The organism is Prevotella sp. Sow4_E9_plate (genome assembly GCF_052116205.1).
Lineage (GTDB): Bacteria > Bacteroidota > Bacteroidia > Bacteroidales > Bacteroidaceae > Prevotella.
The window spans coordinates 1-52,454 of record NZ_JBQKLN010000027.1 but is presented as its reverse complement, the minus strand read 5'-3'; the positions used below and the strand labels follow the sequence as shown (position 1 = coordinate 52,454).

The window sequence follows — 52,454 nt, the reverse complement described above, 5'->3', positions numbered from 1 at the left end:
TCTTTTTAAACATAGTCATTCTTTTAATTGATGGTGTAAAGATACGAAAAATATTCCAGATAACAGCATAAAGCAGAGATTATTTTCGTGAAATATAAACATTTTAAACAGTCCTTACTTTTTAAAGTGGGCTCACTCCTTAACTTCCTTAACTCCTTTAACTTCCTGATATGCGAAAGTTCAGTTGTTAAAACTATGTTTAGAGCAATCGCTGAAATGAGGCTTTTCTACGTGATTTATTGCTGCGGCACAGGCTGCTGTTGAGGAGTAAATCTCTTCTGAAGAAGAAAGTACGATTAATAGATTAGATAATTTGGAGGGAAGTGTTTCAAAAGGAAGCACTTTCCTCCTTTTCGTTTCTTTTGATAGAACTTTTTCCTCCTTTTTCGTTTCTTTTAGGTTAAAAATCAGAAGAAAAGTATTAAATCATTTGCAGATTACATTTATTTTCCGTAATTTTGTCGGAAAATAGAGAAATATGACTGCAAGGGAAGATAGAGAAAAAGAAAAAACGAGCCGAGAGACTCTTGGTAAGTTCTTTTATGATTTAGCAAAGGCTAATTTCACAACCAATGTTGCAGGATGTATCTTGTCTATGGTTATGAAAGAAAAGTATGATGATGGGATGCTTTGGGGATTGCTTTCTTTTGGATTAGCTTCCACTGCTATTCTTGCATATGTGGGTTTTAGAATATTAAAAAAATAATTAGTATGGAAGGATTGGTAATGATTTATGCGACTATTACGGTCGTTGCTGGTGCTATAGCACTTTGGCTTCATACAAAATGGGGTAAGAAATTCTTAGAGAATCTCTAATTTTATAGTTTGAGAAATATGGCAGCAAAAGAAGAAAAAGAAAAAGCTAAGTTCGTCAGAGAAAGCGTTGTGAAGTATTTCTTTGATATGAGTAAGTCCACTTTTACCGTTATGGTATTAGGTGGAATGGCTGCTCTGTTTGGTATCGTTGAGACCGATCAGGTAGATTCTTATTGGGCGATTTTTTGGGGTGTGTTTTTGACTGTCATTTTATTTGTGATTGGTTTGTTAATTTCTAAAAGATAAATATATGCATACATTGGCTTTAACTTTCGCCGTGTGCTCAATAGTAGCATTGGCCTTTCTTGCATGGCTCTTTACCCCTTGGGGAAAGAAGTGGTCTAAGGAATTGTAGTGATGAAGAAGATAAAATATATATTATGTGCTTGCCTGATGATGGCATGCTCGGGCATGGAAGCCAAGTCGATGAAGGACTTGCTGGTTTCGATGCCGGATTCGATGACGCCTGCTCTCAACAGCAACCTGCGACTGGAATTTGCAGAGCTGCAGGAGATGGGCGTGAAGGCAGAGGTGAAGAACCTGCTGGGGGAGGCGAGCGTGATGGATACGCTTGCCCAGGATTTCGTGCAGATACGTTTGAGTTCGGCTTCTACTCTTCAGATGAAGAAATTGCCGATGGAGCAGGGCGACTCTGTGCTCTGCGTTGTCAAGACCTTCGCCGGACCGGAGAAGGAGAGCGCACTGCATCTTTTCACCCAGGATTGGAAAGCCCTGGATGCAAGTCGTCTTTTCGATGGCAAGAGCATCGGGGAACTGGCAGGTAGTCTGGTTCAGAAACCGGATACGATGAGCGAATCACGCTTTGAGGAGTTGAAGGCGATGATTGAACCGAGAATGGTGAGCGCCTTGCTGCTGCAGCATGAAAATGCAGTGGTGGTCCGCCTTTCTTTACCCCTTCTCTCTACAGAAGACAAGAAACTCGTAAACGCAATTAAATTGCAAAGAAAATTTAATTGGAGCGGAAAATCTTTTAAGGAGAGTTAAAAATAGAAAGTTTTTCCATATCTTATACCGGTTGTTGCAATAAAATTAGTAATTTTGCAACGTGTTTTTCATGGTATTAGATTATTAAGGTTAATAAAAGATTGGTTGTCGTGAGACAATCAATTTTTTTTGTGCCTATAGGAAAGGCTTTTTGCCCTTAAGGACCGCAAGGCTTTAGAAGATGAATAATCCGATGATGCCACAGATGAAAAGCAGCAATATCGGGTTGGTCTTCTTTACCTTTGTAAAGTAGAAAGCACCGATGAACAGCGCTACACTTACTCCGAAAGCAAATGGATTGTCATGAGGTGAACCGAAGTTCTCCTTGTTCATCAACAGAACCGCTGCTGCAGCTATCAGACCGATGATGGCAGGACGAAGCCCCGCAAAGACATCCTTCACAATCTTGGAATCCTTATGGGTTATCAGATAACGGCTGATGAGAATCATGATGATGAATGGAAGCCACATGATGGAAAGCGAAGCCAGTACGGAACCCAACCACGCTGCCCAGACTGGGTAACCATCGTGAAGACAGGCGGTATAACCCACGTAGGTGGCGCAGTTGATACCGATAGGACCCGGAGTAGACTGGCTGATAGCCACAATATCCGTAAACTCAGCATTAGAGAGCCAGTGGTTCTTCACCACCGTCTCGTTGTGGATGAGCGAAAGCATCGCATATCCACCACCAAAATTAAATGTACCAATCTTGGTAAATATAAGAAATAATTTCAGAAACAACATAATCTCTATATTTTTTACCTTTTTACCTTTCCATAAAGCCAGCCAAGCACGCCGGCAGCAATGATGATATAGATAGGCGAGATGCCGAAAACAGCAATCAGCGCACAGCAGACGAAGGGAATCCAGATGTTGTAGCGGTTGATGCTGGCAGTCTTAGCCATCTTGAAGCAGGGAGCTGCAATCAGCGCTACCACAGCCGGACGAACACCCGCAAAGAACTTCGCCACCCAGTAATTGTCCTTGAACTGCTGGAAGAACATGGCGATGATGAGAATGGCGATGATGGAAGGCAGCGCAATACCGATGGCACCCACGATGCCGCCCCATACGCCCTTCAGCTTATAGCCGATATGACTCGCCATATCAATGGCAAAGATACCCGGAGTAGCCTGAGCCACCACCATAATGTCCATGAATTCCTCCTTGTTCATCCACCGGTTCTTATCCACGAATTCTCTCTCCATGATAGGAATCATGGCGTAGCCTCCACCCAGCGTGAAGGCACCAATCTTGTTACACGTAAGGAAAAACTTTAATAACATTTTCTATTGATTCTATGATTTTGACTGCAAAATTACACATTATTTGTTAAATAAACTAGCTTTCCGGCGGATAATCTGCAAAAAATTACGCTCTTTTCGATAAAATATGTATCTTTGCAAACTATAAACTGCGGGAAACAATTCCAAAAACGGTTGTTTTCTGAGCAGTTCAAGTAGAATCTTAATACCAATAGAAATTAGAAAAAAGAATATGAATCTGAAAGTACGATTATCAATAATGAACTTCTTGGAGTTCGCTGTTTGGGGAGCCTATCTCACATCTATGGGCAACTATCTCGGAAAGGCCGGAATGGGTGCAGAAATCTCCTGGTTCTATACCATTCAGGGTATAGTCTCCATCTTCATGCCTACATTGATGGGTATTGTAGCGGATAAGTATATCCAGCCACAACGCCTTCTGGGATACTGTCATCTGCTGGCAGGTCTGTCGATGATAGGACTTTTCCTGATGGGACAGGCGAGTGCCACTCCTGATGAGGCGCTCTTCATGGCTGTCTATACCTTCAGCGTGGCGTTCTATATGCCTACGCTGGCGCTTTCCAATACCGCAGCTTTCACCATTCTGAAGAACCATGGAAGGGATACCATCAAGGACTTCCCGCCTATCCGTGTTTTTGGAACCGTAGGTTTCATCGTCACCATGTGGATTGTCAACTGTGCCACCTGGGATAACGGAACCTTCCTGTTCCTCTTCTCAGAGAATGCCAACAAGTTCCAGTATACCCATCTCCAGTTCCTCGTATCGGGAATCCTGAGTATCGTACTCTTCCTCTACTGCTTCGGCTTGCCACAGTGCCAGCTGGTGAAGAAGCAGGCGCGCAGTTGGGTGGAGACATGGGGCTTTGATGCCTTCAAGCTCTTCAAGAGCCGCGAGATGGCGCTGTTCTTTATCTTCTCATGTCTGCTCGGTATGAGCCTGCAGGTGACCAACGGTTATGCTACACCTTTCATCACCAGCTTCAAGGGCGATCCTGCCATGCTGGAAACCTTTGCTGCCAATAATGCTACGCTTCTGGTATCCATCTCTCAGATTGCTGAGGCGCTCTGCATCCTCCTGATTCCATACTTCCTCAAGCGTTATGGCATCAAGATCGTGATGCTCATCGCCATGTTTGCATGGGTGTTCCGTTTCGGCTTCTTCGGAATGGGCAATCCGGCGTTCCCTGGCGTTATCCTCTTCATTCTCTCATGCCTCGTATACGGTGTGGCTTTCGATTTCTTCAATGTGTCGGGTGGTCTGTTCGTAGACCAGAAGTGCGAACCTAAGGTCAGAGCTTCGGCACAGGGATTGTTTATGCTGATGACGAATGGTTTGGGTGCATCTATCGGTACCATTCTTGCCGGACAGGTAATCAATCATTACTGTCATTGGGAAAATGGGTATTTAATGGGCGATTGGCAGACCTGCTGGTTTATCTTCGCAGGTTATGCTCTTTTGGTCGGAGTTGCCTTCGCCATCTTGTTCAGACCTAAGAAGGAGACAAAATAAATGGTAAAGTTAGTATATAAAGGATCTTTTGCAATAGCTGAGTCGGTTGATGCCGGGGTCATTGCCCTCACCAATGAGGAAGAAACCCGCGTGCTTACCATTCTCACCATTCCGGAGGTGGCGATGAAAATCAAGGATTATGAGCAGCACAAGGATGAAGAGAGAATAGGTGCCGTTGACGTGCTGGCGAAGATTCTCAAGGAAGACGACGCTGCTCGTTATGAGATTGAGATCTTGGGCATTAAGGGAGTGGGACTGAAGACGAAGCTGGTGAATGTTGACACCGACCGTTCTTACCTGCTCCAGATAGAAGATGCCATCCTGCTTTCCTTGATGAATGGGTATGAAATTCTGACATCTGAAGAGGTAATCAAGAACTTCTCTACTCCTTACGAGGGAGGAATGCAGCGTGTGGCTATTCCTATCCTTACCCTGCCAGACCGGCTGCTGGAACTGGCTTTGCAGAGAGCTGTAGAAGATGAGAAGTATGAAGATGCTTCTTATATCCGTGATGAAATCAAGCGCCGTGAGGAAAAGGCGAAAAATGCGAACAAATAATGAAGGAAGTTAGATATTTCTATGTGCCGGATGCGGCTAATCAGGTGGAACTGCCTGCTGAGGAAGCTACCCATGCCCTGCGCGTTCTGCGACTGAAGGGTGGGGACGAGATATTCCTCATGGATGGAGAAGGCTCCTTTTTCCGTGCTGAGGTTACTGCTGCATCCAGCAAGCGATGTCTCTATGAAATCAAGGAAGAGATGCCGCAGCAGCGTGCCTGGAAGGGACATATCCATCTGGCGATTGCGCCAACCAAGATGATGGAGCGTATCGAATGGATGGCTGAGAAAGCCACGGAAATCGGTTTTGATGAACTCTCGTTCCTCAACTGCCAGTTTTCTGAACGCAAGGTGGTGAAGACGCCAAGAATTGACAAGATTGTGATTTCTGCCGTCAAGCAGAGTCATAAGGCGTGGAAACCGGCGGTGAACGAGCTGGTCAGCTTCAAGGAGTTTATCCAGACCCCTCGTCCCGGCAGAAAGTTTATCTGTCATTGCTACGAAGAGGTAGAGAAGAAAGACTTCTTTACCGAGATTTCTGGTATTCTGAATGAAGCTCATGCTCCTGCTGCTACTGAATCTTCAAATGCAGATGTAGCCACTGCTGCTTCTGAATCTCCAACTGCAGATGCAGCTGATATTACAGTATTGGTAGGTCCGGAGGGCGATTTCTCCATCGATGAGGTTCGCCTTGCCCTGGAGAACGGCTACGAGAGCGTATCCCTGGGCACCAGCCGCCTCCGTACCGAAACCGCCGGCCTTGTAGCGGTTCACATGGCGCATATCGCAAGGAGATTATAGCCAGTTTGATCCAATACGCCCTTGAACCAATGGTCATCAATCCAAGGTAAAGGACAGAAGCCAGTTTGATCCAATACGCCCTGAACCAACGGTCACCGGCCGAAGGGAAAGGTAAAGGGCAGAAGCTCCTAGCCCAGGGCAACGCCCTGGGTTTAATTAAGCAACAGCAATGCGCCCTGTAAGGGCAAAAGCTTTAAAATATTTATCTAAATGAGATGAAAAGATTGTATAAGAATTTGGTTATGATGTGCTTGGCATGCCTTGTCGGGATGCTCGCATCATGTTCTGGCAGCGACTATCTCAATGCCATTCCTAAGAAAAGTACTGCACTTATTTCGGTGGATATGCAGCAGATGGCTTCCGATATTCATGCGGAAGACAAGGCGGGCATGCTCAAATCACTCCTTCATGTAGAGGATGTAGACAAGTGCGGTATCGACATTACAGAAAAAATGTATCTCTTCGAGAGTGCTGACGGAAACCTCGGTCTCTGTGCCAAGGTCAGCAGCGAGAGCGATGTGGAAGACTGGCTCGCTTCGCTTGCCAAGCAGCATATCGCATCCGAAGTAAAGGAACGCAAGGGCTTCCATTTCGCTGTCTTGAAGGACTCATGGCTCGTGGGCTTTTCTGACCAGGCGCTTCTCGTCATGGGACCGGTAGTGGCTGATGCACAGGCTCAGCTCCAGCAGCAGATGGTAAGATATCTCAAGGCTGAAGAGGAGGAGGGCATCACCGTTTCTCCTTTGTTCGAGCGCTTGCAGACCATCACGTCTCCAATGGCGATGGTGGCTCAGGCTCAGGCTTTGCCGGAAAAGTTCATCGCTCCGTTCACCCTTGGTGCACCTAAGGATACCGACCCTTCCCAGGTGGTGATTGCTGCCGAGATGAACGTCAAGGACGGTATCTTGCAGATTCACGGAGAAACTTTCTCTTTCAATAAAACCATTGACGCTGCCTTGAAGAAGGCGGCTCAAACCTATCATCCTATCAAGGGCGCCTACGTCAAGTCGATGCCGGGAGATGCTCTGGCTGGCATCTTCATGAACGTAAAGGGCGAGCAGTTCCTGCCTATGATGCAGAGCAACAGCAGTCTGCAGACCCTCCTCATGGGTATTAATCAGGCGGTGGATATGGATAATATCATCCGTAGTGTGGATGGAGATATGGCCATCGTGATGCCAACCTTGGGAGATGCCGACCTCAAGATCATGATGGCGGCTAAACTGGCTCATAGCAAGTGGTTGGGCGATGTGGATTACTGGAAGAAATCATGTCCTCCGGGTGCCAAAATTGCCAACTGGGCTAAGAATGCTTACTTCTATACCGACGGCAAGACTTCTTTCTATTTCGGCGTAACCGATGACAAGCAGTTCTTCAGCGGAAGCGATGAACTCACTGCCCAGTATGCCGTGAAGCCAAGCAATCATCCGATAGATGCCAAGATTCAGAAGCTCATCGTGGGTCAGAAGCTGGCGATGGTCATCAATCTCGCCAAGAGTTCCGACGGCAACGGTTCGGGCAAGGACGATGCCATCTCTACTGTAACCGGTCTGCTGTCTCCAGTATTCGGCAACCTTACTTCCGTGGTCTATACCTTGAAGTAAAAGGCAAAAAGGGTAAAAAGAGTAAAAGCAAAAAGGGTAAAAAGAGTAAAAGCTAAAAGGGCAAAAAGCTAAAAAGAACCTTGCCCTCCCTCTTGCCCTCTTGCCCCCTTGCCCCCTTGCGCCCCCGTTCCTAGCGATTCCATCGCTAGGTCCCCCCAGTCCTAATTTCAAGCTAAAAGGGCAAAAAGGCTTTAAATGTAAGGTTGTTCCTGCAATTAAACATTAATAATTATACATTAAATAATATAACGTGGAAAAGATTCAGCTTCATTCCGTTCTCCCACAGGTCTTCGCCCAGCGCAATGACCTGGATTCGGAGATATGGAAGCAGGATGTCACCTTCGAGAAAGGGCATCTTTATCTTATCGAGGCAGAGAGTGGCAGCGGAAAGAGTACTTTCTGCAGCTATGTGCTCGGCTATCGTCACGACTACAGCGGAAGCGTGATGTTCGACAAGGATGTTACCGCTAATTATAAGGTTAAGGATTGGGTGGAAATGAGAAAGCGTCATATCAGCCACCTCTTTCAGGAACTTCGTCTCTTCCCGGAGCTTACCGCTCTGGAGAATGTAGAAATCAAGAACAAGATTACCGGATTCAAGAGCCGTGAACAGATCTTGAAATGGTTTGATATGCTCGGTATCGCCGACAAGGTGGACGCAAAGATTGGAAGAATGTCGTTCGGACAGCAGCAGCGTGTGGCGATGATGCGAGCTCTATGCCAGCCTTTCGACTTCATCCTTGCCGATGAACCTATCAGTCACCTCGACGACAACAACTCCCGTATCATGGCGGAAATCATGATGGCGGAAGCCAAGGAGCAGGGGGCTGGTGTCATCGTTACCAGTATAGGTAAGCACATGGACTTGCCTTACGAGCATACATTTAAGTTGTAATTTATCATTCGACACTTAACATTCAACAATTCAAAAATGAATTTAGTTTGGAAATTACTTCGGCAGCATATCAGTATACCGCAGTTTGCAGGTTTCGCCTTTGCCAATCTCTTCGGTATGCTCATCGTCCTTTTCGGCTTCCAGTTTTATAAGGACGTGCTGCCTGTCTTCACACAGGAAGACAGTTTCATGAAAGCCGACTATCTCATCATGAGCAAGAAGATAGGTATGGGAAATACCATCAGCGGCCGCTCCAATACCTTCACGGGTGCTGAGATAGATGATGTCAGAGACCAAAAGTTCGTGAAGAAGGTGGGAAAAATCACCTCTACGGAATATAAGGTAGATGCCCAGATGGGCGTCAACGGCGTGAATGTACTGAACAGCGAACTCTTCTTTGAGAGCGTGCCCGACGGCTTCGTCGATGTGCCGCTCAAGGACTGGAAGTATACGCCAGGAGCCAAGGAAGTGCCAATCATCCTCCCGCGTACCTATATTAATATGTATAACTTCGGATTCGCCCAGAGTCATTCGCTCCCGAAAATCAGCGATGGACTGATGGGAATGATTGATTTCAATATCCAGATTCAGGCAGCCGGCAAGAAGGAGCTGTTCAAGGGTAAGGTCATCGGATTCTCTTCCCGTCTCAACACCATCCTCGTGCCACAGGCATTTATGGACTGGAGTAACCAGGAGTTTGCTCCAAACCAGAAGAGCGATCCTAACCGCCTCATCGTAGAGGTAGGCAATCCGGGAGACGAGAACATCACCAAATACCTGGATGATAACGGATATGAGGTGGAAACCGACAAGCTTGATGCCGAGAAGACCACCTATTTCCTTCGTATGATGGTATCCATGGTAATGATTATCGGACTGGTCATCTCCATCCTGAGTTTCTACATTCTGATGCTCAGCATCTATCTGCTGGTACAGAAGAACTCATCCAAGTTGGAGAACCTGCTTCTGATAGGCTATAGTCCTGCCAATGTGGCGAAGCCATATCAGGTGCTCACCATTTCGCTCAACCTGGTGGTGCTCATCATTGCCTGGGTCATCCTCTTCTTCGTCCGTGGCTACTACATGGAGTTCATCGAGGCAATCTTCCCTGACATCGAAGAGGGCACCATGCTCCCATCCATCTGCTTAGGCATGCTTTTGTTCCTGATAGTCTCTATCCTGAACATCCTCGCCATCCGTCGCAAGGTAATGACCATTTGGCAGAGAAAGGAGTAGGGGCAGCTCGCCCCTCCTCAGGTCCGTTTCAGCTCCTCTTCAGGCCCTCTTCAGGTCCGTTTCAGGTCCCCCTCAGGTCCGTTTCAGGTCCTCCTCAGGTCCGTTTCAGGTCCTCCTCAGGTCCGTTTCAGGTTCTCTTTAGGTCCCCTCTCAGGGAGCCTAGCCCCCGTTCCAGGCGATTCCATCGCCTGGTATAGAAGGTCAGTCCCCCGAGGCAGCCCTCCGCCTCGAGCCCCTCGAAAAATTATAACCAAACCCCCGTTATAAATAATAATTTAAAGAAAATCTGCGTTATTTCCTTAACGCAGATTTTTTTTATGTTATAAAACACAATTTTTCATGCAGATGTAACACTTATATCGAATTTTTTGTTTAATTTTGCACCCGTAATAGATATTTGGGGGCTATTCCCCCGTATTATTAATTAATTTTATAAAAAAAGGTATGCAGAAAAGATTGCATTTATTAGTGGCTTTGCTGGCCTTTATGGTTTCAACCGCTATGGCGCAGATTACTACATCTGGCATTAGTGGTAAAGTGACTGCCAATGGTGAGGACATCATTGGTGCAACAATCAAGGCTGTTCACCAACCTTCTGGTACAGTCTATCGCGCAGTGACCAACATTGATGGTCGTTATTCTATTCAGGGTATGCGCCCAGGTGGTCCTTATGTCTTGGAAGTTTCTTATGTAGGTTACAAGACTAAGGAAGTTAAGAATTTTAATCTCTCTCTCGGTCAGAACACCATTCTGAACGAAAGTCTCTCTGAAAACGCAGAGATGTTGCAGGATGTTGTTGTTACTGCTGATCGCAACAACAATATGCGTACTGACCGCGCTGGTGCTACAACAAGTATCAATGCCGACCAGATTGAGGCTGTTCCTACCGTATCACGTAGCATGAACGACCTCTTGAAGTTGACTCCTCAGGGTGCTAACGTAGGTAGCGGATTCTCTGTTGGTGGTGGTAACTACCGTCAGTCTTACGTTACTGTCGATGGTGCTGCTTTCAACAACGCCTTCGGTATTGGTGGTAACCTCCCTGGCAACGGATCTCCAATCTCTCTTGATGCTTTGGATCAGATTTCTGTATCTTCATCTCCATACGATGTTCGTTTGAGTGGATTTACAGGTGGTGCTATCAGCGCCGTAACCAAGAGCGGTACCAATCAATTCAAGGGTACAGCTTATATGTACACTACCAACTCTCACTTGCGTGGTAACAAGGTAAGTGATTATGAGTTGAACCGTCTCCAGTCTCATTCTACTACATGGGGTGCAAGTTTCGGTGGTCCTATCATCAAGGATAAGTTGTTCTTCTTTGCCAATGGTGAATATCAGAACAATATCTCTGCTGGTCCTTCTGGTACAGCTCGTGTAAATGCTTCTGATGAGTGGTCTCCATCATCAGGTACTGTTCATCGCCCATTGCAGAGCGACATGGACAATATGCTCAGCTTCCTCAGCAAGAACTATGGTTACAACCCAGGTCGTTATCAGGGATATTCTCTTGATACTCCATCATACAAGTTCCTGGCTCGTATCGACTGGAACATCAACGAGAACAACAAGTTGAACATCCGTTTCTCTAAGAGTCACGACAAGGATTCTTCAGCTCCATCAAGCTCTACAACTCCATTCAAGGATTCTGTCATCTATCCTGGTGGTGAGGATGCTACGGGTGGTAAGTCTCAGTCTGGTCGTACAGCTAACGCTGGTCTCTACTTCGAGAGTGCACGCTACTATCAGGAGAAGAACTTTACTTCTTTCGCTGCTGAGTGGAACTCTAAGTGGGGTGGTGTAAACAATGTTCTCCGTGCTACTTACTCTTATCAGGATGAGCCACGTACTTATGTGGGTGGTATGTTCCCAACAGTGGATATCCTGAAGAATGGTTCTTACTATATGGGATTCGGTCCTGATCCATTTACTGAGGGTAACCTCCGTCAGGTGAAGACTTTCGTTGCTACTGATGAGGCTACATGGTCTATGGGCATCCAGAACTTCACCGCTGGTCTCCAGTTTGAGACCAACAAGGCTACCAACGGCTTCGGTGCAGCTTCTGCCGGTTACTATGTATTCGAGTCTATGGACGACTTCATGAACGGCAAGGCTCCTAGAAGCTATGGCGTTACCTTCCCAATGGACGGTTCTGGCCAGTTCCTGGCTACCATGAAGTACAACCAGTTCTCTGCTTACGTTCAGGATCAGGTTAACTTCTCTGACCGTTTCCGCCTGACAGCTGGTTTGCGTTTCGAGTTGCCTATCTACCCAGAGTTGGAGAACAACTATAACAAGGCTTTCGCTGCCATGAAGTGGAAGAACGATGCTGGCGTTGAGTCTCAGTATTCTACCGATCAGCTCCCTGATGCTCCATTGACAGTTTCTCCTCGTGTAGGTTTCAACTGGGATATCCTCGGCAACCACAAGTTGGTTCTCCGTGGTGGTACAGGTTACTTCATCGGTCGTCTGCCATTCGTATGGCTCGTATCTGCAGTAGGTAACGCTGGTTGTGGTCAGTACACCTATTATTATAATACTCCATCTGACAAGGGTGCTACCTATAAGATGGATAAGTTCTATCAGAGCCGTGAGGATCAGTTGAAGGTATTGCAGCAGCAGGGCTTGGCTGTGAACCGTGAGGATGCAGCTGCGCCTTCTACTCCTACCATCATCGACAAGGACTTGAAGATGAACGCTACATGGAAGACTTCTCTGGCTTTGGATGCCAAGTTGCCATACGATATCGACTTCTCTTTGGAGGGTATCTATAGCCGTGAGTTCAATCCTGCTACTGTCATCAACCTCGACCGCTACTGGGATGGTAAGTCATACACAGAGCTGGCTCCTGGTGACAAGCGTAAGTGGTATTCACGCAACTCTTCCATCAACCCTTACATGATCACAAATGCTGGTCATAAGGCATACTACTACTCAATCACTGCATCTTTGGCTAAGAAGTTTGCATTCGGTTTGAACCTCTCTGCTTCTTACACCTACTCTAAGGCTAAGTCTTACGGTGATGGTGTGGGCGACCAGGTTTCTTCTGCATACTACAACAACCGTTACTCTGTAAACGGTAACAACGATATGGAGTTGGGTTATGGTACCTACGTGGCTCCTAACCGCTTGCTCATCTCTGCTTCTTACAAGAAGGACTACGGCAAGAACTTCGGTTCTGAGGTCGGTTTGATTTACGAGGGTATGAACATGGGTTATGCTGATGGTTACAGCTGCACACGTTACACTTACCAGTTGACTGGCAATGTAGTTAACGACTACGGTTCTAACGGTTTGGTTTACATCCCAGCTTCTCGCGAGGCTTTGGATAAGTGGAACTTCAAGGACAATGGTAAATATACTGCTGAGCAGCAGAAGGATGACTTCTGGGCTTACATCAACCAGGATGATTATCTGAAGAATCACAAGGGTGAGTATGCTGAGCGTGGTGGTGCTGTAATGCCTTGGCATCATCAGTTGGACTTCAAGTTCAACCAGAACTTCTACCTCAACGTAGCTGGTCAGAAGAACACTCTCCAGTTTGGTGTTGACATCAAGAACCTCGCTAACCTGCTGAACAACAGCTGGGGTCTCTACAAGACTGTTAACAACACCAAGTTGTTGAAGTATACTGCTGGTAAGGATGGTGCTGCTGGTTCATTCCAGTTCCAGAAGAACGGTAAGGATGTATTGTCAAAGACATACACTAACTTGACAAGCTTCAACTCTACCTATTCTATCCAGTTCTCTATCCGTTATATCTTCAACTAATAGAGATTTCGAATACGAATCATCAATAAGCGCCCTGAAAGGGAAAGCATTGTATATAGAATGCTTTTGCTCTTTCAGGGCGCTTTCTTTTTGTCCCTTTTCTCCATACTTACTGATATTTTTTATTTGTAACACGTTTTTCTCACGCTAATTTCTTGTTATTTCAAATATTTTAGTTATATTTGCACCATATTGTATAAAATGGGTGAAAAACTTGCCTGTTGGCGGGGTGAAACCTAAATTATTAACGAAATAATCTAAAGAAATATGCTGAAAAGATTGCATTTACTTCTGGCTTTGTTCATCCTGACGGTGAACGCTGCCATGGCACAGATTACTACCTCTGGAATCAGCGGTAAGATTACATCTGATGGCGAGAACGTCATCGGAGCTACTGTTACTGCTACTCACCAACCTTCCGGTACCGTATATCGTGCCGTTACTAATATCGATGGACGATATACCATCCAGGGTATGCGACCAGGTGGTCCTTACAAGGTAGACATCTCCTATATCGGCTACAAGGACAAGGTGATCAAAAACCTCAACCTGAGCCTCGGTGAAACAGAGAATATCTCATGCTCGCTCCAGGAGGATGCCCACCAGCTCCAGGAAGTGGTGGTTTCCGGTAAGGCGGGTCTTGCTGCTTCCCGTACAGGTGCTGCTACCAGTATGACTGCTGAGCAGATCAACAACATGCCTAGCATTACTCACGGTATTGCTGACGTGGCTCGATTGAACCCACAGCTCACTGTTACCAATTCCGGAAACATGTCGTTCGCCGGTGTCAACAACCGTTACAACAACTTCATGATTGATGGTGCGGCAAACAATGACGTCTTCGGTCTGGCATCCAGCGGTAACAACGGCGGTCAGGCTGGTGCTCAGCCGGTATCTATGGAGACTATTGAGCAGATTCAGGTTTCCGTGGCTCCTTTCGATGTGCGCCAGAGCGGATTCACCGGAGGTGCCATCAACGCCATCACCAAGAGCGGTACCAACCAGTTCCACGGTTCGGCTTACTACTATGGCTACAACCAGGACCTCATCGGTACCAAGTATCCTTACCTTGATGGAACGGGTTATGCACCAAAGTATCAGAAGCAGACCCAGTATAACATGGGTGTCACCCTCGGTGGACCAATCATCAAGAACAAGCTCTTCTTCTTCGCCAACTATGAGCGCACCAACAAGGAATATCCTAATCTCTATGGTGTAGACTCCGGCAATTCCAAGGTGAATACCGAGCAGGCAAAGGATATTCTGACCATGCTCCAGAAGATAGCTGAAAAGCAGGGAGTCAACTTCAACGATTACTACAGTAACCAGGACATCTACACCAAGAGCGATAAGGCTGGATTGAAACTCGACTGGAACATCAACGAGTTCAATAAGTTTGCCATCCGCTGGAGCCTGGTCAAGGCTGAGCAGTTGAGTGGTGGCGGCAGTGCCAGCAGCTTGAACTCATACGGTTACAGCTATCCGTTCAAGAGCAATACCAACTCCTTCATCGCTGAGCTTCAGAGCCGATTCTCTCCAAGTGTGAGCAATGAGGCACGTGTCAGCTTCGTAAGAGTGCGCGATAGCCGTGACATCAAGGCTCATCTACCGATGATTTCCATCACGGGCGTTGGTAGCGGTACTGTCAATATCGGTACTGAGCGAAACTCCCAGGCTAACTACCTGGATCAGGACATCTGGACCATAGAGGATAACCTGACTTGGCTTCGTGGCAACCATACCTTCATCTTCGGTACCCACAACGAGTTCTACCATTTCAAGAATATGTTCATCTCGGATAAGTTCGGCTCCTATACCTTCAAGGGATACGACAGCTTCAAGGCTTATTACGATGACTACATGGCTGGACAGCTGGACCCTAACAAGGCTTACATGAACCAGTACCGTTATGGTCAGGCTAACACCGATGTTACCGGCGACCCTAACTGGGCTTCAGAGTTCTCATCTGGTCAGTTCGGTTTCTATGCACAGGACAAGTGGAATGCAAGCAACAACTTCACCTTGACCTACGGTCTGCGTCTGGATATTCCTGTATTCTTCGATACTCCAGTGGAGAATCCGGAGTTCAACGCCTTGTCAGAGAAGATGGGGTGGGGATTGAAGACCAACGATAAGCTTAGCTTCTCGCCAATGCTCTCGCCTCGTGTAGGTTTCCGCTGGGACATCAACAACGACCGTAAGTTCATCCTCCGTGGTGGAGCGGGTGTCTTTACCGGTAGAATCCCATTCGTTTGGGTAAGCAACAACTACTCGGGTACAGGTCTGCAGCTTTCTTCTTACGATAGCAACAACTCTTCTACCAAGGGATTGGAACTCATCCTTGACCCAACCAAGCAGAATGCCAATGCTGACAAGATGAAGGCGAGTGCAGGCAACCAGGATGTGGCTGTATGCGACAAGAACTTCAAGTTCGCTCAGAACCTCCGTCTCAACCTCGGTTTCGACTTCGAGGCTTTGGGTATCGACTGGACTGCTGAGGCTATCTACTCCAAGACTTTGAACGATATCATCTATAAGAATCTCGCTCAGGAGCAGAGTGGTCAGACCTTCTCACAGAAGTACGGATATGAGTGGGACAACCGTCCGCTCTATCAGAGTGTGGTGAAGGGTACTCCTATCGCCGGTGTCTATGCCCTCGGAAATACATCCAAGGGTTATACCGTAAACCTCTCGCTCAAGGCTGAGAAGCATTTCAACTTCGGTCTCGACCTGATGGCAAGCTATACCTGGACCCGTTCACGCAGTGCTGCCAACGGTGGTTCTTCTGTAGCAAAGAGTAGCTGGACCTACCAGTATACCCATCGTGACTGCAACGATCTGGAGGTGGGCAACTCTGCCTACAATGTGCCTCATCGCATCCAGGCTTCTGCTTACTACCACATCAAGTACGGTCATCAGAAGCAGTGGCAGACCACTCTCGGTGTCATCTACCAGGGTAAGAGCGGTTCTCCTTATACCTATTATTATTATGGAGACGTAAACGAAGACGGATCTAAGGGTAATGACCTCTTCTACATCCCAACCGATGCACAGATTGACAAGATGCGTTTCGAGGAGACCAAGTACAACAAGAATACCTTCACTAACCGTATGTTTGGCGACAATCATGGTGATAAGCTTACCGAGGAAATGCAGCGCGAGATGCTGAAGAAGTGGATTGCTGACGATTCTTATCTCAGCAAGCATCGTGGAGAATACTACGAGCGTTATGCTGACAATCTGGCTTTCGAGCATCATTTCGATGTTCACTTCGGTCAGAAGTTCAGCTTCAAGGTGGCTGGTCAGATCAATTCCATCGAGCTGACCTTCGATATCCTCAATGTAGGCAACCTCCTGAACAAGGACTGGGGTCATACCTACGGTGACGGTTTCGGTACCTATTTCTCACCTGTCAACTATCAGGGTGGTGGTGTTTACCAGTTCACCGGTGCCTATGCCTACAAGAGCTATAGCGATTACTACAGTCGCTGGCGTGGTCAGGTAGGTTTGAAGTACACCTTCTAATCTCTGCCATTTTATTCAAACTCCATAGAGTCCCTAGTGTCGCCAAATGCGATACTAGGGCTTTTCGTTAATATAAGGCAAGTTTATAATAGTTGATAAAAAACGAAAAGAGGGTGTATCATGAATTTATGATGCACCCTCTTTTATTCGTATATTAAAGATATATTGTCGGAAAAGACAGGATATATTTCTGAGTTATTTAGTATCTACGGCCGCACAACAGCTGTTGTGCGCTTGCATAACAGCTGATATGCGCTCGCACAACAGCTGATGTGCATGCGTTGCCCAACTGTTATGCACCAACTTTTTTTTCCTTCTCTATATGAACAAATCCTTCTTCGGCATATCTGCCATGAACTGCTTGCGGAGCTTCTCAAAGAATGCCATGGTGTCGTTGCTGAAGCCGTGACCCTTCCAGGTGGAGGTGTTGGTGATGAGAATCCAGCATTGACCATCGGGGTACTTCAGGACTATGGCAGAGGTGCCGGCAAGAGAACCGGTACGAATCCACGGACGATTGCTCTTTGGGGTGTAGTTCCAACCGATGGAATACTGATGGTCGGGCTGCTCGGTGGTCATAAACTGGATGCTCTTCTGGCTGAGAATGTCCTTGACATGAGGCAGACCGTCGATGCTGGCGATGAGACGGCTCAGTTCGGCTGCTGAACCACACCATGCTCCGGCACCAGAGAGACGTGGAAGGTCGGTATCGCCATAACACTTTTCTACCATTCTGCCACTGTTGTTGTATTCATATACCGGGATGCTGCCCTGGTGCATGTAATACTTCGTCTCGTTAGGACGGCGGTCCTTGTAGTAGGTGCCGGCAATATGCATGTCGTAGCATCCGGCAGGCTGGAGCACGTACTTCTGCATGAAGTTCTCGTACTTCATTCTGCTCTTCTTCTCGATAATCATCGAGAGAATCATGTAGCCCAGATTGCTGTAGCATTTGCCCTCGCCCGGCGTATAACCCAGATGGCGCTTCAGGAGAATCTTGAGCAGGGTCTTATGGTCTGGAGGCGTGGTGAGGTGGTTCTGCATCATGATGTAGCGGGTAGAGGATACCGGGTCGCCGGCATAGTTGTTGAAACCTGCCTGATGGCGCAGCAGCTGTTCTACGGTGATGTTGTAGTAGCGCTGGTCCTTGATACTGTTATTGTAGGTGGTATCGTTCAGGATTCCCTTCGGTCCGAATACCTTCTCGTTCATCTTGAGCTTCTTCATCTCCTGCAGTTTCATGATGCCTACAGCAGTGATAAGCTTTGATACAGAGGCGAAGCGCATCAGCATGTTCGGTTCCATTCGGATGCCCCTCTCCTTGTCTGCCCATCCGAAACCGCGGGCATAGAGCAGGGAGTCGTTGCGGGTGATGACGAGCTGTGCACCGTTGATTTCCCATCGCTTGAGGTATCTCTCCACGAGCGAATCCATCTTGTGATATTCCTTTCCCTCGGTGAGGGCATTGCTGATGGAATCGTTGATATGCGCCTTGGGGAGCGTATCCTTTGCCTTCTCCTTATCCGAAGATGAGGTGCAGCGCGATACGCAACTATGTGTAGACCATGCGACGATGGCCGTGAATGTGAGCAATATGATAGCTATTCTTTTCTTTCTGAGTCTTCTTGCCATATTTATTGATGATGTTTTTTACAGTTTACGGCTTGCAAAGATACTGCAATCTGATGAAACGGCAAAAAAAATAAAGTTAAACATCTACAAACATGAACGGTTAAGCAGATTTTTATGTATCTTTGCACCGTAGAAATACTTGAACAGGTAAATGAAAAAGATTATTAAAAGGATATTCAGATCCTTCTTATATATAATAGGTATGGCAGGGCTTGCTCTCTTGCCCGACATCTGGCTCTGGCATCTGGGAGTGAGCGGGTGGCCTTTGGCGCTAGCCATTCTATGGTGGGTGCCTTCCTTGCTGCTTCTGCTAGCAGAGGTAGGGCTGCAGATGGGCTTCTTTCATAAGCTCTCCGTCCGCATCCTCTTCACTACGATTCTGTTTTCGGTGATGCCTAAGGTGGTGTTCATCCTCTTCGATTTCATGATGCCGTGGTTCTTTGCCCTCCTTCCGGCGCTGGCGCTGATGGGATGGTTTGCCTTCGGATTCATTGAGGGCTGGAAGCGGTTGGAGATACGGTACGTAACCTATGAATCGCCCGACCTTCCACCTTACTTTGACGGTTACCGTCTGTTGCATTTCACTGATTTTCATCTGGGTTCTTTCCCGAAGGATAGTGACTTCGTACAGAAGGTAGTGGATGCAGCCAATAATGAGGAACCGGACATGATGCTCTTTACGGGCGATCTGGTGAACAATGATGCCAGGGAGGTGGAGCCTTATCTGGAAACGCTGAAACAGCTGCATGCCCACGATGGCATCTTCTCGGTATGGGGAAACCATGATTACTGCGAGTATGGCAACAATCACACGATAGCAGGACTGAGAAACAACTGGAAGCTGCTCTATAACTATCAATGCCAGTTGGGGTGGCATCAGTTGATGAACGACCATTTCACCGTGAGTCATGGTATGGCTTCCATCGATATCATCGGTGTGGAGAATGCGGGGCAGCCTCCTTTCAGTAACCGCAGCAAGTTGCCGAAGGCGATGAAGGGACTGAAGAAGGAAGGGTTCAAGATACTGCTGACCCATGATCCGCATCACTGGCGCAGAGAGGTATGGGACAGACCTGTCCAGCTGACACTGGCAGGACATACACATGCCGGACAGTTGCAGATAGGCAAGTGGACACCAGCCCGCATGGCATTCAAGGAGTGGGGTGGTGTTTATCGCAAAGGCAGTCAGATGCTGAACGTTTCATCGGGTATTGGCGGCTCCTTCCCGTTCCGATTGGGAGCATGGCCAGAAATGACTGTAATAACGTTAAAAAGAACTTTAAAATGACCTCATGTTGTTAATTATTTTTAAATACTCTCTTAAAACATTAGGTTTTAAATAAATATCTGCTGAAATTTTTGCTGATACGAACAAAAATTGTATCTTTGCACTAGTTTTCGCATATATTTGGGCAAATGGGGGGTGTCGAGACGACTGTACTCCATTTGTTTTTTTATGCCTCCCCAAATATCCCTTTTCTCCTCTCTTTATTTCCAGTGAAATGGAAGAAAGGAAAACTAATCATAAAGTTCCAAGTTTCAAGTTCAAAGTAAAAAGTTCCAAGTAAAATGAAGATTCCAGTAGAAGAACAATATAAATTCGTGAAGTTATCGCTTCCTGATGGTAGCAAGGCTGAAGGTCATGATGTGTTGCTGCATGCCTGCTGTGCGCCTTGTTCGTCAGCGATTGTAGAGTGTATGCTTCGCAACGGCATGAAGCCGACGGTATATTTCAGCAACAGTAACATTTATCCCTTACAGGAGTTTGAAATTCGCAAGCACGAGCTGATGCGCTTCCTGGAAGCGCAGGGGGTTCCGTATGTGGAGGATGAGTATGATCATGAGGAATGGTTGGCTACCATCAAGGGGTTGGAGCTGGAGCCTGAAAGGGGAAGCCGTTGCTCGATGTGTTTCCGGTATCGTTTGACGCATGCGGCTAGGTATGCTCAGGAGCATGGCTTTCATCTGCTTACTACTACCTTGGCTTCTTCCCGGTGGAAGAATATCCAGCAGATAGATGCAGCCGGACATCTTGCCGTAGAAGGTTGTCCGGATGTAGAGTGGTGGGATATGAATTGGAGAAAGGGCGGTTTGCAGAATCGCCGTGGAGAATTATTGAGAATCAATGAATTCTATAACCAATTGTATTGCGGTTGTGAATTCAGCATGAGATAAAGTGTTTTTCTGCGCAGGGATTTTAGGCACGGACTACACAGATTACACGGATTAATGACATTCATGATAAATCCGTGTAATCAGTGTAGTCCGTGCCTTTTCTATATTCTAGGCTAGATGCCTATTTAAGAAAGGCCTGTGATTTCACCGTTAACCACATCGATACGCTCAGCCTGTGGGCTCTTTGGCAAACCTGGCATACGCATGATAGGACCAGCGATGACTACGATCATTTCAGCACCCATGTTCAGGGTGATGTCGCGAACGTGGAGTTCGAAGCCTTCTGTTGGACCGTAAGCCTTAGCATCGGTAGAGAAGCTGTATTGGGTCTTGGCAATACAGATAGGGAACTTCTCTGCACCCAACTTCTTGATCTCGTCAATCATAGCCTTTGCAGAATCGCTCATGGTTACGCTGCCGGCACCATAGAGATTGAACGCAACCTTCTCAATCTTCTCTTCTACAGAATCTTCGTCAGCATAAGTGAAATAGAGAGGAGCAGATGGACGCTCATCGATGGTCTTTACTACGAGTTCTGCCAATTCCATCGCACCCTTGCCACCTTCGGCGAAGGCACTGTTGACAGCGAATCCGCAACCCATCTCCTCACAGTGCTTGCGCAATACCTCAATCTCCTCGTCGGTATCAGTAGCAAACTTGTTGAAGGCGATGACAACGGTCTGACCAAAGCTCTGAAGGTTCTTCACGTGCTTGTCGAGGTTCCAGTAACCAGCTTCCATTCCTGCAACGTTAGGCTGCTTGATATCTTCCAGAGCTACGCCACCGTGCATCTTCAATGCCTGGAGAGTAACAACAAGAACGGTAAGGTCTGGCTGCAAACCAGTCTTGCGGCACTTGATGTTGTAGAACTTCTCTGCGCCGAGATCTGCACCGAATCCTGCCTCAGTGATGGCATAGTCGCCATACTCGAGAGCTGCTGCTGTAGCCATCACAGAGTTACAGCCATGAGCGATGTTGGCGAAAGGACCGCAGTGAACGAAAGCAGGAGTTCCCTCTGTGGTCTGAACCAGGTTTGGCTTCAGGGCATCGAGGAGGAGGGCAACAATACTGCCACCTACACCCATATCCTTGACGGTGAATGGTTTGTCATCCTCAGTGATGCCGAGGAGAATATTGTCGATGCGACGACGGAGATCGTCTACACTTGTTGCGAAACACATAATAGCCATGATTTCTGAAGCTGGAGTGATATCGAATCCTGCCTCTGTCTCGATGCCGTTCTTATCGCCGATACCGGTGATGATGCGACGGAGACCACGGTCGTTGACGTCCATTACTCGGCGCCAGAGAATCTTCTTGAGCTTGAATCCCTCTGCCTCGTGCTGGAAACGGTAGTTGTCCAGGAGGGCAGCAATCATGTTGTTGGCCTCTGTGATGGCATGGAAGTCGCCAGTGAAATGGAGGTTGATCTTATCCATAGGCAATACCTGTGCATAACCGCCACCGGCAGCACCACCCTTCATGCCGAAGCAAGGACCGAGAGAAGGCTCGCGCAATGCAACAACTGCCTTCTTGCCAATCTTCTGCATACCGAGGGCGAGACCCACGGATACGGTGGTCTTTCCATTACCAGCCTTGGTAGGACTGATAGCGGTAACGAGGATAAGATGATGGTTCTTAAACTTGTTTCTGTCAATTTTGTCCGTAGTAATCTTAGCGATGTAACGGCCGTAGTTTTCTACTTGGTCTTCATGGATTCCAAGTTCTGCTGCCACTTCATTGATAGGGCGCAATTTTACTGATTTAGCTATTTCAATATCTGTCAACATAAAAATGTATTTGTATTTTGCTGCAAAGGTACGCAAAAGTATTCACATAATGGCAAATCAATGTATAAAAAAACAAAAAGTGGGGGAGAAGGAGTTTATTATATACTAAAAAAGGAGTTTTAATATAAACGAAAAAAGAGGCAGATTCACATCTACCTCTTTTTTGCAATCTAACTAACTTTCTATTCTCCAATAGAAATACTACATTTTAAACTATATGTGTTAATTTTCCACAGTCAGCCTGTGGCTGACCAAACCTATGAACTTATCTTTTTATTTTCTAACGTAGAGCTTAAAGCCCTTGACGCTGCCCGGTGCACCCTGCTCGGCACGTGGCAAGTACTCGAAAGCTGAAATGGTAACCTCCTTACCCATATCCACGATTCCCAGATGTGGGAAGTTGGCGCCCTTCTCGGTCTGCCAATAGGTGCTCTCCTGGAGGTCGAACATCTTGTCGAGAGTTGAGTTACCCTTCTCGCTGTCTGCGTAGTAAGCCACCCAGTTGTTGCGGTCAATGCGGTTGCCGCTGGCATCCTGGAGATAAAACTCGGCGATGGCAATCTGGCTGTCGCCGCTCTGGCTGCTTTCTGCCTGGATGGCGAAGTAGCGACCGGTTACAGGCTTGTCGAGCTTGATGGTCTGCCAGCCGTTACCAGCCTTGAACTCGCCCTTCAATACAGGAGTCTCTGAATTGAGATCCATGCGATGACCAGGCTCGTTGTGCTTGTTGCTCTTTTCGAGATTCAGCTTGTCTAGCTCCGGATGATTCTGGCAGAAAGCGGTAGGAGCCACGGTAGAACCTGGTTTGCCTGCTTCACCCTTAGGACCTACTACATCGAGAACAATCACCTCGTTCTTTCCCTTCTTCAACCAGCAGCCTGGGAGATAGAGGGTCTGCTGAGGACCAATCTGCCAGAAGCGGCCGAGGGCATGACCGTTTACGTAAACCTGACCCTTGCCGAATGCCTCCATATTAATAAAGGTGTCGCCCACCTTCTTCAGGTTGAAGTAGCCGCGATAGTAACCCGCCTTGGTCTGGAGACCGCGCATCTTGTTGGTTGGCATGGCGAGTGCCTTCACTGCCGTCTGGTAATCATCAGCGATGGTGCTGTTGTTCCATCGGGTAGGGGTGAGGGCAAGTTCGCAATCCTCCTTCTGAGTAGTGAGGGTTACGTTGCCGATGATACCCTTGTAGTCTTTGATGGCACGACCGAAGTTGATTCTTCCCATACCTTCTACCACGATGGTGAGCTGAGCACCCTGTGGCATGGCTGGCAATTCGAGTGATTTCTCGTTCTTTACACGGTCTATCTTGCCAACATATTTTCCGTTCACATATACCTGGGCAAAGTCGTGGAACTCGCCGGTCAGGGTTGATGTACTTTCGATGGCTGGAACGGTAGTCTCGTAAACCATGGTGCCCCATCCCATGTCCATATCCTCGAAGCATTGAGGAGCATGGGTTTCCTTCGCCTTTCCGATACCATAGCTCAATGGCTTGTATTCGGTAAACTTGAATTCTGGCACCTTGATGATCTGCATCGGAGCCTTAGGCACGGCTGGCAACTTCTTGCCGTCGTTGTATTTCGCCATCATCTTCTGCAGTTCGTAGAACTTAGGAGTAGCCAATCCCCATTCGTTGATAGGGGCATCGTAATCGTAGCTGGTTACGTCTGGCTGGAAACCTGGAGAGTTGGCACCTGCCCAATGGCCGAAGCTGGTTCCGCCGTGGGTCATATAGAGAGAGAAGCTGATGCCTTTGCTCAGCATCTCGTCCATTCCTTCTACCATATCCTTGGCAGGACGGGTTTCGTGGCGTGCTCCCCACTTGTCGAACCAGCCGCTCCAGAACTCAGAGCACATCTTTGGGGCGTTAGGACGAACCTCGCCGAGACGCTTAAACTGCTGGTCGATGTTGGCACCTGTACCGAAGTTCATGGTCCAGGTAAGGTCATCGAGACCATTGTTCAGGAAGTTGGATGACCAGTCGCACTGGAAGAGGCTCACCTTGTCGAAGCCACTCTTGCGAACGATGTCACGGATAGCACTTACGTATGGCTTGTCCTTTCCGTAAGAACCATATTCATTCTCCACCTGAACCATGATGATAGGGCCACCATTCTGGATAGTGAGTGGAGCCAGCTGCTTGCCTACTTCCTTCTCGAATATTTCTACACGCTGCATGAAGTAAGGGTCCTGCTCACGAAGCCGGATGTCCTTCTTCTTGAGGAGCCACCAAGGCAGACCGCCCATTTCCCATTCAGCACAAACGTATGGACCCGGGCGAACGATGACATACATGCCGTTCTTCTGGGCGAGGCGGCAGAAAGCAGCCACATCGTTGTTGCCTGTGAAGTCAAATTTGCCTTCCTCCTGCTCATGGATATTCCAGAACACATAGAGGCAGACGGTATTCATGCCAAGAGCCTTGCACATCTTGATGCGATGCTCCCAGTAGGCACGAGGAATACGAGGGTAGTGCAACTCGGCAGCCTTAACCACGAAAGGTTTGCCATTGAGAAGGAATGTCTTGTCGCCGGTAGTGAAGGTGCCACCTTTCTGTGCAGCCATCATCTGAGCCGGTGCCAGTGCCAATAGCGAGGCAAAGGCTAATGTCTTGATTGAAGTTGTTACTGTCATTATACTTATTTTTTTAGTATTCTTGATAAAACATTTGCAAAGATAACGGAAAATCTCCTTTATGAAGGATAAAAATCGTTCAATAAAAGGGATTTTTCGTTAAAAAGGGACTATTTCAATCATTTTTGCATAAAAGTCGTAATGCTTCGTGGAGTCAACTGAGTGGTTCCATCGCAACTTCCAACAGGCGCTAAACTCTCGGCAGAGATGTCGCTGGTACGATACATCTGCCAGCTTTTCTGCTCCTGATTATCGAGTTGGAAGTTGACAGGCTTCACATCCTCAGAATAGTTGATTGCCACAATCACCCATTTGCCATCTGCATTCTGATAGGCAGAACACATTACACCGTAAGGGTCGTTGTAGCCTTCCTCTATCTGCTTTCCGTCGGCAGAAGTTGTAGCGATATCGAAGCGCTGGGCACCAGGACGGATAAAGCGGGAATAGTTGCCGAGTGCCCACATCAACTTGGAATCTACTGCCCAGCCGCTCTTCCATCCATCCTTGCTGTAGATGCGGATGAGTCCATCGCGGTAGTCACCGCCAGCAGAACGCCACCAGCTCCAGCTCTCGGCATTGGCATATACCAGGTCGTGATGGATGACACGAGCCACATAGAGGGCTGTCTTCATCGAGAAGTCGTAAGGAGTTCCGCCACCAATCTCCTCGTCGTTGCCCATGATGCAGAGTTCTGTTTGCCAGAACTTGATGTTCTTCTGCTTACATGCTTCCCTAATCTTCATTCTGATTTCTCTCATGTATGGAATTGGGGTATTGGTCCAGTAGCTGTGAGCACCGATGAGAGGGGGGAGTTGCTTGGTCTTGCCTAGATAGGTCTGCGTACTGTCCTTGGTGAAGAAGGAGTTGATTTCGTAACCTCGCTGCCAGTCGGCCATGTGGGTGCCAAGCAGGCAGCGATAGTCGCTCGACTCATTGATGAGAATCTCGGTGTTGAGCTTGTTTTTTACCAATGCTTTGCTTACCTCCTTTGCCACCTTGGCAAACTCACGGTTGGTAGCTGGGGTTCCTTCCTGCTTCGGTCCTGTCCAGTTCCAATGTCCATCCGGCTCGTTGATAGGGCTGATGTAGTTGAAGTGGATGCCATCGTGCTCTTCGATGCCTTTGAGAGATGTGGCGATGAACTTTCCGAATTTGCCGTAGCAATCATCCTTCAGATTGATGGTGCCGCCGCGCCCTGTGTTGGTTGCGAGTCCGTTCTTGGTATAGAACACGGGTGCTGAGTTGCAGAAGGCGAGGAAATAAGGCACACCTCTCTGCTTGGCGAGCTTGAGAAACTTGCGCTGTCCAGCCTGTTTGCTCCAGTCGTAGGTGCCGTCAGCATTGAGAAAGCATTGGGTTCTTGTGCCCGGCTGAATCTGCGAAGCCTCTCCCTGTTCCTCGCTTCCGGCTCCCAGATTGAATCGCCAGATAGACAAGCCGATGCCTTTAGGCTTGCCCAAGGCATCATTCTCGGTAGAGAAGAGCCAGTCGGCAATCTGCTCCTGCTGTTTCTCTGACCATAGACCGAGAAACTGCATACTCCATGCATCGCTGGCACCGAAGTGCTGGATGTGCTGCTCCGGGCTTTGGGTAAGGATGGTATAACGGGTTGTTCCTTCCTGTGCTGCCTGCATGTTGATGCTGGCGATGAGCAATGCAGATAAAGCACCGTATTTCATATAATTATGTGCCATAATAGAATTTTATGTTTGATGTGTTGTTCAAAAGACAGATGGATGCCCTTGCTGTTATTTTATCACGAATTTCTTTCCGTTTTGGATATAGATACCCTTGGCGAGTCCTTCTGTAGAATCTGCATGTTTGCGAACCAATTTGCCCTCGATGCTGTAGATGTCATTGCTACCGGCCTTATCTGCCTTGATATGGCTAATGCCAGTATTGATGGCATCTTCGAAATCAATCACGATGGTTACAACGCTCTTGGTTGGGATGGCAATCAGCTTATCCAGACTGAAACTGCTCTTGATGTGCTTCAGGTTTTCTTTCGCAGATGTGCGGTAAACGTTGATATCCTTGGCAGCCTTCTGTCCCTCAATGTTGATGCGTACACTGTTTTGTGATGCCATCATGTTTACATATACCAAAACGATTCGTTTGCCATCTGGAGAAAGATAGGCAGATCCCAGAAGCTTATTGAGATCTTCTGCCTTATTGGTGATATGGTCGATACGCTTGTAACCAGGGCGGATGAAACGGCTGTAGTTGCCGAGTACCCAGAGGTTACTGTTGTCGGTGATGGTACCGCCGTTCTGGATATCACCATAGCTCTCGTTGTTGTTATCGCCCTGGGCATTCATTCGCAAGAGATAGAAGCGGTTCTTCTGTCCCCATTTCTCTTGTGCGAAAGAGGTCCAGTAGCTCCATGATGCCATATTGCCGTAGGTGAGATCGCAGTGGATAAGCTTACCCATATAGAGCGAGATGTCCATATAGCTGGCTGCATCGTAACTGGAAGGGAAACCTGCTGAAGTGGATGGCTCCTTATCGAGCATGCTCCATTCGGTTTGATATACATCGAGATTGTATTCCTGAGCCTTGTTCCATACGTTCTGACGGATGTCCTTCAGGTCGGCATTCGTGCCGAAGGTCCAGTAGCTATGACCAGCGATGGCTCTTTTCAGGTTTTTCAAGTCGCCGATGTAGGTGCTGCTGTTGCTGGTATTGAAGAAAGCCTCTATCTGGTTGTTGGCTCTCTTCTCGGTTCCGTCTTGATAGAGTGCCTTCCATTGGCAGGCTTCCGGCAGGAGTATCTGGGCAGAGAGTCCCTGGTCGGTAATGCTTTTGTCCAACTCTCGGGCGAGCTTGGCGATGCACTCGTTGGTCCATGGTGAACCTTCCTGACCTTCTGTCCAATCGTATTGTGGCTCGTTTACCGGGTCAATGAGGGTTATGTTGTAGCCTTCGTCGGTGAAGTGCTTGGTTGTGGTCGTGAGGAATTTGGCAAAGTCGGCATAGTGATTGTCTGCGAGATTGCTTCCGCTCACACCCTTGTTGGCGCATGCCTTGCCGTTTTTGGTAAACTGTACTGGGGCTGAATTGGAGAAGAGCAGAAAATGATCTACTCCATATTTCTTGGCTTGCTGCATGAAGTATTGTTGACCTGCCGACTTGGTCCAGTCGTAGTTGCCATTGGCATCCAGATAGCAGTAGCCGCGTCGGGTGATGTCTTCGATGCCACTTTGGCTGCCTTGTTCTGCTGAACCGGCACCCAGGTTTACGCGCCACATCGAGAGACCGATGCCTTCTGGGTTACCATCGGCATCCATTTTCTGGCTGAAGAGCCATTTCGCCGATTTCTCTTTTTCTGCATCACTGAAATATTTGCCCACAAAATCGGCTGTCCAACAGTCGCTTGATCCGAAGTCTGCTATGGTCTGATAGCAGATGTTGGGATTTACGGTGACCGTATATGATGATTGCGCATATAAGTTGGCAGTCATCATCAAGGCAGCTGTGAGGCTGAAGATGGATTTTTTTTTCATTTGCTGAGGCTTTATATATAATAAGGTGTATGGATAGCAATATTTTTATGAAAGAAAAGGGGCAGGACAAGAGATTTGTCCTGCCCCCTTTGATATTTTAGTTGTAACCTTCGTTCTGCTTGATGGTTCCGTTACTCATGGTAATTTCTGAGTTAGGGATGGCGAAGAGAAGGTCGCGAGGTGCCTGGAAGTTGATACCCTCGTTGCTGTTCTCCTGCTGGTTGGTGGTCTCGTATGGGTCGGTAGATTCCTCCATGTTGTACTTCACGAAAGTACCGTTAGGACCGAATACGTGTTCCATCATTGTCTTTCCATCATCCATCTTCCAGCGGCGCAGGTCGTCGAGGCGGGTTCCCTCAAGTGCCAGCTCCAGACGGCGCTCGGTGCGGATAGCATCACGAAGGGCTGTGCCTGTGGCGGTAACTTCTGGAAGTTGAACACGCTGGCGTACCTTGTTGAGTGCCCACTGTGCCTCACTGTCGTGATTGAGAGCATTCTCTGTCTCTGCATACATCAGCAATACCTCTGCATAGCGGAGCAAGCGGATGTTCAATGGATTGTGAGGTGCATCGTATGGACTAGGGCGCCTGTTCACTGGGATGAAGAGCTTCATGTTGCAACGGCCAGACTTATGCTTGCTGGCTGAAATCACGTATGGGTTGTCCTCATTCCATGTTGGGTCACCAGGAACATCTGTTTGTCCATCGTGAAGGATGGTATAGCGAAGTCGAATCTCGTCTCCTGCATCCTTGAAAGCCTTTTCCAGGTTGCTGGTAGGAAGACCCCATGACCAACCAGCGTCGTCACGTGAACCAACCAAGACAGAGTAGCGCTCACCCAGAGAATACTGGGTATCATCACTGGTCTGAATCTCGAAGAGACTCTCCTTGCCATTGTTGTAGTCGATGTTCCAAACCTGGCTAAAGTCATCCATCAGTTCATATTCCGGTGTTCCGCTGGCATGAGAGCCACGGCAGGTGAGTTCCTGCAGGATAGGCTCAGCTTCAGCATACTTACCCTGGTAGAGATATGCCTTTGCCAACATACCCTTGGCAGCACCGCTGGTAGCACGACCGATGTCGTTGGCAGATAACTCTGCCTTCTTTGGAAGATCGGCGAGGGCATCCTTGAAGTCCTGCTCAATCTGAGCGTAGGTTTCTGCTGTGGTAGCTCGGGTGATACCCTGAACCTCAGAAGGCATCTTGAGTGACATTACCAATGGTACACCGCCAAAGTTCTTCACCAGTTCGAAGTAGTAGAAGCCGCGGAGGAACTTAGCCTCGGCAATCAGGCGCTTCTGATACTTCTCGTCGTTGAATTTCAGTTGTGCAATCTTTTCGATGGCGATGTTGCACTGGGTGATACCCTTGTAGCGATACTGCCAGAAATTCTGTACGGCATTACCCAAGTCGATGGTGTTGCCGGTAAACATGGCTGCTGCTCTATATTCACCCGGGTCCTGTGTGGTGTTACCCATCCAGCAATCATCGGTGGTAATGTTGCAGAGGTTGTAGAATTTGTAAATCTGCCACCAGTCATCACATGCGATGAAGTTGTAGCAACCGGTAATCTGCTTTTCGCATTCTTCCTCGGTGGTGAAGTAGTTCTCCATATCCTGCTGACCGCGGATAGGCTCCTCAAGGAAGTCGGAGCAAGATGTCAAGCCCATGGTCAGGGCAGAAGCCAAGGTCAAACTTATGATATATCTTTTCATAATCTTGTTTCTTATTTTAATGATTACATATATTATAATAATGTATATTCCCTGCGATTAGAAGCTCATGTTCAAGCCGAAGAGGAAAGTACGTGGGTTAGGATAACCTGTGTAGTCGATACCTGCCTCTGTTACACTTTTACCCATTGATGCTGCTTCTGGATCTGCACCAGAGTAGTTGGTGATGGTAAAGAGGTTCTGAGCTGAGAATGACAGACGCAAGTTCAGCTTGTTGTTGAACCACTGCTTAGGCAAGGTGTAACCAATCTGGAGCAACTTGCAGCGGAAGTAAAAACCATCCTCTACGAAGAAGTCGCTTACTCGCTTGTAGTTCATGTTGGAATCGTTGACAGAGAGACGAGGGAATTCTGCACCTGTGTTGTCGGTTCTCCAGGTCTTGTCGTAAGTGCCGGCATATACATTCTGACCGTCGGTTCCAGCATAGCGACCGATGTTCTTGTTGAAGATGTCGTTGCCGATGGTTCCGTAGAAGTTGGCTACGAGGTCGAAGCCCTTGTATGCCGCATTCAGGTTCAAACCTACCATGAGGTCTGGGAATGGATTACCGATATGAGTCTTATCGTTGCTGTCGATAACGCCATCATTATTCAAATCCACGAAACGGAGGTCACCTGGCTTGGCATTTGGCTGCAATGACTCGCCATGCTCGTTGGTGTATGACTTCACTTCTGTCTCGTTCTGGAAGATACCTGCTGTCTTGTACCCCCAGAACTGGCTGAGAGATTCGCCCTCGGCATTGCGAACGATGTAGTCGCCACTGAATCCACCTGTCCAGATGTAGTCACCATTCAGTTTCACTGCCTTGTTCTTTACCTGAGAAAGATTCAGACCTACGCCGTAGGTGAAGTCCTGGATTTGGTCGTTCCAGTTGATACCAAGTTCCCAACCAGATGCCTTCATTTTACCTACGTTCTCCCACATCTGTCCGTTCCACATTGGGTAACCGAGGATGAGGAGGTTGTCTTTCTTCATCAGCATATCGTGAGATGTCTTCTCGAAGTAATCCGCTGTAATCTTCAGGCGGCTCTGGAGAAGAGCGAGGTCAAGACCCACGTTCCAGTCCTCCACGGTTTCCCACTTCAGGTTTGAGTTTCCGATACCGCTCACGGTAGAACCGATGATGCGGTTTGGAGTTCCACCGAATACATAGGTTGTTGTACCGATAGAGCTGAGGTATGCCGAGTTGTCGATGTTCTGGTTACCAACCTTACCCCAACCAGCACGGATCTTGATGTCATCAAACACCTTCTGGTTCTTCATGAACTCCTCGCCGGTAAGGCGATAAGCTCCAGATACAGATGGGAAGGTAGCCCACTTGTTGTCCTTGGAGAACTTGGAAGAACCATCCACACGGATAGATGCTGTGAGGTAGTACTTCTCTGCGTAGTTGTACATCACACGTCCCAGGTAAGATACCAGCGAAGTGAAGCTGTCGGTACCCGTAGCTGCTGGGTTCTTGGTTCCTGAGCTAGGGTAGCGCAGAGACTCATCATTATTTGGGATGTTCTCTGAGTAAGCATTAGCCCAGTAGTCCTGGAAGCGCTCCATAGTGTAACCGCCCATCAAGTTGATGTTGTGTTTCTTGTTGAGGGTTGTCATGTAGTTCACGGTGTTGGTCCAGTTCCAGTCCACCCAGTTCTCCATCTTTCTGGTAGCGTTGTTGTTCTGGTTCTGTTCCAGGTTGTCGATGAAGAAGTTTACGTTGAACGAATCGGTTCTGCGGAAGCGGGCGTTCAAGCCGAATGCTGATTTGATGGTCAATCCCTTGATTGGGGTGAGACTTACGTATGGAGTTGCGAGCAATCCATATTCGCTAGCACCAGAGTCCATACGTGCCATAGAAGCCACTGGGTTCCATTCCTGGTTGTTGTGCGAACGGTCATAGTTGCTGTATGGATTGCTGGTCCATTCGCTTTTTGGTCGCATCACTGGAGTAGTTGGATCCATCGCCATGATGGCACTCATCAGTCCTGGGGTGTCATCCCACTGCTCGTAGCGAGGAGTGAAGTCAACACCAGCCTTGACAATCTTATTGAAATTGTATTCGGTAGAGAAACGTGCAGAGAGTTTCTGCCACTGACCTACCTTGTACTGAGAGTCCTGCTTGTAGTAACCGATGCTTCCAGAGTAAATCATCTTGTCGTTACCGCCAGAGAATGAAAGGTCATAGTTCTGCTGTACGGCTACATCATTGATACATTCTTTCCACCAGTCGGTATAGGTGTCAGCGCTTCCCTTGAAAGGAGAAACGTTGCCATCGTTGGTATAACGAGTATCAAACACTTTCTTGTATTCCTGAGAGTCTGCCATATTCTGCTTCTTCAATGTTTGGAGACCTACGGTGGCTGTTACATTGAATTTGGCATCTCCCTTCTTGCCTTTCTTGGTGGTGATCAAAATCACACCATTCGAAGCACGGGTACCATAGATAGCTGATGCAGAGGCATCCTTCAATACCTGCATGCTCTCGATGTCGTTCTGGTTGAGGAAGTTGATGTTGGTACCTACAGGCATACCATCTACAACGTAGAGAGGATCAGAACCATTCACGGTAGTGACACCACGGATGATGACACGAGGAGAAGCACCAGGACCACCGGCGCCACTAATCTGTACACCGTTCACCTGACCCTGGAGGGCGTTCATCACGTTACCGGTAGAGAGCTTTTCCAGCTTGTCGCCCTTGATGGCTGAGATAGAACTGGTGAGGTCGCCCTTCTTTACCTGACCGTAACCGATGACAACCACCTCGTTCAAGTCGTTTGCATCGTCCTTCAGTACAAAGTTGATCTGTGAACGGTTGCCAACCTTTTCTTCCTGTTTTGCCATACCTACGTATGAGATAACGAGGGTAGCGTTCTTGTCGGCATCGATGGTATAATGACCATCCAGGTCGGTAACAGCACCTTTGTTGCTACCTTTCACCTGTATGTATGCTCCAATAACTGGTTCGTTGTTGCTGTCCACGACATTACCCGTCACTTTCACGCTCTGAGCGTTCATATTGAGGGCGAAACTGGTTGCCATGGCTGCTATGATATATTTCTTGTTCATATTACAATGTTTCTAATATTCTAGATGACTGTTCTTTCACACGTGTTATACTATTTGATAGGGATGATGCGAGAACGCAAGAGAGCGTAGTCGAACTCGAAGAGATACTTTCCTGTAGCAGGAACCTTTACCTTCTTCATGTTGTCACCGCCGTTGAGCTTGTTGGCCTCGTTCTCATCTGAACCATCGAAGCGCCAGTAAGGCTCTGGCCACCAACCCCACCAGTGAGTCTGGCTGATGGTGAATTCGATTTCATCACCTGCCTTGAGGTTCATTTCGCGATAGAGGCGATATGGGTTGTTCTCGTCCTGATTCAAGATGAATGCACCTGCGTTCTGATTGGTTGTCCATTCGCCGGCTCCCTCTGGCAAGTAACCCTTACCTGCCAGACAAATCTGTGCAGGCTGTGCGCCAGAACCGTCGTTGAAGTCAATCGTGGTAGAACCGTTGAGGATCATCTTCTTGGTTGTAGGGGTATATTCCTCCACCTTGTATTCACCTGTGATGATGTTGAAGTTGATTTCGTAGTAGCCCACCTTTTCCAAGATGATAGGCTTTGCTTCGCTAGCCTTGCGGGTGAGCAAACCTGTCTTCTCGTCAACACCGAAGCAGAGAGGAACGAAATCGGTCTTCTGTGGAATGAAGCGTATGCCTGTGCCTGGCTTCTGGTTGTAGTAGCGGGCACGATACTGGAATTCGCCTACGTGATCAACCAGCATTGGTACACCATAAACATCGCTTGTCAGTTCTGCTGCAGAGTTGACATCTGCAAGATACATCTTCTCAAAGTCAACCAAGTCGCTGACGATGATGGTGCTCTTCTGCTCGGTCATGTTGTCCATACTGTCATACACCTTGATGCTCATCTCGTAATCGGCATCTTCTGATGGGAATGTATATTCCTCGCTGTATTCGTACTCGGTACCAGAGAGTGTTACCTCGTCGTGCTTGTTGATGCCAGGAATATCAATGACCAACTTCTTCAACGACTTGTTGTCGGATACGGCAACATTGAGCAGGAATATTGGGTCTTCCTTCATCACGTTCACCTTATTAGATGGTGCTACTGTGAATACCGGGAAGGTAAAGTCGCCGTCACCCTTGATGGTGATGTTGGCTGTTGATACTTTTCCCACCACGTCTTCAACGGTCACTTCCAATGGGAAGCTGGAGTTGTCGGTCCAGTCGTCTGCAGGAGTATAAGCATAGTCGAGATTATACTCATGGAGCAGGGAATCTTTGTAGATGTCGAGCAGGTTGATGGTCTTGTCGAGGAGCATTCCCTCGTTCTTGAGTCGGATAGACTTGATACCGTCGGCATCGCTAATCTTACCTGTGATGTTGAAGGTACGTCCTGGTTCTGCATGAATCAGGTCTGATGTTAATGAAATCGTTGGATTCTGACCATCCACTGTAGGATAATCATCATCGCTACTGCATGCCTGGAATGTGAATCCACCCAAAGCAATTGCAGCCCATAAAAGGGCATTCTTGAGATTAAATGGTTGATGTGCCATAAGACATTCTTTTTAGTTCTTTATATTTGTTGTTTTGTTTATTATGCGTTAGTTGAGTAACTTTGTGTTAGTTGAACAACTTTCGTGTTGTTTATTCGGTTGCAAATGTACGGCGATTATTAGGAATTAATGGAGAAAAATCATTCAAAAGGGGGCATAAATCGTGCAGTGAAGGATTTGTGCCTCTGTTTTTCTCGTTTTTTTGCTTGTTTTTGCCCGCTTTTTGGCGTTTTTTTGTTATTTTTGCAGCAAATTGAAAATTAAAAACCATATACCTTCGATGAATATGATAGAAATAAAAAAGACACTTTGGGTGGTCTTCATCTGTTTGATGGGGCATATTGTTGCCTTGGCTCATAAGTATCAGGTAAGACCATTGGACTTGGAGCAGGGCTTATCGTGCAATTATGTTGTAAGCATAGCGCAAGATAAATATGGCTTTCTTTGGTTTGCTACCGAAGAAGGATTGAATCGGTTTGATGGTAATAGCTTCTTTACCTATTACAAGCAAAGAGACAGAAAGGGCATATCCAGTAGTGAGTTGAACTGTGTGATTGATGATGCCAAGAAACCTGTTGTCTGGATTGGAACCAAGAATGATGGTCTCAATTCCTTTAACTATCAAACAGAAGAATGGCATAGCTATAAGCATGACGGCACGAATCCTTCCAGCATCGCAACGAATGATATTACGCATATCACACCCTCTACCAATGGTAAACTCTGGATTACCACCTATTGGAAAGGTGTAGAACTGTTTGATCCCGAAACCGGCAGGTTTGTGCATTTTGATAAAGATAGAGTGCAAGGTTTGCCTGATAACCAATTGTGGTGTGTGCTCGATTTGGGAAATGGCAATCTTTTGGTGGGACATGTCAAGAGTGGATTATCCATCATAGATACCCAACATTTAACTGCCCGGAATTTTAAGCACAACGCCCAAGACATCTACTCTATTTCGGGTAATGAGGTGATTTGTCTGTATCGCGACAAAAAAGGAACGATATGGATCGGTACTAATATGGGTATAGATATTTACGACCCACTTAGCCAGCGATTTCTGCATGTGGCAGATCAAACCATCAAGAATCATCGTATTTTTGATTTCTGTGAATTGCCGAATGGTAATATGCTTGTAGCAACCGAGCAGATGGGTATAGCTGTATTGAATGTTGCCAACAAATCATTTACTGCAAGTACTCAGATTCCATGTTCTTTCATCAGCGAGGGGTTGGAAGATTTTAATCTTACGGGTAATAGTGTGCGAAGCCTATTGCTAGATAAATATAATAATGTATGGGCAGGATTTTATGGTAGCGGCATCAATTTCCTGACTCAATCTGTTGCGTCATTCAGTACCATCCGGGCTGGTGTTCCTGATCAGCTGCAACGACTTACGGAGAAATCTGTGATGGGATTGGTTTTCGATAAGAATGGGCAGCTATGGGTAGGTACTGATGGTAAAGGACTGAATGTCTTCTCGCCAGAAAGAAAACGATTGGCTACCTATGAACATGAAGGTGGCAGTATCGTGGCAGCTGCAACTCGAGATAGCAATGGTAATTTGTGGTTTGGATCTTTCTATCAGGGTGCTACCGTAAAGATGGCGGGTGGAGGTTTCCGCAAGGTTTTGCCAGATGCGCATGAAGATGTCAGATGTTTCTATGAAGATGACAAGCAGCAGATGTGGATAGGTACCGCTCATGGCATCTATGTGGTTGATATCAAGCGGATGAAGGTGGTAAATAATTATCATCTTGGCAATGATATGGTACGTGCCATCTGTATGGATGCACAGCATAGAGTCTGGGTGGGCTATTTCGGCATTGGCATTGAGGTGTTTTCGCCTCAAATGAAGCGGATCAAGTCGTTTAATTCAACTAAGGGTGAAAAGGAATATATTCCTTCCAATGCGGTGAATCATCTGATGCGTGATTCCCAAGGTCGTATTTGGGCAGCTACCAACGAGGGAGCCATCTGCTTTGATGTAAAGCATCAGGATAGACACGTGATTTATGACCAGAGACAGGGAATGAGCAATATCCATGTGCGTGCCATTATAGAAGATGAGATGCACAACATCTGGATGAGCACCAATCGTGGTATCAGTTGCTTAAAGGCAGGACAAGCTGGTAGGTTTATCAATTTTAATGAGAAAGATAATGTCGTTAAGGCTAATTTCAACGATGGTAGTGTGGCTCGTTCCGAACAGGGTATTATCTATTTTGGTTCGGCTCAGGGATTATGCTGTTTCCAGCCAAGACAAGTCTTGTCTGTCAGTCGGGCTCCTGAACCGTTAATTACTTCGTTGCGGCTGATTCGTGGTATAGAGCAAACTGATAGTGTCATCAATCTTGCCATACGCAACCATATCTCGTTGGCGTATGATGAAAATTCCTTTGCGGTAAATTTTACCGTACGGAACTTTGCCATGGAGAACCATGTGGAGTATAGCTATATGCTCTCTGGTTTGCAGAATGATTGGATTACTGCTCAGTATGGAACGATTACTTTACGCGATATTCCACCTGGAACCTATCAGTTGCAGGTACGAGCTCGCATTCATAACCAGCCATGGTCTTCTGAAATAGCCGAGTTTACCATCATCGTTCGGCCTCCGTTCTGGCTTTCATGGTGGGCTAAGTTGTGCTATACCTTATTCGTTTTGGCGATAGTGTATCTGGCTTTGAGAATATATCAGCGTCATCTCCGCTTGAAATTCGAGTTGAAAGCAGAAAAGGTGCACCATGAGAAGGAACAGAAACTCAACGAGGAACGCCTGCGCTTCTTTACCAATATCACTCACGAACTTCGCACGCCACTTACGCTGATTCTTGGTCCGCTCGATGACATCTCGCATTCGTCGGATATTACGAAGACCGTGAAGCATAAGCTGGCGGTGATACATCAGAGTGCGGTGAGATTGAACGAACTGATTACGCAGATATTGGAATTCAGAAAGACGGAGACCGATAACCGTCAGCTTCGTGTGGTGAAGGCAAACGTGGTGGATGCCGTGCATGAGGTTTCTTTGAAGTACGAGGAATTGGCACAGAAGCCTGACGTAGCCATCAAGTTTGTGGCTCCTGAGAATCCGATCATGATGTATATCGACAAGGAGGTCATCGCCATTATCTTGGATAATCTGGTATCGAATGCTATCAAATATACCGATCAGGGTAATATTGATATCAGTGTGGAGCGTCGTCGCAGCGGGGAACATCATTTAGTGGATATCACGGTGAGTGATACGGGCCATGGCATCTCTGCAAAGGCATTGCCGCATATTTTCGATCGCTATTATCAGGAGAATGGAACCCATCAGGCTTCCGGCACAGGTATTGGTCTCTCGTTGGTCAAGAAGTTGGTGACCCTGCATCATGGTGAGGTGAAGGTAGAAAGCAATCTGGAGCAGGGTACCAGTTTCATCGTCACTCTGGATGAGAATGAAATTTATCCCGATGCCTTGCGAGGTGATGAGAATGCTTCTGCTAAATTGCAGGGTAATGATGCTGCATCTGGTGTCCTCAATTTGGAGGAAGCTGTGCTCAGTGTGGAGAACGGCAAGCCGTTGCTCCTCGTGGTAGAGGACAATAGGGAGATACTCGACTATGTGGCAGAATCGTTTATTGACGAGTTTGATGTGTTGAAGGCTGGTGATGGTCGGGAAGGATTGGCTTTGGCATTGGATAAGGTGCCTGATGTAATCATTTCAGATGTCATGATGCCAAATATGGATGGCAATGCCATGTGCAGGGCCTTGAAGAAAGATATACGCACGAGTCATATTCCTATCATTCTTCTTACGGCGAAGGATTCTTTTGAAGCCAAGGAGAAGGGCTATGACTCGGGTGCCGATTCGTATATCACCAAACCTTTCACGCATTCGCTCTTGCGTAGCCGAATCCTTAACCTCTTGCAGCAGCGTCGGCGTGACAAGATGCTGATACAGGAATCGAAGGAAACCAATTTGGCACAGAAGAAAGAGCAGTTGAGGGAATCGCTCAATAAGGTAGATCAGGAATTCTTTGACAAGTTGAATAAGCTGATAGAAGAGAATATCAGTGGTGATGTGGATGTTAACTTGATTGCCAGTAACTTGGCGGTAAGTACCAGTACGCTCTATCGCAAGATGAAGGCGCTCACGGGTATATCTACCAACGAATATATCCGCAAGTATAAGATGCAGTATGCCGAGCATTTGCTTCTGGAGGGTAAGTATAGCATCAGTGAGATCTCCTTTATGGTAGGTATGAATAGCGTGGCTTATTTCCGCCGGTGTTTCAAGGCTGAATATGGGGAGATTCCTTCTGAATATCTCAAGAAATTGCAGAAAATGTAATATTGGTGTGGCACAAATATCTTGATTTGCGCTGCTTGAATACTCAATAATAGGTATTTTAAGAGAAAGAGAAGAAAATCTTTGGGTTTTCTTCTCTTTTCTCGTTTTATTATCGTATCTTTGCACTCGAAATCAAATTATAACAGGAATGATTAAGTCAATGACGATAAATATAGGCTATCAGGCCAAGAAAGATAATGCTGGTGGGAATGGACTCATCGGTAACATCAACGTACAGACACCTTGCGGACAAGGTGTATAAAAACCCGGGCACAAACGTGTTCGGGCTTTTTTTATCCCCACTATATATAATAAGGTGGGATTTGCCTATATATAATAAGGTGGAATTTGCCTATATATAATAAGGTGGGATTTGCCTATATATAATAAGGTGGAAATTGACTGGTTTAGAAGAAAGACAGTGTGTACAATTATATATATTTATTAACTTATAAAATAAAGGATAAACGAAAATGATGAAAACAGAATGGAGAGGTTTCAAGGGAAACTTGTGGCAGAGTGAGGTGAATCTTCGCGATTTCATCCAGCACAACTATACTAGCTACGATGGCGATGAGTCGTTCCTGGCAGAACCTACTCAGGCTACCAATACCCTTTGGGGTATGTTGAAGGAGCTCCAGAAGGAAGAGCGTGCCAAGGGTGGTGTGCTCGATATGGAGACCGAGGTGGTTTCAGGATTGACAGCTTATGGTGCTGCCTACATCGGCGAGGGTACTAAGGAGTTGGAGAAGGTGGTTGGTCTGCAGACCGACAAGCCTTTGAAGCGTGCCTTCATGCCATACGGTGGTATCAAGATGGCAGAGCAGGCTTGTACTACATACGGCTACCAGCCATCAGAGAAGCTGCACGAGATTTTCCACAAGTATTGCAAAACTCATAATGACGGCGTGTTTGATGCTTATACTCCTGAGATGAAACTCGTGCGCCATAACCACATTCTTACTGGTCTTCCTGATACATACGGTCGTGGCCGTATCGTGGGTGACTACCGTCGTGTTGCTCTTTATGGTATCGATTTCCTTATCAAGGAGAAGCAGAACGACCTCGCTAACATGGGCGACCGTGAGATGATCGACGACGTTATCCGTCTTCGTGAAGAGGTTGCTATGCAGATCAAGGCGCTCAAGGGCTTGAAGGAGATGGCTCAGTTGTATGGTTACGACATCTCTCAGCCTGCTAAGAACGCTCGTGAGGCTGTTCAGTGGTTGTACTTCGGTTACCTCGGAGCAGTGAAGACTCAGAATGGTGCTGCGATGTCTGTAGGTCGTATCTCTACCTTCCTCGATATCTATATCCAGCGTGACTTGAACGAGGGTACTCTTACTGAGGATGAGGCTCAGGAGCTCATCGACCACTTGGTCATGAAGTTCCGTATGGTGAAGTTCGCCCGTATCCCTTCTTACAACGAGCTCTTCACTGGTGACCCAGTATGGGCTACTCTCGAAGTAGGTGGTATGGGTCAGGATGGCCGCTCAATGGTTACCAAGAACGACTTCCGTTTCCTCCACACATTGGAGAACATGGGTCCTTCACCAGAGCCAAACTTGACCGTACTCTATAGCTCTCGCTTGCCAAAGGCTTTCAAGCACTACGCTTCTCTGATTTCTGTCAAGACAAGCTCTATCCAGTATGAGAACGACGATGTAATGCGCCCAGTTTGGGGTGACGACTATAGCATCTGCTGCTGTGTATCTGCTACACAGACAGGCAAGGAGATGCAGTTCTTCGGAGCCCGTGCCAACTTGGCTAAGTGCTTGACCTACGCTGTTTCTGGCGGTGTTGACTCAAAGACACGCGAGCAGTGCGGTCCTAAGTATCGCGCCGTAGAGGGTGATGTATTGACATACGAGGAGTTCATGCCACGTTTCATGGATATGATGGACTGGTTGGCTGGCGTTTATGTGAAGACATTGAACCTCATCCACTACATGCACGACAAGTACTTCTACGAGGCAGCAGAGTTGGCGCTCATCGACACAGATGTTCGTCGTACTTTCGCTACAGGTATCGCGGGTTTCAGCCACGTAGTTGACTCTATCTCTGCTATCAAGTATGCCAAGGTTAACATCATCCGTGATGAGACCGGTTTCCCTCTCAGCTTCAAAACCGAGGGCGACTTCCCACGTTATGGTAACGATGATGAGCGTGCTGATGAGATTGCAGTATGGTTGCTCAAGACCTTCATGAACATGATCAAGAAGCACCACACATACCGCAATTCAGAGCCTACTACATCTATCCTGACTATCACATCAAATGTCGTATATGGTAAGTACACCAGCAACATGCCTGATGGTCGTCCAGCCGGTGCTCCTTTGGCTCCAGGTGCCAACCCATCTTACGGTGCAGAGAAGAACGGTCTTTTGGCTTCATTGAACTCTGTAGCTAAGTTGCCATACGAGTATGCTCTCGATGGTATCTCTAATACTCAGACCATCAGTCCAGGTGCTCTCGGTCACAACGATGAGGAGCGTGCCCAGACATTGGTAGGTGTATTGGATGGTTACTTCAACCAGGGTTCTCACCACCTGAACGTGAACGTATTCGGTATCGACAAGCTCAAGGATGCGATGGAGCACCCAGAGAAGGAAGAGTACCAGAACTTCACCATCCGTGTAAGTGGTTACGCTGTTAAGTTCATCGACTTGACACGCGAGCAGCAGCTCGACGTAATCGCTCGTCAGGCTCACGAGAGACTCTAAGGAAGTGAAGAATGAAGAGGGAAGATTGAAGAATCCTCTTGTCTCTTTGTAACATATAGATTGCCCGCTAGATTTTCTTTCCGAGGATATTTAGCGGGCAATTTAGCTTATTTAACTGCAAAATAGAGCTTTGTATTGAATATTTTGCTATCTTTGCGGTATGAAATTGAATATAGAACAAAAAAACAACTCTTTGGAGTGAAGGAGGAAAGTTTTGCCTGGATTTAGCCAAACTGATATTTGGTGGTATCATCTTGGCAAGTATTATGAAAAAGGATATAGATACAGGGAAACTTTTAGTATTTGGTGCTCTAATAACAATGTTTCTAGCTGTATGTGGATTCTTTTTAATATTAATGTCTAAAGATAAAAATAAGAAAGGAAAATAAATATGGAACTATTGGTATTTATGGGATTTTTTGCTTTGCTTGCAGGTGGGTTTACCCTATGGGCATATATTGATTATCGTAAAATGCAGGCTTAAGTGGGCTTCTTGTTTTTAATCATTTCTAAAAAGATAAAATAATTATGGATTTAGTTGATTTTTTGGGTGTCGTCACTGCTCTTATAGTCGTTCCTGGGCTTGCTTTTATTCTTTGGGATAATTACCAAGAGAGGAAAGCTGCATGAAAGGTTTTGTTCACAGCATAGAGAGCTTTGGTTCTGTTGATGGACCAGGCATCCGATTTTTGATTTTTCTGCAGGGTTGTCCGATGCGCTGCCAGTTCTGCCACAACCCAGATTCCTGGAAGACGGGGGTAGGAGAAGAGTGGACTGCCGATGACCTGCTGGACAAGGCAGAGCGATTCAAGAGTTATTGGGGAGATAATGGAGGAATTACCGTGAGCGGTGGCGAGGCATTGATGCAGATAGACTTTCTCATCGAACTCTTCGAGAAAGCCCATCAGCGTGGCATCAATACCTGTCTTGATACCTCGGCTCAACCCTTTCATAGAGAAGGGAAAAACTTCGAGAAATTTGAGCGTCTGATGACCGTCACTGATACTGTTCTTCTTGATATCAAGCATATCAATGATGAAGAGCATCGTAAACTCACGCTTCAGTCCAATAAGAATATACTGGATTGTGCCCGCTATCTGAGCGAGATCCACAAGCCGGTATGGATTCGTCACGTCCTCATTCCAGGTATCACCGACAAGGATGAATACCTGGAAGAATTGCGCGACTTCCTCTCTACGCTCTCTAATATAGAGCGTATTGATGTATTGCCTTATCATACGATGGGCATCTACAAGTATGAAAAATTGGGTATACCTTACCCGTTGTCAGGGATAGAACCTCCTACAAGTGACCGTGTGGCTCATGCCAACGACATCTTGCAGAAGGCTATATCTTAATTTCTGCTGAGATTCCTGAGATGAGATTCTATTGAACTGGTGAGTCGGGCTTTGATCACCGGTTTGGTGATATAGTCGTTGACTCCCAGTTCATAGCATTCATCGATGTTGTCCTTGTTGTTTAACAGGGATACAACGATGATGACCATCTCGTTCTTACTATATTTTTTTCTGACGTGATCTATCACGTCCCATCCATTCACACGAGGCATCATCAAGTCTAGCAAGATGATGTCTGGTGTGCATGAATCAATGATGTCGATGGCTTCCTGACCACCTTCTGCAATTTTCACATCCAGATCAAAATCCTTGATCATTTCTCCGAGAGTCTGGATATTCTCAGGGATATCGTCAACGATCAGTACTTTATATTTGTTCATAATCATTTACTTTTTCTTTGGATTTTCTTTTATTGTACAGTTAGGTCTTGGACGTCGCTGCTCTAAGCTTTTCTTGCCTTGTGTACTCCGTATATGTCGCACATGAAGCCTTTGGCTGAGAGCAACTTGTTCATATTGATGTTATCGAATATCTTGTGATGTGTACCTATCACCACGATATCGTAGACTTTATCCAGTACTTTAGCGTCATCCTCTACATGGATGCCGTATTCATTCTTCACTTCCTCTTTGTCTACCAGCGGGTCGTAAAGGGTAGTTTTGTATCCTGTTCCCACCAGGTTGATGTAGAGGTCAGCCACCTTGGTGTTTCTGATGTCATCGCTGTCAGGTTTGAACGAGAAGCCCAGGATGAGCACCTTGGTCTCTGGAGCCTTGAACTTTCTGAAGTCGCATGCACTCTTGATCTTGCCTGCCATCCAGACCGCCATCTGCTCGTTCACTTCGCGTGCCGTAGAGAGGAGCGAAGGAACCACGTCCACCTCCTGTGCCTTGTTGATGAGATAGTACGGATCTACAGCGATACAGTGACCGCCAACAAGTCCTGGGATAGCAGGAACGAAGTTCCATTTTGTGCTGGCTGCTTCCGTCACATCCTTGATGCTGATGTTCATCTTGTCGAAGATTTTTTCCATCTCGTTGAAGAATGCTATCTGAACATCTCGCTGGCAGTTCTCCATCAGCTTGCAGGCTTCGGCTATTTTGATGCTCTTCGCCTTGTGAGTGCCATGTGTGAGAACCGAGCTGTAGAGGTTGTCGATGATTTCTGCCGCTTCGGGTGTAGAACCACTGGTCACCTTTACGATGTTCTCTATGGTGTGGACGGTATCTCCCGGGTTGATTCTTTCAGGTGAGAAACCTACGAAGAAGTTATCGTTCAGCTTGAGTCCCGATGTTGATGCCAGCAACGGAGCGCATACTTCTTCTGTCAGTCCGGGATAGACTGTAGATTCATATACCACGATGTCTCCCGGTTTCAGGATTTTGCCTACTGCTGTAGTTGCATTTCTGACACAGCTGATATCAGGTTTGTTCGACTTGTTTACCGGTGTCGGTACAGCTATGATGTATACATTGCAGCCTTTCAAGTCGCTGATGTCACAGGTCAGCTTTAGTCCCCTTTCGAGAGCTTTAGAAAGCATTCTGTCTTCCGCTCCCTGTTTCCTGGCTAATTTAGCTACCTTGGCAGCATTGATGTCGTAACCCCAAGTATCGTATTTCTTTGAGAATAAGCATGCAAGCGGTGTACCTACATAGCCTAGTCCAATCACGCCTATCTTAAACTCAAAAGATTTGTTATTCATATACTATATATATTAAATTTGTATTATTGTTTATTCATTCTTTACATTCCCTCCAGCTGAGCGTATCGGGAAGTTTTCTCCGGATTCCATGCATCGGCATACGAGCGATGGAAGAAGAGTTCCTGCAGATGGGCTGAAAGTCGTGCGATACGCAGGAAGTAACCTGTATACGGCGACATCAGCGGCAAGAATCGGTAGAGGAACATTTCCTCTTTTCTTCTCTCTGTCACCATCATCACCAGCAGGAAGGCGAATTGGGAGAAGCATACTCGGATGAAGTAGCCCAGCGCCAATATCTCTACGATGTGGTTATTGAAGGTGATGGCGAGTTTCACGATATACCACAACCACAGGAAGTTGAGGAAGCAGTCGTACGTTACGCTCTCCATGTTGGAGATCCAGTTCAATATAGACCAGTTCTTGGTTGGCAGCAGGATGTCGCGGTGTTTGCGCAAGCGGAATCTTACGAGCGAACGCGACCATCTGATACGCTGGTGATACAGTTTATACCATTGCGTCGGCACGTTGGTCATGCAGATGGCATCTTCTGCGAATTTCACCTTGTATCCTGCCTTTCTTATCTTTTGTGTGAGGTCACCATCCAGTCCTGGTCCGATGTCCCAGAATCCTACCTCTTTCAGTGTTGCTCTATCAAAGGCGCCGAAGGCACCCGATATGATGTGGTAGATGCCCAGCTCGCTCGTCACGATTCGTCCCACCTGTATGCGTTTCAGGTATTCGAACGCCTGCAGCGATGAGCAGATAGTGTCCTTGTTGTTGCGTACCTTCACGCATCCGCCCACACCCTTTACCATACCGTCGATGTAGAAGGGGAGGAGAATCTTCTCCAGCGCATCACGGTCCAGTGATGAGTCGGCATCCAGGCATACGATGTATTTGCCTTTAGCCATCTGTGCACCATAGTTGCTTGCCGCAGCCTTACCTCCTCGGTCTTCCAGTCTCAGATAATGGGTGATGTAACCAGCCCGATAGAGGTCGGTGCATATCAGTTTGGTGTAGTCATCGCTACCGTCGTCTACCACTATGATTTCATAGTTTCTGTAGGTCTGTTCGGCGAGCGAGTTCACCATCTTGAATATATGGCTTCCCTCATTCTTTCCCGGAACGAGTATCGAAACGAGCGGATTCTCTCTGTAGAGATAGAATCTTGCCACTTCCTTTTCCTTTTCTATCTTGTTCTTATTGGTCAGTCGGTTGAATATTACCAGATATTCCAGTAGGTAATATCTCGGCATCTCAATGAAGAACAGAAACCAGTAGGTACTCAGGATGCTGCTCAGTGAGAGTGTACTCAACCAGTCCATGAAGTGGTTCAGAGTTTCTACGATTTCAAACATACCTGCTCATCTCCTTTCTTTACTAGTTGTTTCTTATCTCAATATCGTGAGCGCCAGCACGGCTAGCAGTATCAGTATACCGGCAATGGTAATCAGCACGGCTACCAGCTGCTTGTATAGCTTGACGCGCTTCATGATCTTGTCGTTCTCATCTTCCTTCGGCTTTATTTCCAGTGGGGTCTCTGCGGTCTTGTTTTCTTCTTCGGTCATTTTTTCCTCCGAATAACCGCAGTAGTCGTCTGGAGTCAGCTCTACGTAGTTCATCTTGTTGAAGAATTCCTCGTAGTTGCCGGTCACCTCCTTGGTCTTGGTATCGAGAACGCAGCATATCAGCTCGTCCGGTTCTATCTTGTCGGCCACCTTTCTGATAGCCTTTGACATCTGCTTGCTCAGTTCATGCTGTGCATCCTCTACGGTAATGTCGCTGAATACGGAATACGTGATGTAGAAGATGTTGTTGTTGTACGACACCTTGTGGTTGGAGAAGAGGCGGCAGAAGCTGGCTTGCAGACTGTCCTTGATCTTCACCGTGTCCTGTTCGGCATTCAGTATCCATATCTTTCCTACCAGTACTGATACCTGTTCCTTGCGGAAGGTCTCTATCAGGAGTCGGCGCAGGCGGTTTACCAGCAGCTGATAATCCATGAAGTTGTCATAGAGGTTGGTCATGTTGTTGAATATGAGGCTGTCCTGTGTCAGGGCGCGCACACCTTCCTCTGTTATCTCATAGTCTTCTACGTCTCGTGGCACCAGTGCATTCACCGGGAAGGTACTCTCGCAGTAGCAGCAGGTAGCCTTGGTCAGTGGCGTTGTGAACGAGTTCTCACAGTCGTTGCAGGTATATACCACTGCAGGTCGGTCATAGTCTACACCGATGTGGCGCAGTTTCTTATGACATTTCGGACAGATCAGCACACCGCCTACGTTGTACGTATTCTCCGGTGAGACGTTGGCGCAGCTGAAGTGGTGGATGATGTTCTGAATCTTCAGGTTGGAACTTCCACACTTCGGGCAGCACTCTGTATACAACAGGTGCGAGTGGTTGCACTTCGGGCAGAGGTGTTCCTTGATGAGGAAGCGGTGCATCTTGAGTACACCATATTCCACCATTGTATCCTTGAACATGAACATCTCGTTGAGATGGAACAGACCCATACTGTGATAGTGCTCAAAAATAGGGTTGATGTATCCCAGCGATGATTTCTCCAGGAGTCGGTGTCCCATGATTCTCTGGTCGCGTGATAGGAGATATCGCAGAATGTTGGCAAAGAGCTGGTTCGGCTGTGTAGGTCTTGCAGTTTCCTGCTTGATGCCGTACTTCTTTTTTGCCATCTTGATTCGGTCGATAATCTCGTAAACTTTCTCATTGCTCATGTCGCTGACGTATGCGTCTACGATATAGTCAGTGATCTGTTCCTTTCCCGATACCGCCGTATTGACGAATAACGGCTTATAGCTACATTTATACGATAGGATAGGACTGGCTCCAAACAGGATTGCATGGAACGCACGTTCACTCGTCGTATTGATGTATATGCAGTCGAAGTAGTCAGACTGGATATCTGGTGTTGAGTCGATATCGATGTAGGTATCGATGGTCAGCACCATGTCTCCTCTTTTGTTTCTTCTTAGTCCAATCATTTCTTCACGTTGTCTTTGTTTTGGTCAGGTGTGACGAGCTTTGAACTTCTCATCACATTTTGATTCTTCTCCACTGGGATGGTATACATCGGCAGTGGCTTAGGGTCTAACATCGCACTGATCTTGTTCACCCTGATTCTCACCGGCAGTTTGTTGCTCATCACCCAAGCCGGCACTTGCTGGTTGGGTTTGAAGGTGAATACTGCCACTACGGCATTTGCATCGTGCGAGAAGTTGCTCTGCAGGTGCTTTGGAATTTCCTCCACTCTCAGACCCACCATCTGCAGCTTAGCCTTCAGTACCAGGTCCTTGTTCACGATGACGTCAGCATCGTCAGGACTTTCCATATACTTGATTTTCTCACTAGGCACGTATGTGATGATGCCCAGGTGGCATGCTGCATAGTCGGTATGCTGGATGGTGAGCACTTCATCGCTCTTGAACACCAGTGTCTTGTCGCTCACGTTCACCTTTGTGACGTAGGCATCGGCAGGCGCACAGCAGTAGTGTATCAGACCGTGGTTGTAGATGCTGGAATTGCTGGAGTATGGCATGTCAGCACCCGTCATGCCTGCACCTCTTCTGCTCATGAAGTTATAGGTGGTGTTCTTGGCTTGTGAGTAGATGGTCACCTTGTTCATCTGCTTTCTTATTTCTTCCTCCACCTCGGCAATCTCAGCATCCAGCTGGTTGCGCTTGGTGTTGTTGGTCAGTCCGTAGTAGATGTCCGAGCTTTCCGAAGCTTTCTGTTTCTTCAGTTCAGCCAGTCGGGTGCGCAGTACCGGAATCTCTTCTCTAGCCAGTTTGGCCTGCACTTCCATATCGTGGGTTTCCTTTACCGCCGACGGAATGATGTTGGGGTCGTATTGGGTTACGATATTTCCCAGCAGTACGTAGGAGTAGAGCGTATCACCTTTGTGTACTATTTCTCCCACCTCCTTGTTTACCTTCAGAATGTAGATGTCGTCAACCGCACAGATATGGTTTTCATCGAGTGTTACATATCCGTCATAGATGGCCCAGATCATTCGGGTAACGATATAGTATGCTGTCAGTACGATGATGAGGAGGAAGATCAGCGCGAATATAATCTGCTGTCTAGCCAAGCGGTGGCTTTGCGATTTCAGCAAGTCGGCCATCGCCTGTTCCTGTGGCGTGCTGTCATATTGAAACTCATTCATAGTTCGATCTCGTTGAATATATTGTTGTTGTTATAGATGCTTACTGCCTTCTCTATATTGATGATGGCGAGTCCGCGGTTCAACATCAGCTTGTACATTCTTTCCATGCTTTCCAGGAGTCCGGTATATTCTTCCATTCTCATCAGGTAGTTGTACCCGTTTTTCTGGTTTTTATATGCGAACCGTCGCATGTCGATGTATTTTCCTGTCTGCTGTATGTGGTAAGCCTCAGTGGCTATAGCCTGGTTGAGGTTTTCTATCTTTTTCAGCAGGATTTTTACCGACTGTCTGATTTCCTTCACGTCGGTGCTTCTGCTGTTCATGATAATCTCTTTCTGTGTCTCCAGTGCCTTTCTCTTTCTTGGGTTTTCGTTGTAGATTGGCACGGTGAATCTGATTCCTACATCACCATTGTGAGAGAACTTGTCGTTGCTCTGCCAGTAGGTTGACCATCTGGCGAATGGGGTGAGTCGGGTAGTGCTGAGATAGTTGTTCAGCTTGCTTTCGTTGTTGGCTATCTCCAGCTTTGTCATTACGATTCTTGCATCCAGGCTTTCCTTGTCTACGTGTTCCCAGAGGGCTGTGGTGTCTACCACCACGCGGGTAGGCTTGATGCGGTAAATCGGTTTGTTGGTGATGTCTCTGTCGGAGCAGAGGATGGAGATGTCGTATTCCGCCTCCAGCTTGTCGTTCATCACCTTGAGCATCTTGTCGTTGCTTATTCGGTCTTTCTCCAGCATATACTGGTAAGCCTCGTTCATGATGTCGAGGTTGTCCAGCTTGTGTGCTATGACGGTACCGATATAGAAGTTATATTGTTCGGTCAGCTCATCTGCTGCCTTTTCATAGATGTCTGCAGTCTGTCTCTTTTTGTCTTGTAGACGTGAGAGTTCGTTAGCTAGGGCCACTTTGTTTCTCTTTTCCTTTCCCTGGTAGAACTTGCTGTTGATGATGTTCCATCCCAGTTCGGCCTGTACTTTGGCTTTGTACTTGGTGACCTGTTCTGCATCGTCGTTGTCGGCATCGAAGTATGCGTCTGGTCTGGCGTATATCTGACCGGTTACTTCCAGTCCGTTATGTCTGTTGATAGCCAACTGTTCGTATGCAGTTTTAGCCCAGTATAATGAGTCAGTGGTTTTAATGTCAGCAGTATGTTGTTTGTTGAGTCCCAGTTCGATGACTGGTGATTTCACCCAGATTGGGTTATTGATGAGTGTGTCGAGTTGTGCAAAGCGTTGGTTGAAGTGTCTCAATACGTTTTCGTTCTTCAGATTTTCGTAGACGAGCATTTTAGGGCTGAAACTCTTCTGCTGTTTTTTGCCTTGAGTTTGTGCCCATCCTTGCTGTCCTCCGATCATCGTCAGAAGAACCGTTGTTGTATATAGTATAAATTTACGCTTCATCTTTTTTCTTATTTAAACACGATGAATGCAGCTGCATTCACTATGTTCTTAGTTTATTAAAATATCTATATTGCTTTTTGGGCAATACTATTTATCAATCAGTTTAAAGACTTGTAAACGGCTTTTGCCATATGCAACATAGATTAAGCCATTATCTACTGTTACATAGTTGGCAGAATTAGTTGTTGCACATCTTTTCTTTGCTACAATAACAGGTTTGCCATCTTCAGTCTTGTTCTTGTCTAATACCACGAGACCGTAAGAACCACATGCTAAATAGATGTAGTTTGAATCAAACGTAACTCCGTTAGCATATCCTTGTGGCACCTTGGTGTTTGCGGTAAGAGGAGCACTCCAATTCCAGACTTCATTACCAGAATTTATGTCATAACAAGAAAGACCTTTTCCGCTTCGACAAACATAGACATTGTTTCCATCAATGGCAATTGTATTCTTACCATCATTTGGAACAATACTCTCTACGTTAATTTTCTGGCTCGGATTTCCGCTTAAAATATCAGCTCCTGTATTGTAAATTTCTACTGTTCCAGAAACTGCAGTTGCATCACTGCTTGGGCGCTCATTATAGTAGAGTGTAGCAATCTTGTTTCCTGATTTAGCTATATGTTTAGCCTTTCCATCTGTAGCTTTATTACCTAAGCTCTTCAATGTTTCAGGATCATATACCTCATATCCTCTAGTACTCATAATGAGAAGTTTGTTACCGTCTCGAACAATACAGTTCTCATCATATTTTCCTTGTGGATCACCTTTCTTAAGATTTCTAATCAGTGGCACAACTGTTAATGGATAAATAGCCGTTGTTTCATCGATGTCTTTAACATCTGTGTTTAAGAAGCCATTTCCATCAAGATCTATTCTTGCAAACATACCGCCTACCTTACTTGAATTTCCAACAACATAGACTTGTTTTGTTGCATCTTCAGAATCAATCATCAAATGATTGAAATCTATCGCTTTTTCCTTGTCTTGTAGGAATTGTAATAGCGTAGTCTGATCATTCTGGGTTTGGAAAACCTCAATACATCCACCATGGGTGTTTGTCTTATCCTCTTGGTTTTCTACATTGGTATGATATGACATGTAAAGTTTGCCATTGTATGGCTGTATACATGTTGCCGAGATGTCATGATCATGATCATATATGATATCACTAATAGGCGTCAATTTTTTACCACCAGGCTCTGTTGGCTTGCTTGGCTTAGTTGGCTCTGATGGATTACTATCTTCGCCTTTTGGAACTACGCTATAGCTACAATTAGTAGCTATTACATTGTAGTCCTGTGATACTTCTTCCCAATTCGCATTTCTTCCTCCTCGAGGAACTTTGCTAAAATCAGTTAGGGTTATACCATTGTTTTCAAACTCTTTAACTGCAAGGTAGATGGTACTACCTTCTGATTCTGCATTGAATAATTGGCAAGTGGAGAATCTTTGGTTGTTTCCCAAGTCGTAGTCGTTGCTGCCATTATATATGACCTTGTTTGCTTTAACAATACTGCGTTAAATTAATATTTCGCGAATTCAACAAGCAAGTGCAAAATTACGAAATGTTTTTGTAAAAGCACTCCTTTGGTGTTGAGAAATTCAATTTCTTTCTTGGTCTCTCATTAATTTTTGCCGTAAACTTTGTTATTTTCTGCTGACTGAAGTTTGAAAACGCAGCAGAC

The 52,454-nt window shown here is 46.7% G+C and carries 35 protein-coding genes; 17 read left to right on the top strand and 18 right to left on the bottom strand.

Annotation, left to right across the window (positions count from 1 at the left end; genetic code table 11):
• Positions 1-478: 478 nt before the first annotated feature.
• From ACTQ53_RS11100 to ACTQ53_RS11090, 3 genes are all read left to right on the top strand, one after another.
• Positions 479-706, top strand: a complete 228-nt coding sequence (locus ACTQ53_RS11100) for a hypothetical protein (protein ID WP_153123309.1) — start codon at positions 479-481, stop codon at positions 704-706.
• A gap of 128 nt (positions 707-834) precedes the next feature.
• Positions 835-1,062, top strand: a complete 228-nt coding sequence (locus ACTQ53_RS11095) for a DUF6722 family protein (RefSeq protein ID WP_441933057.1) — start codon at positions 835-837, stop codon at positions 1,060-1,062.
• Positions 1,063-1,173: 111 nt separating this feature from the next.
• Complete coding sequence (locus ACTQ53_RS11090; protein WP_294971490.1) at positions 1,174-1,821, top strand: DUF3256 family protein; 648 nt, start codon at positions 1,174-1,176, stop codon at positions 1,819-1,821.
• 174 nt (positions 1,822-1,995) lie between these two features.
• On the opposite strand, the gene ACTQ53_RS11085 is transcribed toward ACTQ53_RS11090, so the two are convergent.
• Both ACTQ53_RS11085 and ACTQ53_RS11080 read right to left on the bottom strand, forming a co-directional pair.
• Positions 1,996-2,568, bottom strand: a complete 573-nt coding sequence (locus ACTQ53_RS11085; protein WP_153123311.1) for a chromate transporter — start codon at positions 2,566-2,568, stop codon at positions 1,996-1,998.
• A 14-nt stretch (positions 2,569-2,582) separates the two neighbouring features.
• Positions 2,583-3,110, bottom strand: a complete 528-nt coding sequence (locus tag ACTQ53_RS11080; protein ID WP_217760318.1) for a chromate transporter — start codon at positions 3,108-3,110, stop codon at positions 2,583-2,585.
• Between the two features lie 211 nt (positions 3,111-3,321).
• Here ACTQ53_RS11080 and ACTQ53_RS11075 point away from each other — a divergent pair, with 211 nt between their 5' ends.
• The 8 genes from ACTQ53_RS11075 to ACTQ53_RS11040 all read left to right on the top strand — a co-directional run bounded on the left by ACTQ53_RS11075 (position 3,322) and on the right by ACTQ53_RS11040 (position 17,009).
• A complete protein-coding gene (locus ACTQ53_RS11075; RefSeq protein WP_441933056.1) occupies positions 3,322-4,620 on the top strand; it encodes an MFS transporter in 1,299 nt (432 codons plus the stop codon).
• The gene (locus ACTQ53_RS11070) at positions 4,621-5,178 is read left to right on the top strand and encodes a UvrB/UvrC motif-containing protein (protein WP_294971498.1); all 558 of its coding nucleotides are present in this window, start codon (positions 4,621-4,623) and stop codon (positions 5,176-5,178) included. It abuts the gene before it with no gap.
• Positions 5,178-5,978, top strand: a complete 801-nt coding sequence (locus ACTQ53_RS11065) for a 16S rRNA (uracil(1498)-N(3))-methyltransferase (RefSeq protein ID WP_295346837.1) — start codon at positions 5,178-5,180, stop codon at positions 5,976-5,978. Before ACTQ53_RS11070 ends, ACTQ53_RS11065 begins: the two co-directional genes overlap by 1 nt.
• Positions 5,979-6,193: 215 nt before the next feature.
• Complete coding sequence (locus ACTQ53_RS11060) at positions 6,194-7,582, top strand: DUF4836 family protein (protein ID WP_441933055.1); 1,389 nt, start codon at positions 6,194-6,196, stop codon at positions 7,580-7,582.
• 250 nt (positions 7,583-7,832) lie between these two features.
• The gene (locus ACTQ53_RS11055; RefSeq protein ID WP_217761184.1) at positions 7,833-8,477 is read left to right on the top strand and encodes an ATP-binding cassette domain-containing protein; all 645 of its coding nucleotides are present in this window, start codon (positions 7,833-7,835) and stop codon (positions 8,475-8,477) included.
• Positions 8,478-8,513: 36 nt separating this feature from the next.
• Positions 8,514-9,713: an ABC transporter permease gene (locus tag ACTQ53_RS11050; RefSeq protein WP_441933054.1), complete on the top strand. Its 1,200-nt coding sequence runs from the start codon at positions 8,514-8,516 to the stop codon at positions 9,711-9,713.
• Between the two features lie 444 nt (positions 9,714-10,157).
• Entirely contained in the window at positions 10,158-13,484 is a 3,327-nt protein-coding gene (locus tag ACTQ53_RS11045; protein WP_441933053.1) for a TonB-dependent receptor, read from the top strand.
• Positions 13,485-13,751: 267 nt separating this feature from the next.
• Complete coding sequence (locus tag ACTQ53_RS11040) at positions 13,752-17,009, top strand: TonB-dependent receptor (protein WP_441933052.1); 3,258 nt, start codon at positions 13,752-13,754, stop codon at positions 17,007-17,009.
• Between the two features lie 318 nt (positions 17,010-17,327).
• Here ACTQ53_RS11040 and ACTQ53_RS11035 read toward each other — a convergent pair whose 3' ends face one another.
• A complete protein-coding gene (locus ACTQ53_RS11035; RefSeq protein ID WP_294967945.1) occupies positions 17,328-18,641 on the bottom strand; it encodes a serine hydrolase domain-containing protein in 1,314 nt (437 codons plus the stop codon).
• Between the two features lie 202 nt (positions 18,642-18,843).
• Here ACTQ53_RS11035 and ACTQ53_RS11030 point away from each other — a divergent pair, with 202 nt between their 5' ends.
• Entirely contained in the window at positions 18,844-19,929 is a 1,086-nt protein-coding gene (locus ACTQ53_RS11030) for a metallophosphoesterase (protein ID WP_295346843.1), read from the top strand.
• 281 nt (positions 19,930-20,210) lie between these two features.
• Positions 20,211-20,816, top strand: coding sequence for an epoxyqueuosine reductase QueH (locus tag ACTQ53_RS11025; protein ID WP_441933051.1), 606 nt, complete (start codon positions 20,211-20,213; stop codon positions 20,814-20,816).
• 125 nt (positions 20,817-20,941) lie between these two features.
• Here ACTQ53_RS11025 and ACTQ53_RS11020 read toward each other — a convergent pair whose 3' ends face one another.
• The 8 genes from ACTQ53_RS11020 to ACTQ53_RS10985 form a co-directional block, all read right to left on the bottom strand.
• Positions 20,942-22,606, bottom strand: coding sequence for a formate--tetrahydrofolate ligase (locus ACTQ53_RS11020; protein WP_294967952.1), 1,665 nt, complete (start codon positions 22,604-22,606; stop codon positions 20,942-20,944).
• Positions 22,607-22,879: 273 nt separating this feature from the next.
• A complete protein-coding gene (locus ACTQ53_RS11015; protein WP_441933050.1) occupies positions 22,880-25,246 on the bottom strand; it encodes a beta-galactosidase in 2,367 nt (788 codons plus the stop codon).
• A 119-nt stretch (positions 25,247-25,365) separates the two neighbouring features.
• Positions 25,366-26,925, bottom strand: a complete 1,560-nt coding sequence (locus ACTQ53_RS11010) for a glycoside hydrolase (protein WP_441933059.1) — start codon at positions 26,923-26,925, stop codon at positions 25,366-25,368.
• 69 nt (positions 26,926-26,994) lie between these two features.
• Entirely contained in the window at positions 26,995-28,749 is a 1,755-nt protein-coding gene (locus tag ACTQ53_RS11005; protein WP_441933049.1) for a glycoside hydrolase, read from the bottom strand.
• Positions 28,750-28,846: 97 nt separating this feature from the next.
• Complete coding sequence (locus ACTQ53_RS11000) at positions 28,847-30,463, bottom strand: RagB/SusD family nutrient uptake outer membrane protein (RefSeq protein ID WP_297158892.1); 1,617 nt, start codon at positions 30,461-30,463, stop codon at positions 28,847-28,849.
• A gap of 57 nt (positions 30,464-30,520) precedes the next feature.
• Positions 30,521-33,538 carry a SusC/RagA family TonB-linked outer membrane protein gene (locus ACTQ53_RS10995; RefSeq protein ID WP_441933048.1) on the bottom strand — a complete coding sequence of 1,006 codons (3,018 nt, stop codon included), beginning with the start codon at positions 33,536-33,538 and terminating at the stop codon, positions 30,521-30,523.
• A 50-nt stretch (positions 33,539-33,588) separates the two neighbouring features.
• Positions 33,589-35,055: a hypothetical protein gene (locus ACTQ53_RS10990; protein WP_441933047.1), complete on the bottom strand. Its 1,467-nt coding sequence runs from the start codon at positions 35,053-35,055 to the stop codon at positions 33,589-33,591.
• Positions 35,056-35,146: 91 nt separating this feature from the next.
• Entirely contained in the window at positions 35,147-35,326 is a 180-nt protein-coding gene (locus ACTQ53_RS10985; RefSeq protein WP_287624858.1) for a hypothetical protein, read from the bottom strand.
• A 15-nt stretch (positions 35,327-35,341) separates the two neighbouring features.
• On the opposite strand from ACTQ53_RS10985, the gene ACTQ53_RS10980 reads away from it, so the two are divergent.
• The 4 genes from ACTQ53_RS10980 to pflA all read left to right on the top strand — a co-directional run bounded on the left by ACTQ53_RS10980 (position 35,342) and on the right by pflA (position 43,478).
• On the top strand, positions 35,342-39,397 hold the full coding sequence (locus ACTQ53_RS10980; RefSeq protein ID WP_441933046.1) for a hybrid sensor histidine kinase/response regulator transcription factor: 4,056 nt from the start codon (positions 35,342-35,344) through the stop codon (positions 39,395-39,397).
• Between the two features lie 476 nt (positions 39,398-39,873).
• Positions 39,874-42,120, top strand: a complete 2,247-nt coding sequence (pflB, locus tag ACTQ53_RS10975; RefSeq protein WP_294968030.1) for a formate C-acetyltransferase — start codon at positions 39,874-39,876, stop codon at positions 42,118-42,120.
• 218 nt (positions 42,121-42,338) lie between these two features.
• On the top strand, positions 42,339-42,509 hold the full coding sequence (locus ACTQ53_RS10970; RefSeq protein ID WP_441933058.1) for a DUF6722 family protein: 171 nt from the start codon (positions 42,339-42,341) through the stop codon (positions 42,507-42,509).
• Between the two features lie 237 nt (positions 42,510-42,746).
• Positions 42,747-43,478: a pyruvate formate-lyase-activating protein gene (pflA, locus tag ACTQ53_RS10965; RefSeq protein WP_441933045.1), complete on the top strand. Its 732-nt coding sequence runs from the start codon at positions 42,747-42,749 to the stop codon at positions 43,476-43,478.
• Here the strand turns inward: pflA and ACTQ53_RS10960 are convergent.
• The 7 genes from ACTQ53_RS10960 to ACTQ53_RS10930 all read right to left on the bottom strand — a co-directional run bounded on the left by ACTQ53_RS10960 (position 43,475) and on the right by ACTQ53_RS10930 (position 52,233).
• Complete coding sequence (locus ACTQ53_RS10960; protein ID WP_295346848.1) at positions 43,475-43,858, bottom strand: response regulator; 384 nt, start codon at positions 43,856-43,858, stop codon at positions 43,475-43,477. The two genes, pflA and ACTQ53_RS10960, sit on opposite strands and share 4 nt — an antisense overlap.
• A 62-nt stretch (positions 43,859-43,920) precedes the next feature.
• Entirely contained in the window at positions 43,921-45,180 is a 1,260-nt protein-coding gene (locus tag ACTQ53_RS10955) for a nucleotide sugar dehydrogenase (RefSeq protein ID WP_295346849.1), read from the bottom strand.
• Between the two features lie 41 nt (positions 45,181-45,221).
• Positions 45,222-46,538, bottom strand: a complete 1,317-nt coding sequence (locus ACTQ53_RS10950; protein ID WP_294967965.1) for a glycosyltransferase family 2 protein — start codon at positions 46,536-46,538, stop codon at positions 45,222-45,224.
• Between the two features lie 33 nt (positions 46,539-46,571).
• A complete protein-coding gene (locus tag ACTQ53_RS10945; RefSeq protein WP_441933044.1) occupies positions 46,572-48,179 on the bottom strand; it encodes a TackOD1 domain-containing metal-binding protein in 1,608 nt (535 codons plus the stop codon).
• Positions 48,176-49,360 (bottom strand): multidrug transporter, encoded by a 1,185-nt coding sequence (locus ACTQ53_RS10940; protein ID WP_441933043.1) that lies wholly within the window; start codon positions 49,358-49,360, stop codon positions 48,176-48,178. Before ACTQ53_RS10940 ends, ACTQ53_RS10945 begins: the two co-directional genes overlap by 4 nt.
• Positions 49,357-50,763 (bottom strand): TolC family protein, encoded by a 1,407-nt coding sequence (locus tag ACTQ53_RS10935; protein WP_441933042.1) that lies wholly within the window; start codon positions 50,761-50,763, stop codon positions 49,357-49,359. The genes ACTQ53_RS10940 and ACTQ53_RS10935 overlap by 4 nt, the downstream gene beginning before the upstream one ends.
• An 87-nt stretch (positions 50,764-50,850) precedes the next feature.
• Positions 50,851-52,233, bottom strand: coding sequence for a hypothetical protein (locus ACTQ53_RS10930; RefSeq protein WP_441933041.1), 1,383 nt, complete (start codon positions 52,231-52,233; stop codon positions 50,851-50,853).
• Positions 52,234-52,454: the final 221 nt, after the last annotated feature.

Excerpts from the sequence above, each read along its gene's own strand:
- ACTQ53_RS11100 (WP_153123309.1), top strand. The coding sequence starts at position 479 with ATGACTGCAAGGGAAGATAGAGAAAAAGAAAAAACGAGCCGAGAGACT.
- ACTQ53_RS11095 (WP_441933057.1), top strand. The coding sequence starts at position 835 with ATGGCAGCAAAAGAAGAAAAAGAAAAAGCTAAGTTCGTCAGAGAAAGC.
- ACTQ53_RS11090 (WP_294971490.1), top strand. The coding sequence starts at position 1,174 with ATGAAGAAGATAAAATATATATTATGTGCTTGCCTGATGATGGCATGC.
- ACTQ53_RS11085 (WP_153123311.1), bottom strand. The coding sequence starts at position 2,568 with ATGTTGTTTCTGAAATTATTTCTTATATTTACCAAGATTGGTACATTT.
- ACTQ53_RS11080 (WP_217760318.1), bottom strand. The coding sequence starts at position 3,110 with ATGTTATTAAAGTTTTTCCTTACGTGTAACAAGATTGGTGCCTTCACG.
- ACTQ53_RS11075 (WP_441933056.1), top strand. The coding sequence starts at position 3,322 with ATGAATCTGAAAGTACGATTATCAATAATGAACTTCTTGGAGTTCGCT.
- ACTQ53_RS11070 (WP_294971498.1), top strand. The coding sequence starts at position 4,621 with ATGGTAAAGTTAGTATATAAAGGATCTTTTGCAATAGCTGAGTCGGTT.
- ACTQ53_RS11065 (WP_295346837.1), top strand. The coding sequence starts at position 5,178 with ATGAAGGAAGTTAGATATTTCTATGTGCCGGATGCGGCTAATCAGGTG.
- ACTQ53_RS11060 (WP_441933055.1), top strand. The coding sequence starts at position 6,194 with ATGAAAAGATTGTATAAGAATTTGGTTATGATGTGCTTGGCATGCCTT.
- ACTQ53_RS11050 (WP_441933054.1), top strand. The coding sequence starts at position 8,514 with ATGAATTTAGTTTGGAAATTACTTCGGCAGCATATCAGTATACCGCAG.
- ACTQ53_RS11045 (WP_441933053.1), top strand. The coding sequence starts at position 10,158 with ATGCAGAAAAGATTGCATTTATTAGTGGCTTTGCTGGCCTTTATGGTT.
- ACTQ53_RS11040 (WP_441933052.1), top strand. The coding sequence starts at position 13,752 with ATGCTGAAAAGATTGCATTTACTTCTGGCTTTGTTCATCCTGACGGTG.
- ACTQ53_RS11035 (WP_294967945.1), bottom strand. The coding sequence starts at position 18,641 with ATGGCAAGAAGACTCAGAAAGAAAAGAATAGCTATCATATTGCTCACA.
- ACTQ53_RS11030 (WP_295346843.1), top strand. The coding sequence starts at position 18,844 with ATGGCAGGGCTTGCTCTCTTGCCCGACATCTGGCTCTGGCATCTGGGA.
- ACTQ53_RS11025 (WP_441933051.1), top strand. The coding sequence starts at position 20,211 with ATGAAGATTCCAGTAGAAGAACAATATAAATTCGTGAAGTTATCGCTT.
- ACTQ53_RS11020 (WP_294967952.1), bottom strand. The coding sequence starts at position 22,606 with ATGTTGACAGATATTGAAATAGCTAAATCAGTAAAATTGCGCCCTATC.
- ACTQ53_RS11015 (WP_441933050.1), bottom strand. The coding sequence starts at position 25,246 with ATGACAGTAACAACTTCAATCAAGACATTAGCCTTTGCCTCGCTATTG.
- ACTQ53_RS11010 (WP_441933059.1), bottom strand. The coding sequence starts at position 26,925 with ATGAAATACGGTGCTTTATCTGCATTGCTCATCGCCAGCATCAACATG.
- ACTQ53_RS11005 (WP_441933049.1), bottom strand. The coding sequence starts at position 28,749 with ATGAAAAAAAAATCCATCTTCAGCCTCACAGCTGCCTTGATGATGACT.
- ACTQ53_RS11000 (WP_297158892.1), bottom strand. The coding sequence starts at position 30,463 with ATGAAAAGATATATCATAAGTTTGACCTTGGCTTCTGCCCTGACCATG.
- ACTQ53_RS10995 (WP_441933048.1), bottom strand. The coding sequence starts at position 33,538 with ATGAACAAGAAATATATCATAGCAGCCATGGCAACCAGTTTCGCCCTC.
- ACTQ53_RS10990 (WP_441933047.1), bottom strand. The coding sequence starts at position 35,055 with ATGGCACATCAACCATTTAATCTCAAGAATGCCCTTTTATGGGCTGCA.
- ACTQ53_RS10985 (WP_287624858.1), bottom strand. The coding sequence starts at position 35,326 with ATGGTTTTTAATTTTCAATTTGCTGCAAAAATAACAAAAAAACGCCAA.
- ACTQ53_RS10980 (WP_441933046.1), top strand. The coding sequence starts at position 35,342 with ATGATAGAAATAAAAAAGACACTTTGGGTGGTCTTCATCTGTTTGATG.
- pflB (WP_294968030.1), top strand. The coding sequence starts at position 39,874 with ATGAAAACAGAATGGAGAGGTTTCAAGGGAAACTTGTGGCAGAGTGAG.
- pflA (WP_441933045.1), top strand. The coding sequence starts at position 42,747 with ATGAAAGGTTTTGTTCACAGCATAGAGAGCTTTGGTTCTGTTGATGGA.
- ACTQ53_RS10960 (WP_295346848.1), bottom strand. The coding sequence starts at position 43,858 with ATGAACAAATATAAAGTACTGATCGTTGACGATATCCCTGAGAATATC.
- ACTQ53_RS10955 (WP_295346849.1), bottom strand. The coding sequence starts at position 45,180 with ATGAATAACAAATCTTTTGAGTTTAAGATAGGCGTGATTGGACTAGGC.
- ACTQ53_RS10950 (WP_294967965.1), bottom strand. The coding sequence starts at position 46,538 with ATGTTTGAAATCGTAGAAACTCTGAACCACTTCATGGACTGGTTGAGT.
- ACTQ53_RS10945 (WP_441933044.1), bottom strand. The coding sequence starts at position 48,179 with ATGATTGGACTAAGAAGAAACAAAAGAGGAGACATGGTGCTGACCATC.
- ACTQ53_RS10940 (WP_441933043.1), bottom strand. The coding sequence starts at position 49,360 with ATGAATGAGTTTCAATATGACAGCACGCCACAGGAACAGGCGATGGCC.
- ACTQ53_RS10935 (WP_441933042.1), bottom strand. The coding sequence starts at position 50,763 with ATGAAGCGTAAATTTATACTATATACAACAACGGTTCTTCTGACGATG.